At 72.1% G+C, this 57,671-nt stretch carries 50 protein-coding genes, 1 tRNA gene, 1 other RNA gene and 1 pseudogene (2 of these 53 only partly in view); 37 read left to right on the top strand and 16 right to left on the bottom strand.

Annotated elements, in window-relative coordinates; translation table 11 throughout:
• From PS271_RS09950 to PS271_RS09935, 4 genes are all read left to right on the top strand, one after another.
• A protein-coding gene (locus tag PS271_RS09950; RefSeq protein ID WP_398381598.1) for a serine/threonine-protein kinase crosses the window boundary here: on the top strand, nt 1–31 show its end. 1,835 nt of this gene lie to the left of the window's left edge; the window shows 31 of its 1,866 coding nt (coding positions 1,836–1,866); its start codon lies beyond the left edge, outside the window; its stop codon occupies nt 29–31.
• 118 nt (nt 32–149) lie between these two features.
• Nucleotides 150–1,418, top strand: coding sequence for a serine/threonine-protein kinase (locus PS271_RS09945; RefSeq protein WP_398381597.1), 1,269 nt, complete (start codon nt 150–152; stop codon nt 1,416–1,418).
• Nucleotides 1,419–1,833: 415 nt separating this feature from the next.
• Entirely contained in the window at nt 1,834–2,940 is a 1,107-nt protein-coding gene (prfB, locus tag PS271_RS09940) for a peptide chain release factor 2 (protein ID WP_120759004.1), read from the top strand.
• Nucleotides 2,941–3,181: 241 nt separating this feature from the next.
• The gene (locus PS271_RS09935; protein WP_398381596.1) at nt 3,182–4,330 is read left to right on the top strand and encodes a hypothetical protein; all 1,149 of its coding nucleotides are present in this window, start codon (nt 3,182–3,184) and stop codon (nt 4,328–4,330) included.
• A 138-nt stretch (nt 4,331–4,468) separates the two neighbouring features.
• Here PS271_RS09935 and PS271_RS09930 read toward each other — a convergent pair whose 3' ends face one another.
• Entirely contained in the window at nt 4,469–4,663 is a 195-nt protein-coding gene (locus tag PS271_RS09930; RefSeq protein ID WP_030369272.1) for a hypothetical protein, read from the bottom strand.
• Nucleotides 4,664–4,919: 256 nt separating this feature from the next.
• Between PS271_RS09930 and ftsE the strand changes: the two genes are divergently transcribed.
• From ftsE to PS271_RS09900, 6 genes are all read left to right on the top strand, one after another.
• Nucleotides 4,920–5,609: a cell division ATP-binding protein FtsE gene (ftsE, locus tag PS271_RS09925; RefSeq protein WP_235485892.1), complete on the top strand. Its 690-nt coding sequence runs from the start codon at nt 4,920–4,922 to the stop codon at nt 5,607–5,609.
• A 16-nt stretch (nt 5,610–5,625) separates the two neighbouring features.
• A complete protein-coding gene (gene ftsX / locus PS271_RS09920) occupies nt 5,626–6,540 on the top strand; it encodes a permease-like cell division protein FtsX (protein WP_106682122.1) in 915 nt (304 codons plus the stop codon).
• A 67-nt stretch (nt 6,541–6,607) separates the two neighbouring features.
• Complete coding sequence (locus PS271_RS09915) at nt 6,608–7,885, top strand: S41 family peptidase (RefSeq protein ID WP_398386784.1); 1,278 nt, start codon at nt 6,608–6,610, stop codon at nt 7,883–7,885.
• Nucleotides 7,886–7,903: 18 nt separating this feature from the next.
• Nucleotides 7,904–8,413 (top strand): SsrA-binding protein SmpB, encoded by a 510-nt coding sequence (gene smpB, locus PS271_RS09910; RefSeq protein ID WP_398381595.1) that lies wholly within the window; start codon nt 7,904–7,906, stop codon nt 8,411–8,413.
• Nucleotides 8,414–8,502: 89 nt separating this feature from the next.
• Nucleotides 8,503–8,872, top strand: a transfer-messenger RNA (tmRNA) gene (ssrA, locus tag PS271_RS09905).
• A 133-nt stretch (nt 8,873–9,005) separates the two neighbouring features.
• On the top strand, nt 9,006–10,217 hold the full coding sequence (locus tag PS271_RS09900; RefSeq protein WP_398381594.1) for a hypothetical protein: 1,212 nt from the start codon (nt 9,006–9,008) through the stop codon (nt 10,215–10,217).
• Here the strand turns inward: PS271_RS09900 and PS271_RS09895 are convergent.
• On the bottom strand, nt 10,147–11,382 hold the full coding sequence (locus tag PS271_RS09895; RefSeq protein WP_398381593.1) for an MFS transporter: 1,236 nt from the start codon (nt 11,380–11,382) through the stop codon (nt 10,147–10,149). The genes PS271_RS09900 and PS271_RS09895 overlap by 71 nt on opposite strands.
• An 84-nt stretch (nt 11,383–11,466) precedes the next feature.
• On the opposite strand from PS271_RS09895, the gene PS271_RS09890 reads away from it, so the two are divergent.
• From PS271_RS09890 to PS271_RS09860, 7 genes are all read left to right on the top strand, one after another.
• Nucleotides 11,467–12,426 (top strand): LysR family transcriptional regulator, encoded by a 960-nt coding sequence (locus PS271_RS09890; RefSeq protein ID WP_398381592.1) that lies wholly within the window; start codon nt 11,467–11,469, stop codon nt 12,424–12,426.
• 403 nt (nt 12,427–12,829) lie between these two features.
• The gene (locus PS271_RS09885) at nt 12,830–13,417 is read left to right on the top strand and encodes a CGNR zinc finger domain-containing protein (protein WP_398381591.1); all 588 of its coding nucleotides are present in this window, start codon (nt 12,830–12,832) and stop codon (nt 13,415–13,417) included.
• Nucleotides 13,418–13,601: 184 nt separating this feature from the next.
• On the top strand, nt 13,602–14,141 hold the full coding sequence (locus PS271_RS09880; RefSeq protein WP_398381590.1) for a sigma-70 family RNA polymerase sigma factor: 540 nt from the start codon (nt 13,602–13,604) through the stop codon (nt 14,139–14,141).
• Complete coding sequence (locus PS271_RS09875; protein ID WP_398381589.1) at nt 14,138–14,974, top strand: anti-sigma factor family protein; 837 nt, start codon at nt 14,138–14,140, stop codon at nt 14,972–14,974. Before PS271_RS09880 ends, PS271_RS09875 begins: the two co-directional genes overlap by 4 nt.
• Nucleotides 14,975–15,084: 110 nt before the next feature.
• On the top strand, nt 15,085–17,409 hold the full coding sequence (locus tag PS271_RS09870; RefSeq protein WP_398381588.1) for a UvrD-helicase domain-containing protein: 2,325 nt from the start codon (nt 15,085–15,087) through the stop codon (nt 17,407–17,409).
• A gap of 418 nt (nt 17,410–17,827) precedes the next feature.
• A complete protein-coding gene (locus PS271_RS09865) occupies nt 17,828–19,261 on the top strand; it encodes an NAD-dependent malic enzyme (protein ID WP_398381587.1) in 1,434 nt (477 codons plus the stop codon).
• 273 nt (nt 19,262–19,534) lie between these two features.
• Nucleotides 19,535–19,816 (top strand): HU family DNA-binding protein, encoded by a 282-nt coding sequence (locus PS271_RS09860; RefSeq protein WP_004951951.1) that lies wholly within the window; start codon nt 19,535–19,537, stop codon nt 19,814–19,816.
• Nucleotides 19,817–20,141: 325 nt separating this feature from the next.
• Here the strand turns inward: PS271_RS09860 and murA are convergent, their stop codons facing one another.
• Entirely contained in the window at nt 20,142–21,485 is a 1,344-nt protein-coding gene (gene murA, locus PS271_RS09855; RefSeq protein ID WP_398381586.1) for a UDP-N-acetylglucosamine 1-carboxyvinyltransferase, read from the bottom strand.
• Between the two features lie 228 nt (nt 21,486–21,713).
• On the opposite strand from murA, the gene PS271_RS09850 reads away from it, so the two are divergent.
• From PS271_RS09850 to mycP, 12 genes and pseudogenes are all read left to right on the top strand, one after another.
• Nucleotides 21,714–22,310 (top strand): YqgE/AlgH family protein, encoded by a 597-nt coding sequence (locus PS271_RS09850; RefSeq protein WP_398381585.1) that lies wholly within the window; start codon nt 21,714–21,716, stop codon nt 22,308–22,310.
• A gap of 32 nt (nt 22,311–22,342) precedes the next feature.
• Nucleotides 22,343–22,639 (top strand): DUF3039 domain-containing protein, encoded by a 297-nt coding sequence (locus tag PS271_RS09845; protein ID WP_398381584.1) that lies wholly within the window; start codon nt 22,343–22,345, stop codon nt 22,637–22,639.
• A 227-nt stretch (nt 22,640–22,866) separates the two neighbouring features.
• Nucleotides 22,867–24,204 carry an extracellular solute-binding protein gene (locus PS271_RS09840; protein WP_398381583.1) on the top strand — a complete coding sequence of 446 codons (1,338 nt, stop codon included), beginning with the start codon at nt 22,867–22,869 and terminating at the stop codon, nt 24,202–24,204.
• A gap of 30 nt (nt 24,205–24,234) precedes the next feature.
• Nucleotides 24,235–25,122 (top strand): annotated as a pseudogene (locus tag PS271_RS09835) (carbohydrate ABC transporter permease); the annotation flags it as partial.
• Nucleotides 25,119–26,030 (top strand): carbohydrate ABC transporter permease, encoded by a 912-nt coding sequence (locus PS271_RS09830; protein ID WP_398381582.1) that lies wholly within the window; start codon nt 25,119–25,121, stop codon nt 26,028–26,030. The pseudogene PS271_RS09835 and the gene PS271_RS09830, both read left to right, overlap by 4 nt.
• A 4-nt stretch (nt 26,031–26,034) precedes the next feature.
• A complete protein-coding gene (locus tag PS271_RS09825) occupies nt 26,035–27,687 on the top strand; it encodes a beta-N-acetylhexosaminidase (protein WP_398381581.1) in 1,653 nt (550 codons plus the stop codon).
• A 298-nt stretch (nt 27,688–27,985) separates the two neighbouring features.
• Nucleotides 27,986–28,882, top strand: a complete 897-nt coding sequence (locus tag PS271_RS09820) for an FAD binding domain-containing protein (protein ID WP_398381580.1) — start codon at nt 27,986–27,988, stop codon at nt 28,880–28,882.
• A complete protein-coding gene (locus PS271_RS09815) occupies nt 28,879–30,975 on the top strand; it encodes a (2Fe-2S)-binding protein (protein WP_398381579.1) in 2,097 nt (698 codons plus the stop codon). Before PS271_RS09820 ends, PS271_RS09815 begins: the two co-directional genes overlap by 4 nt.
• A 23-nt stretch (nt 30,976–30,998) precedes the next feature.
• Entirely contained in the window at nt 30,999–33,338 is a 2,340-nt protein-coding gene (locus PS271_RS09810; protein ID WP_398386782.1) for a molybdopterin cofactor-binding domain-containing protein, read from the top strand.
• A gap of 116 nt (nt 33,339–33,454) precedes the next feature.
• Nucleotides 33,455–33,952 carry a DUF2563 family protein gene (locus PS271_RS09805; protein ID WP_398381578.1) on the top strand — a complete coding sequence of 166 codons (498 nt, stop codon included), beginning with the start codon at nt 33,455–33,457 and terminating at the stop codon, nt 33,950–33,952.
• A 24-nt stretch (nt 33,953–33,976) separates the two neighbouring features.
• On the top strand, nt 33,977–35,566 hold the full coding sequence (locus tag PS271_RS09800) for a hypothetical protein (RefSeq protein ID WP_398381577.1): 1,590 nt from the start codon (nt 33,977–33,979) through the stop codon (nt 35,564–35,566).
• A gap of 11 nt (nt 35,567–35,577) precedes the next feature.
• Nucleotides 35,578–36,771, top strand: coding sequence for a type VII secretion-associated serine protease mycosin (gene mycP, locus PS271_RS09795; protein ID WP_398381576.1), 1,194 nt, complete (start codon nt 35,578–35,580; stop codon nt 36,769–36,771).
• A 12-nt stretch (nt 36,772–36,783) separates the two neighbouring features.
• On the opposite strand, the gene PS271_RS09790 is transcribed toward mycP, so the two are convergent.
• The 7 genes from PS271_RS09790 to PS271_RS09760 all read right to left on the bottom strand — a co-directional run bounded on the left by PS271_RS09790 (nt 36,784) and on the right by PS271_RS09760 (nt 43,429).
• Nucleotides 36,784–37,884, bottom strand: a complete 1,101-nt coding sequence (locus PS271_RS09790) for a hypothetical protein (RefSeq protein WP_398381575.1) — start codon at nt 37,882–37,884, stop codon at nt 36,784–36,786.
• A gap of 66 nt (nt 37,885–37,950) precedes the next feature.
• The gene (locus PS271_RS09785; protein WP_398381574.1) at nt 37,951–40,083 is read right to left on the bottom strand and encodes a hypothetical protein; all 2,133 of its coding nucleotides are present in this window, start codon (nt 40,081–40,083) and stop codon (nt 37,951–37,953) included.
• 38 nt (nt 40,084–40,121) lie between these two features.
• Nucleotides 40,122–40,640 carry a hypothetical protein gene (locus PS271_RS09780; protein ID WP_398381573.1) on the bottom strand — a complete coding sequence of 173 codons (519 nt, stop codon included), beginning with the start codon at nt 40,638–40,640 and terminating at the stop codon, nt 40,122–40,124.
• 165 nt (nt 40,641–40,805) lie between these two features.
• On the bottom strand, nt 40,806–41,288 hold the full coding sequence (locus tag PS271_RS09775; protein ID WP_398381572.1) for a hypothetical protein: 483 nt from the start codon (nt 41,286–41,288) through the stop codon (nt 40,806–40,808).
• A gap of 171 nt (nt 41,289–41,459) precedes the next feature.
• Nucleotides 41,460–42,215: a hypothetical protein gene (locus PS271_RS09770; RefSeq protein ID WP_398381571.1), complete on the bottom strand. Its 756-nt coding sequence runs from the start codon at nt 42,213–42,215 to the stop codon at nt 41,460–41,462.
• 85 nt (nt 42,216–42,300) lie between these two features.
• Nucleotides 42,301–42,372 (bottom strand) — tRNA-Cys (locus tag PS271_RS09765).
• Nucleotides 42,373–42,469: 97 nt separating this feature from the next.
• On the bottom strand, nt 42,470–43,429 hold the full coding sequence (locus PS271_RS09760; protein WP_398381570.1) for an alpha/beta fold hydrolase: 960 nt from the start codon (nt 43,427–43,429) through the stop codon (nt 42,470–42,472).
• Nucleotides 43,430–43,517: 88 nt separating this feature from the next.
• On the opposite strand from PS271_RS09760, the gene PS271_RS09755 reads away from it, so the two are divergent.
• From PS271_RS09755 to PS271_RS09735, 5 genes are all read left to right on the top strand, one after another.
• Nucleotides 43,518–44,423: a LysR family transcriptional regulator gene (locus PS271_RS09755; protein ID WP_398381569.1), complete on the top strand. Its 906-nt coding sequence runs from the start codon at nt 43,518–43,520 to the stop codon at nt 44,421–44,423.
• Nucleotides 44,424–44,567: 144 nt separating this feature from the next.
• Nucleotides 44,568–45,122 carry a cysteine dioxygenase family protein gene (locus PS271_RS09750; RefSeq protein WP_398381568.1) on the top strand — a complete coding sequence of 185 codons (555 nt, stop codon included), beginning with the start codon at nt 44,568–44,570 and terminating at the stop codon, nt 45,120–45,122.
• Complete coding sequence (locus PS271_RS09745; RefSeq protein ID WP_398381567.1) at nt 45,122–46,195, top strand: YeiH family protein; 1,074 nt, start codon at nt 45,122–45,124, stop codon at nt 46,193–46,195. Before PS271_RS09750 ends, PS271_RS09745 begins: the two co-directional genes overlap by 1 nt.
• A 197-nt stretch (nt 46,196–46,392) precedes the next feature.
• Nucleotides 46,393–47,889, top strand: coding sequence for an MFS transporter (locus tag PS271_RS09740; protein ID WP_398381566.1), 1,497 nt, complete (start codon nt 46,393–46,395; stop codon nt 47,887–47,889).
• A gap of 70 nt (nt 47,890–47,959) precedes the next feature.
• Nucleotides 47,960–49,750, top strand: a complete 1,791-nt coding sequence (locus PS271_RS09735; protein ID WP_398381565.1) for a DEAD/DEAH box helicase — start codon at nt 47,960–47,962, stop codon at nt 49,748–49,750.
• A 31-nt stretch (nt 49,751–49,781) separates the two neighbouring features.
• Here PS271_RS09735 and PS271_RS09730 read toward each other — a convergent pair whose 3' ends face one another.
• A complete protein-coding gene (locus tag PS271_RS09730; RefSeq protein WP_398381564.1) occupies nt 49,782–50,354 on the bottom strand; it encodes a hypothetical protein in 573 nt (190 codons plus the stop codon).
• A 352-nt stretch (nt 50,355–50,706) separates the two neighbouring features.
• On the opposite strand from PS271_RS09730, the gene PS271_RS09725 reads away from it, so the two are divergent.
• A complete protein-coding gene (locus PS271_RS09725; protein WP_120758830.1) occupies nt 50,707–51,348 on the top strand; it encodes an IclR family transcriptional regulator in 642 nt (213 codons plus the stop codon).
• Nucleotides 51,349–51,451: 103 nt separating this feature from the next.
• Nucleotides 51,452–52,291 (top strand): S16 family serine protease, encoded by an 840-nt coding sequence (locus tag PS271_RS09720; RefSeq protein ID WP_398381563.1) that lies wholly within the window; start codon nt 51,452–51,454, stop codon nt 52,289–52,291.
• Nucleotides 52,292–52,307: 16 nt separating this feature from the next.
• Here PS271_RS09720 and PS271_RS09715 read toward each other — a convergent pair whose 3' ends face one another.
• The 5 genes from PS271_RS09715 to PS271_RS09695 form a co-directional block, all read right to left on the bottom strand.
• Nucleotides 52,308–53,243 carry a glycine betaine ABC transporter substrate-binding protein gene (locus PS271_RS09715; protein ID WP_398386780.1) on the bottom strand — a complete coding sequence of 312 codons (936 nt, stop codon included), beginning with the start codon at nt 53,241–53,243 and terminating at the stop codon, nt 52,308–52,310.
• Between the two features lie 95 nt (nt 53,244–53,338).
• Nucleotides 53,339–54,172 carry an ABC transporter permease gene (locus PS271_RS09710; RefSeq protein ID WP_398381562.1) on the bottom strand — a complete coding sequence of 278 codons (834 nt, stop codon included), beginning with the start codon at nt 54,170–54,172 and terminating at the stop codon, nt 53,339–53,341.
• Nucleotides 54,169–55,383, bottom strand: coding sequence for a betaine/proline/choline family ABC transporter ATP-binding protein (locus PS271_RS09705; protein WP_398386779.1), 1,215 nt, complete (start codon nt 55,381–55,383; stop codon nt 54,169–54,171). Before PS271_RS09705 ends, PS271_RS09710 begins: the two co-directional genes overlap by 4 nt.
• 91 nt (nt 55,384–55,474) lie before the next feature.
• The gene (locus PS271_RS09700) at nt 55,475–56,122 is read right to left on the bottom strand and encodes an ABC transporter permease (RefSeq protein ID WP_356283980.1); all 648 of its coding nucleotides are present in this window, start codon (nt 56,120–56,122) and stop codon (nt 55,475–55,477) included.
• Nucleotides 56,123–56,191: 69 nt separating this feature from the next.
• A complete protein-coding gene (locus tag PS271_RS09695; RefSeq protein ID WP_364961144.1) occupies nt 56,192–56,674 on the bottom strand; it encodes an Lrp/AsnC family transcriptional regulator in 483 nt (160 codons plus the stop codon).
• Nucleotides 56,675–56,795: 121 nt separating this feature from the next.
• On the opposite strand from PS271_RS09695, the gene hppD reads away from it, so the two are divergent.
• A protein-coding gene (gene hppD / locus PS271_RS09690; RefSeq protein WP_398381561.1) for a 4-hydroxyphenylpyruvate dioxygenase crosses the window boundary here: on the top strand, nt 56,796–57,671 show its 5' portion. It continues 267 nt past the right edge of the window; 876 of the gene's 1,143 nt are visible here — the first part of the coding sequence; its start codon is at nt 56,796–56,798; its stop codon lies beyond the right edge, outside the window.

Genomic DNA, 57,671 nt, shown 5'->3' with positions numbered 1-57,671 from the left:
CTCGGGTTCCTCGGGCTCCTCCGGCACATGACCAGGTAATCGATTTGTCGACACCCGGTGGGCGTTTTCCGCCTCGGGGGTGAGCGTTGGCAGTAGCTTGGTCGCCAGCGCGCCTGTCGGAGTCGGAGACGAGGAGTCGGGGAACAGTCTTGGCACGGAAGATCGGCAGCCGGTACACCGCCCACCAGGTCCTCGGCCGTGGCAGCGCGGGCACCGTGTGGCTCGGCGAAGGGCCCGAGGGCCCGGTCGCCATCAAGCTCCTGCGCGAGGATCTCTCCTCCGACCAGGAGCTCGTCGGGCGGTTCGTCCAGGAGCGCGCCGCGCTCCTCGGGCTCGACCACCCGAACGTCGTCGGCGTCCGCGACCTCGTCGTCGACGGCGCCGACCTCGCCCTGGTCATGGACCTGATCCGGGGCACGGACCTGCGCACCCGGCTCGACCGCGAGCGGCGGCTCGCGCCCGAGGCCGCGGTCGCCATCGTCGCCGACGTCGCGGACGGGCTCGCCGCCGCGCACGCCGCCGGGATCGTCCACCGCGACGTCAAGCCCGAGAACGTCCTGCTCGACATGCAGGGCCCCCTCGGGCCCGGCGGCGCGCACCCCGCGCTGCTCACCGACTTCGGCATCGCCCGCCTCGTGGATGCCCCCCGGCCCGCCCGGGAAGGCGGCCGCGGGACCGGCCCCCGCAGCGTCATCGGCACGCCCGACTACCTCGCCCCCGAGATCATCGAGGGGCTGCCGCCGCGGGCCTCCGTCGACGTCTACGCCCTCGCCACCGTCCTGTACGAGCTGCTGGCCGGCTTCACGCCCTTCGGCGGCGGGCACCCCGGCGCGGTGCTGCGGCGGCACGTCACCGAGACGGTCGCGCCGCTGCCCGGCATCCCCGACGAGCTGTGGCAGCTCGTCGTCCAGTGCCTGGCCAAGGGGCCCGCGTCCCGGCTGCGCGCCTCCGAGCTCGCCGTACGGCTCCGGGAGCTGCTGCCCGGGCTCGCCGGGATACCGCCCCTCGACATCGACGAGCCGGACGACGGGTCGGACGACGACGCCGACGGCTCCCCGGCTCCCGCTGACGGGAGCGGCGTGCCCGCCTCCGCACGCCGCCGGGGCGTCGTCCCGCTTGTGCCGGGCGCCGTCTCGGACTCCAGCCGCGACACCCACACCAGCATGCGCGTGCCCACGCCCGCCGAGCTCGCCGGCGGCGCCCACGGCACGGCCCGCGCGCCCCGCGCCGCCGGCCAGCGCCGCGCCGGCTCCGCGCGCCACCGCTCCCCGGCGGAACAGCGCCGCCGCCGCATCCGCCTCGGCGCGGCGGCGGTCGCCCTGGCGGCCGCGGCGGGCGTGGGCGGCTGGTTCGCCACCACCGACCACGAGCCCACCGACGCGAAACCGGGCATCCACCACCCGGCACCGAAGCGCTAGCCGCTGCGGCAGCGGGGGCTTTTCCCGTCGGCGGGGAAGAGGGCGTGGGGCCCACACTCCTGAATCCGCCGCCGCGGTGCTCAGCCACCACGGCGGTATCCGGCGGTGCCGGGCCTTCCTCGGCCTGGGGCCGGTCCGGCACCGCCGGTCTGCGGCGTCGTGGCTGATCGCCGCTGCGGCGGGGGGGAGAGGGTGCGCGGCACCCTCAGTCGATCCAGGTGGGGCCCGCCCCCTTGAATCCGCCGCCGCGGCGCCGGGCTGTCCTCAGCCCGGGGCGGGCCCCGCACCGCCGGTCTGCGCCGCGGTGGCTGATCGCCGTCCCGGCAGGGGGTTCGGCGCCCAGCGCCGAGTAGGGGGAGCGCCCCGGAAGGGGCTTGAGGGTCGGGAAGGGCGGTGTAGCCGTTAGGCTGGGTGCGTGGCAGTCGTTGACGTATCCGAAGAGCTGAAGTCCCTCTCCTCGACCATGGGGTCGATCGAGGCCGTCCTGGACCTCGACAGGATGAGGGCCGACATCGCCGTGCTCGAGGAGCAGGCGGCCGCCCCGTCCCTGTGGGACGACCCCGAGGCGGCGCAGAAGATCACGAGCCAGCTGTCGCACCTCCAGGCGGAGCTGCGCAAGACCGAGGCCCTCCGCAGCCGCATCGACGACCTCGGAGTGCTCTTCGAGCTCGCCGAGGCCGAGGACGACGCCGACGCCCTCGCCGAGGCCGAGGCCGAGCTCACCTCCGTCCGCAAGGCGCTGGACGAGATGGAGGTCCGTACCCTCCTCTCCGGCGAGTACGACTCCCGCGAGGCCCTCGTCAACATCCGTGCCGAGGCCGGCGGCGTCGACGCCTCCGACTTCGCCGAGCGCCTCCAGCGCATGTACCTGCGCTGGGCCGAGCGCCACGGCTACAAGACCGAGGTCTACGAGACGTCCTACGCCGAAGAGGCCGGCATCAAGTCGACCACCTTCGCCGTCCAGGTCCCGTACGCCTACGGCACCCTCTCCGTCGAGCAGGGCACCCACCGCCTCGTGCGCATCTCGCCCTTCGACAACCAGGGCCGCCGCCAGACGTCCTTCGCCGGCGTCGAGGTGCTCCCGGTCGTCGAGCAGACCGACCACGTCGAGATCGACGAGTCCGAGCTGCGCGTCGACGTCTACCGCTCCTCCGGCCCGGGCGGCCAGGGCGTCAACACCACCGACTCCGCGGTGCGGTTGACCCACCTCCCGACCGGCATCGTCGTCTCCTGCCAGAACGAGCGCTCGCAGATCCAGAACAAGGCGACCGCCATGAACGTCCTCCAGGCCAAGCTCCTCGAGCGCCGCCGCCAGGAGGAGCAGGCGAAGATGGACGCGCTCAAGGGCGACAGCGGCGGCTCCTGGGGCAACCAGATGCGTTCGTACGTCCTGCACCCGTACCAGATGGTCAAGGACCTCCGTACGGAGTTCGAGGTCGGCAACCCCCAGTCCGTCCTCGACGGCGAGATCGACGGCTTCCTCGAGGCCGGCATCCGCTGGCGCAAGCAGCAGGAGAAGTAGCCCCAAGGGCCTCCATAGCAGGACAACTCCCCCGTATCCGGCTTGACGCTGCGTCAAAAACTGGCAAGGCTGACGGCGGCACGCGTAGCACTGGGGCGCGTGTGGCGGGGGCGAGCGGCCCGGACGACAGTGCCGCCGCATCAACACGGCCGGCCCGCCGGCCGTGCCAGGCCTCCAGTAGCGCCACCGCCCCGTGCGGAGCTGCTCCAATGACGAGTGAGCTACTGGGGGTAGCAGGCATATGACGAAGAAGACGCGACTGCGCGTCGCGCGGATAGCCGCCGGCGCGGTGGTCGCCGCAGGCGCTTCGCTGACCGCCGCCGGCGCGGCATCGGCCGCCGGCGTCAACGTCCAGGTCGCGGGTGTCGGTGTGAAGGCGGGCGTCCACGCCGTCGCCTCGCCCGACGACCCGGACACGATCCCGCAGCCGCCCACCACGGGCGGCAACACGGGCAGCACCGGTTCCACCGGCTCCACGGGTTCGACCGGCGAGACGGGCTCCACCGGCACGACCGGCACGACCGGTTCCACGGGTGAGACCGGCTCCACTGGTTCCACCGGTTCGACCGGCTCGACGGGCTCCACCGGCAGCATCGGCGGCTCGGGCGAGACCACCGGCAGCTCGGGCACGACCGGCACCACGGGTTCCACGGGTGCGACCGGCGAGACGGGCTCCACGGGTTCGACCGGTACCACCGGCACGACCGGTAGCACGGGATCCACCGGTTCGACCGGGTCGACCGGTTCCACGGGCAGCACCGGCGCGACCGGCGAGACCGGGTCCACCGGCTCCACGGGTACGACGGGCTCGACCGGTAGCACCGGCTCGACCGGCTCCACGGGTTCGACCGGCAGCACCGGCAGCACGGGCTCCACCGGCAGCACCGGCTCTACGGGTTCCACCGGTTCCACTGGTTCTACGGGCTCCACCGGTTCCACGGGCAGCACCGGTTCCACCGGCAGCACCGGCTCGACGGGCTCCACCGGCTCCACCGGCTCCACCGGTTCGACCGGCAGCACGGGCTCCACCGGCAGCACCGGCTCCACCGGTGACGACCACGGCTCCACCGGCGGCGACCAGAGCGGCACCGGCGGCTCCGGCACCACGGGTGCCACCGGCGGCTCCGGCTCCACCGGCGGCAGCGACTCCGGTGACCAGGGCAAGGTCTGCCCCGTCGACACCAGCAGCAACTGCGGCAACAACACGGACACCGACAGCGCGGGCGCCAAGCCCGTGCAGCAGGACAAGCCCAAGGAGCAGCTGGCCGAGACCGGCGCCTCCCAGACCGGCTTCCTGGTGATCGGTGCCGCGACGATGATCGCGGGCGGCGTCGGCTTCCGGCTCCTGCCCCGCCTCATGACCCGCAACGCGGGCGCGGCGGCGGCCTGACCCAGGCCGTAGACGCGGCCGCGCAGCCCGCGGCCGGGTCACGTACACACGCAACGCAAGGGGCCCGGAGCGCTCAGCGCTCCGGGCCCTCGTGCGTCGTTCGATCGGGCACGCGCATGACCACGCGTGACGGCGCGCCTACCCGGCGAATCCGTGTGCGAGCACGGCCACCGCCACCAGCGCTACGAGCAGCGCGATCAGCGTCGCGGGCGTCAGGCCGGCGAAGAGGCCTTCCTGCTGCTGCAGCCGCTCCCTGCTGGCCCGGCAGACCGGGCAGCGGCCCTCGCTGACGGGGCCCGCGCAGTTGGCGCACACCAGTCGGTCGCATGTCATGCGATCTCCTCCTCCGGTACGTCCAACGCGCGGGAGAGCCGAGCGGTTCCCCCTACCACTCTGCCAGCTTCCCCGGCGAACGGCGCGTGCGGGCCGATTGTCCTCGTTTTGTCCCCGAACATGACGGTAATAAACGCGCCGACCCCGGTCGCTGCCTGCGCGTGCACGGCTCGTTCGCGTATGGTCACGCACACCGAACGGGAGCCGCCTGCGCGGCGGTCCGTCCCCCCTATCCAGGTCGACGCGTGGTGCACTCGTGATCCGATTCGACAACGTCTCCAAGTCCTACCCGAAGCAGAACCGTCCCGCGCTCCGCGACGTCTCGCTGGAGATCGAGAAAGGCGAGTTCGTCTTCCTCGTCGGTTCCTCGGGCTCGGGCAAGTCCACCTTCCTGAGGCTCCTGCTCCGCGAGGAGCGCGCGAGCACCGGCCAGGTGCACGTCCTGGGCAAGGACCTGGCCCGGCTGTCCAACTGGAAGGTGCCCCACATGCGCCGCCAGCTGGGCACGGTCTTCCAGGACTTCCGGCTGCTGCCCAACAAGAGCGTCAGCGAGAACGTCGCCTTCGCGCTGGAGGTGATCGGCAAGCCGCGCGGGGAGATCAAGAAGGCCGTCCCGCAGGTGCTGGAGCTGGTGGGCCTGGGCGGCAAGGAGGACCGCCGGCCGGGCGAGCTCTCGGGCGGTGAGCAGCAGCGCGTGGCGATCGCCCGGGCGTTCGTCAACCGCCCGATGCTGCTGATCGCGGACGAGCCGACGGGCAACCTCGACCCGCAGACCTCGGTGGGCATCATGAAGCTCCTCGACCGGATCAACCGGACCGGGACCACGGTCATCATGGCCACCCACGACCAGCAGATCGTGGACCAGATGCGCAAGCGCGTCATCGAATTGGAAAAGGGACGCCTCGTACGCGACCAGTCGCGCGGCGTGTACGGCTACCAGCACTGAAGCCTGAAAGGACGCCATGCGCGCCCAGTTCGTCCTCTCGGAGATCGGCGTCGGTCTCCGCCGCAATCTCACGATGACTTTCGCGGTGATCGTCTCCGTGGCGCTCTCGCTCGCCCTCTTCGGCGGCTCCCTGCTCATGCGCGAGCAGGCCAGCACGATGAAGGGGTACTGGTACGACAAGGTCAACGTCTCGATCTACCTCTGCAACAAGACCGACGCGGAGTCCTTCCCCTCCTGTGCCAAGGGAGCGGCGACGGAGGACCAGAAGAAGGAGATCCGCGCCGATCTGGAGAAGATGAGCGTCGTCCAGAAGGTCCAGTTCGAGACGGCCGACGAGGCGTACAAGCACTACAAGGAGCAGTTCGACAAGAAGTCGCCGATCGCGGGCTTCGTCACCCCGGACCAGATGCAGGAAAGCTTCCGCGTCAAGCTCAAGGACCCCACCAAGTTCGAGGTCATCTCGACCGCGTTCTCGCAGCGCCCCGGCGTGCAGATGGTGCAGGACCAGAAGGACGTCCTGTCCAATCTCTTCAACCTGGTCAACGGCATGAACTACGCGGCGCTCGGCGTGATGGCGCTGATGCTCGTCGTCGCGCTGATGCTGATCGTCAACACCGTCCGCGTCTCCGCGTTCAGCCGCCGCCGGGAGACCGGGATCATGCGGCTGGTCGGTGCGTCCAGCTTCTACATCCAGATCCCGTTCATCATGGAGGCCGCCTTCGCGGGCCTGCTCGGCGCCGGCCTGGCGTGCGTGCTGCTCGTCGCCGGCCACTACTTCCTCGTGAACAACTGGCTGGTCGACCAGATCGACCTCATCCAGTTCATCGGCTGGGACGCGGTCCTGGCCAAGCTGCCGCTGGTGCTCGCCATCGGGCTGCTGATGCCCGCGCTGGCGGCGTTCGCGGCGCTCCGCAAGTACCTCAAGGTGTGACATGAGCCAAGGGCGCCGTACGGTCAACTCCCCGTACGGCGCGCCGTGGTGTCCTAGACTCACGCGCATGCCCGGCCCGTCGATGTTCCACCCGCAGCGCCGCGCCCGCCGCGGCGCCGCGCTGACCCTGGTCTTCGCGGGCGTGCTGGCCACCGGTGCCGCGGCCGGCTCCTGGAGCCCGGACGGCCGGGGCGGCCAGGACGGCCGGAAAGCGCCGGAGGCCCGCGCCGCGTCGCGCACCGCGGCGAGACCCGCGGACCGCGCCGTCGCGGGCGACGAGCGCCCCGGCGACGGCGCGGGCACCTCCGTCGACCGCTCCGAGGTCGAGGCCGCCGCGGCGCGGGCCGTCGAGGACGGCAAGTCCGGCTCGGAGGCCGCCGCCGAGGTCGTCGGCCGCAGCGGCGACCGCTGGAGCGCCGTCTACAGCGCCCGCGAGTACGAGGGCCTGGAGCGCGCCCTGAACGGCTCCTACATCGGAGTGGGCCTCTCCGCGCGCCGCGCCGCCGGCGGCCGCACCGAGGTCGACAGCGTCCGCCCCGGCAGCCCCGCCGGCCGGGCCGGCCTCCGCCCCGGGGACCGGCTGCGCAGCATCGACGGCACGCCCGTCGACGGCCGGCCCGTCACCGAGGTCGTCGCCCGCCTCCGCGGCGACACCGCTGCCCGGCCGGGCCCGGGCACGCCCGTGCGGCTCGGGGTCGAGCGCGCGGGCCGCAGCTGGGAGCGCACGCTGTACCGGGCGCGGCTGGCCACCGAGAGCGTCACGGTCGAGCGGCTCGCCGGGGACGGCAGCGCGGGAGCCGCGGGAGCCGCAGCCGTACGGATCAAGGTCGGCTCGTTCACGCGGGGCACCGGCGAGCAGGTGCGGGCCGCTGCCGCGCAGGCCCTGCCCGGCGAGGGCATCCTCCTCGACCTGCGGGGGAACTCGGGCGGCCTCGTCGACGAGGCGGTCACGGCCGCCTCCGCCTTCCTCGACGGCGGGCTCGTCGCCACCTACGACGTGCACGGCAGGCAGCGCGCCCTGGAGGCCCGCACCGGCGGGGCCACCGCCCTGCCGCTCGTCGTCCTGGTCGACGGCGGCACGATGAGCGCGGCCGAGCTGCTGGCGGGAGCCCTCCAGGACCGCGGCCGGGCGGTCGTGGCCGGCTCGCGGACCTTCGGCAAGGGCTCCGTGCAGATGCCGAGCCGCCTCGCGGACGGCTCCGTCGCCGAGCTCACCGTCGGCCACTACCGCACCCCGGCCGGGCGCGTCGTCGACGGCCGCGGCATCGCCCCCGACCTGGTGGTCCGCGGCGATGCGGAGGAGCGGGCCCGCACAGTATTGAGTGGCCTCGGGGGTGGGTCCTAGTGCGAGAATGGCGGCGCTATGGCTAAGAAAGAGAAGACGGGTCGCAAACTGGTCGCGCAGAACAAGAAGGCGCGGCACGATTACCACATTCTGGACACCTATGAGTGCGGCATGGTGCTGACCGGCACCGAGGTGAAGTCGCTGCGCCAGGGCCGTTCCTCGCTGGTGGACGGCTTCGTCCAGATCGACGGCGGCGAGGCCTGGCTGCACAACGCCCACATCCCCGAGTACGCCCAGGGCACGTGGACCAACCACAGCGCGCGCCGCAAGCGCAAGCTGCTGATGCACCGGGCGGAGATCGACAAGCTCGACTCGAAGTCGCAGGAGACCGGGCACACCATCGTGCCGCTCGCCATCTACTTCAAGGAGGGCCGGGCCAAGGTCGAGATCGCCCTCGCCAAGGGCAAGAAGGAGTACGACAAGCGGCAGACCCTGCGCGAGAAGCAGGACACGCGCGAGTCGAACCGTGCGATCGCCGCGGCGCGCCGCCGGCAGCGGGCGACGGCCGCGCGGGGCCAGCAGCGGTAATACGCTGGCACGGGCGCCCGTCGGTCACGTACGATGGGGCGTAGCAGCACTCGGGGTGGTGCCCGGTGCGCAGTTTGAAAAATCAACATGGGGATGATCGGTTTCGACAGCGGATGTCGAAGCAGGGGAAGCGAGCCGAGGAAGCGGCAATGATCTCGTAAACCATATGTCGCAACCAATAATCGCCAACACCAAGCGCGATTCCTTCGCCCTCGCTGCCTAAGTAGCGACTTGCGAAGTGTCAGCCCGGGGCTGTTCCCGACCCGGATCCTGGCATCAGCTAGGGAACTAAACCACTAACCCCGGTCACGGGGGCTGGTGGGAAATCAAACAGTGACTGAGCCCGTCGGAGACTTGTCCGTGTGATCTCCGGGGCCGAGAAAATCGCAGCGGACTGCGCTCGGAGAAGCCCTGATTCTGCACCGTTGGACGCGGGTTCGATTCCCGCCATCTCCACTCATCCCATGTAGGCAAAAGCCTCTGATCTGCGGAAACGCAGACCAGAGGCTTTTGCCGTGCCGGGCCCGGCAACCGATGAGCTCCCGTAGCCCTCTTCCTGTGTGACGCTCCACGACGAGGGGGTGGTGGCCCGGTGAACCGGACGCGTACGGCGGTGGCCGCAGTGCTGGCCACGGGAGCCCTATGGTGGGCCGGAGGCGCCGCCCCGGCGTTCGCCGGCGACGGCAGCCCCGTACACGTGCTGCTCAACAGCGCCTTCGACAACCGCCCCGGCGAGCTCGTCGACATAGAGGTGCAGGGCTTCCGTGGGCGCGGCGACGTCACCGTCTCCTCACCCGTCTTCCCGCGCCCCGTCCGGCTCGCGCCGCGCGAGCACGCCCACCACGGCCGCCCGGCCATCGCGATGACCACCGGGCCCGGTACGTACCCGCTCACCGTCCGGGCCGGCGGCCGGGTCGTCGCCGAGGACCGCGTCGAGGTGAAGCCGTCGCAGCGGCCGAGCTTCACGGCGGCCTTGCCCGGCGAGGTGCTGCGGCCGGGGGAGCGGCTGTGGATGGCGTACGACGATCTGTACCCCGGCGAGAGCGGCAAGTCCTTCACCGTGCGCTCGCCCGCCTTCCGCAAGGAGGTGCGGCTGGCGCACGACCCGTCGAGCACCGACTGGAACAATCCGCGGCTGTTCTCCGGGGCGGCCGAGCTGCCGCAGGGCGTCCGCGACGGCACGTACAAGGTCACGCTGTACGGGCCGGGCGGGCGCGTCGTCGACGAGAAGCCGCTGACGGTGCGGGCGGCGCGGCCCGGTGACCGCGACTACGTCGGCCGGGCGCGCGGGCCCGCCTTCTTCGGCACGTCCCCCTCGTCCGGCCCGGAGGACGCCCGCCCCCGCGGGCACCGGGTCCCGCCCGGCGGCACCGTCAACGTCCTGTGGCGCGACCGGTCGCCCGACCCGGGCGAGGAGGAGCGGCTGACGGCCACGTCGCCGGCGTTCGAGAAGCCGGTGCGGCTGCGGCGCGACGACAGCAAGGCGGGCGACGGGGACGATCCGCGGTACTTCGCGCCCGCGCGGATCCGGCGGGGGCTCGCGCCCGGCACGTACGCGGTGACGGTGGCCAGCCACCACGGGCGGGTCACGAAGGTGGCGCAGCTGGAGGTCACGGCCGCCGCCGCGACGGGCGGGGCCTCCGGAGCCGGTGGGGGCTCGGGGATGACCGTGGCCTACGTGGCGGGCGGGACGACCGGTGGGGTTCTGGTGGCCGCGGGTCTCGGGACGCTCCTCAGGCGGCGGGCCGCGCGGGCCGCGCGGGCTGCCGTAGGGCGAGGGCCCGGCGGCTCGCCGTCGCCGTGAGCAGCGCGGTCGCCGCGGCGGCGGCCGGTACGGCGTAGCCCGCCGCTCCCGCGTGCTCCACGGCGTAGCCGCCGGCCGCCGAGCCCGCCGCGATGCCGGCGAGGATGCCGGTCACGGCCAGCGTCATGCCTTCGTTGAGGCTGCCGGGCGGGGTCAGGTCCTGGACGAGGTTCATGCCCGTGACCATGGTGGGCGCCGTGGCCATGCCCGCCAGGAGCAGCGCGGCGGCGAGGGCGGGGAGGCCGCCGCCCGCGGTCGTCGCCGCGAGCGGCAGCAGCGCGAGGGCGGCCATCGCCGCCAGGCAGCGGGGGAAGCGGGCGGCCGCGGGGGACGTCGGGCGCGCCAGCCCGTAGAGGAGGCCCGCCGCGCAGGAGCCGGCGGCTTGCAGGGCGAGGACGGCGCCCGCGGCGGGGCGGTGGCCCTCGGCGTCGGCGAAGCCGATCGTCACGACCTCCAGCGAGCCGAACAGCGCGCCCGTACAGAGGAAGACGGCCAGCACCGAGGCGAGACCGGGGTTGCCGCGGAGCGGCGAGCGCGGGCGGACGGGCCGGGCGGATATGGGGGGTTCGGTGCGTTTCTGGGCCGCGAAGAGCACGGCGCCGGTGAGGAACATCAGCGCGGCGGCGAGCGTGCCGGCCTCCGGGAAGAGGGACGTGCACAGGAACGTCGCGAGGACCGGCCCGAACATGAAGCACGCCTCGTCCGCCGCCTGCTCGAAGGCGTTCGCGGTGTGCAGGGCGGCCGGGTCGGCGCGCAGGAGGTGCGACCAGCGGGCGCGGGACATGCCGCCGGTGTTGGGGGTGGTGGCGGTCGCCGCGTAGCAGACGAACAGGGTCCAGGCGGGGGCGCCGGCGTGCACGCACACGACCAGCGACAGGGAGCCCAGCGCGGCCAGTGCGGCGGCGGGGACGGTGACGCGGGCCTGCCCGTGGCGGTCCACGAGCCGGGCCGTCAGCGGGCCGACGACCGCCGTCGCGGCGAGGCCGGTCGCGGTGACGGCGCCGGCGAGCGCGTACGAGCCGCGGGCGGCGGAGATCATCAGGACGGCGCTGACGCCGAACATGCCCATGGGGAGGCGGGCGAGGAGGTTCCAGGCGGTGAAGGCGCGGGCGCCGGGGACGGCGAAGAGACGGGCGTACGGGGCGAGGGGTTTGAGCGGGGGCATGGGGAAAGCCTTGTTGCGGCCGGGGTGCGCGGTCCAACACCTTCCTGGTCGCCGTTCACGCGGAACTGTTGTTAACTGCGGCTCGTGCCGTACGACATAGAGCCGCGGCTGCTGCGGGCGTTCGCCGTGGTCGCCGAGGAATTGCACTTCACGCGGGCCGCGGCCCGGCTGTTCACCGCCCAGCAGGCGCTGAGCCGGGACGTCCGGCGGCTCGAACAGCGGCTGGGGAGCAAGCTGTTCGCCCGGACGACGCGTCAGGTCACGCTCACCGCCGAAGGCGAACGGCTCCTGCCGTACGCGCGGCGGGTGCTCGCCGCGCACGAGGAGCTCGAAGCGGCCTGGGCGCGGGAGGAGCGGCCGCTGATCGTGGACTGCGCGGCCACGGTCGGCACGGGGTGGCGAGTGCTGACCGCCGCGCGCGGTGCGGCGCCGGAGCACGAGCTGGTGGCGCGCTTCCACAGCGGGCTCACAGGCGCGGCCGGGGAGATCCTCGCGGGGCGGCTGGACGTCTCCTTCGGGCGCGTGGCGGGGCTCGACCCGGCGGTGCGCGGGCGGCTGGAGCACTGCCCCGTACGGTACGAGCCGATGGCCGTGCTCCTGCCCGAGGAGCACCGGCTGGCGGCCCTGCCGGAGGTGCCGCTGGGGTCTCTGGCGGGGGAGACGCTGTACGCCGCCGCGGGCAATCCGGCGACCGCCGAGTGGACGGACCTCGCCGAGCGGCTCTTCGAGGGGCGGGGCATCGGGATCGCCGCGCCGTTCCCGGAGATCGAGGGGAAGGGGGAGTTCGTGCGGGTGGTGCGGCGGCGGGGGTGGTCGGTGCTGGCGAGCGTGGAGTTCATCGACGTCCCGGGCATGGTCCTGCGCCCCCTCGTCGACCCGGTGCCGCTCTCCCCGATCTCCCTCGTCTGGCGCCGCGGCCTCCGCCACCCGGCGCTGACGTCCTTGCGGACGGCGGCTGCGACTCTCGCGGCGCGCGACGCTTGGCTGACCCGCCCGGCCGACTCATGGCTCCCGCCGGGGGACGCGGCCGCGATGCGGACGTAGCCGGCGCTGCCGGCGCGGAGGGTGCGGACGGTGCCGTGCCGGGGGTGGGCTGGGCACCGCCGGTTTGCGCCGTGGGGGTTGTACGCCGTGGCGGCGGGGGGATTCTGCCGGCGGCAGGGTCGGGAGCTCGTGCTCGGCGGTGGTTCTGTGCGGGACCCGCACCCGTCTTCCGCCGCGATGGCGAGTGACCGCGACGGCGGTGTTCGGCGGTGCCGTGCCGGGGGCGGGCTGGGCACCGCCGGTTTGCGCCGTGGGGTTGTTCGTCGTGGCGGCGGGAGAGTTCTGCCGGCGGCAGGGATGAGAGCTCGCGCTCGGCGACGCCGGGTCGGCTACCGCCGGTTCTGCCGGGGACAGGGGGTTCGCGGGGTTAACACCCGTGCCCCTCGCGGGGCACTCTGGTGGGGTGTTGGTGGAGGGCGGACTCAGGTTTGACGGCGGGCGGCTCTGTCTGGATCTGGTGGGCACGGTCGGCGGGCGGCTCGGCGGGGAGCCCGTCGAGCGGCTCGACAGCCCCGAGCGGCTGCGGGACTGGCTGCTCGGCTCCGGGGCCGTCCCGCCCGGCACCCCCCTGGCCGCCGTGGACGCCGCCTGGCTCGCCCGTTTCCGCGCCGTCCGCGACCTGCTGCACCGCGTCGTGCACGCCGAAGTCGACGGCCGCGCCGCCGACCCCGACCTGGAGCGAGTGAACGCCCTCGCCGCCACCGCCCCGCCCGCCCTGAAGGCGGACCGCGGCGCCGACGGGACCCTGCTGCGGAGCCTCGCCGGCGCGCCCGACTGCGGGGCCCTGCTCGGGCAGATCGCCCGCGACGCGGTGGAGTTGCTCACCGACCCCGCCGCGCGCGGGCAGTTGCGCCGCTGCGAGGGCGAGACGTGTTCCCTGGTCTACCTGGACACCTCCCGCGGCCGCCGGCGCCGCTGGTGCTCCAGCGAGGTCTGCGGGAACCGCGAGCGCGTGGCCCGGCACCGCCGCCGCACGGTCGGCACCCGCTGAGGCCGTAGCGGCCGGCGCGGAAAATCCTCGCCGCGCTGAACAGTCCGCCCACCCGCCCCGTACTCCTGCCCGTAGGGGCCCACCGGGCCCCCGCACCGGCGGCGGAACGGGCGGAACCGGCGGCTACGGCTACCGGCGGGTACCGGCCGGATCACCGACGCGCGCTATCGACCAGGGAGAAGGCTTGCGCAAGGATGCCGCCGTGGCTGACAGGACGAGCCCCGACGAGGACCTGATGCGGGCGCTCTACGAAGAGCACGCGGGCCCGCTCCTCGCCTTCGTGCTGCGCCTGGTGGACGGCGACCGCCAGCGGGCGGAGGACGTGGTCCAGGAGACGCTGCTGCGCGCCTGGCGCAACGCCGACCGGCTGCGCGGAGCCCCCGGCTCCGTACGGCCCTGGCTGGTGACCGTCGCCCGGCGCATCGTCATAGACAACCACCGCAGCCGGCAGGCGCGCCCGCGCGAGGTCGACCCCGGCCCGCTGGAGCTGATCCCCGCGGCGGACGAGATCGACCGGGCGCTGCGCCTGATGACGATCTCCGACGCGCTGGGCGACCTGACGGAGGCGCACCGGGAGGCGCTGATCGAGACCTATTTCAGGGGACGTACCGTGAGCGAGGCGGCCGAGGCGCTGGGCGTGCCGGCGGGGACCGTGCGGTCCCGCGTCTTCTACGCACTGCGCTCGATGAAGCTCTCGCTCGAAGAACGAGGAGTGACGGCATGAGCCGGCCGGCACCGGACCACGGGCAGTACGAGCGGGGCGAGCAGCACACCGCCGTGGGCGCCTACGCGCTGGGCGTGCTGGACGAGGCGGACGCGGCCCGGTTCGAGGAGCACCTCGCCGACTGCCCGGAGTGCGCCGCCGAGCTCGACGGCCTGATGGACCTGACGCCGCTCCTCGCCGAGATGAGGGAGTCCACGCCGGGCCTGGACTCCCCCGGCCCCGAGGAGGCCCTCGCGCCGCGCCCGGACCCGGCGCTGCTCGACCGGCTGCTGGGCCGGGTCGCGGCCGGCCGCCGCGCGCGGCGCACCCGCCGCCTGTGCCTGGTCGCGGCCGCCGCCGCGCTGATCGTCGCGGGCCCGCTGGTGGGCGCGGCGGTCGTCTCGGAGGACGCGCCGGACCACGGCCCGGACCACAGCGGCGTGAGCGCGGCGAAGCAGATGTACGAGGACGGCGAGAAGATCGGCGCGGTGGACCCGGCGACGAAGGTCGACGCGACGGTCTCGCTCCAGGAGAAGCCCTGGGGCACCCACGTGGCCCTCCGGCTCGCCCACGTCAGAGGCCCGCTGACCTGCGATCTCGTGGCCGTGGGGAAGCACGGGGAGCGGCAGACGGTGACGACGTGGGCGGTCCCCCCGGGCGGCTACGGCCTGGATGTGACGGATGCGACGGATGCAACGGATGCTGCCGGGGCGGCCGGTAAAGCCGACACGGGCGACAAATGGAGCAAAGAGCCGCTCTACACCCACGGCGGCGCCGCACTGAACCGGAGCGATATATCCCGGTTCGAGGTCCGGACGCTCGACGGCACCCTCCTCGCCACCGTAAAGGTCTGACGAAAACCCATTCAGCCCGAATAAAAACAACCATGTCATGACAGGTGCGCTCAGCACCTGTGTTCGCGTACGGTTGACGGCTGCCCTAGGCACAGCAGAAGGGGGCTTGGGTGGCCGCGCAGAACGCCACGCACGCGCAGGTGGCGACCGGACCGCAGAGCGAGCCCGACGGGGTCCGCGACCGCGAGATCGGTACGGAACAACAGCATCTGGACCGGGTCTACCGGCGTCTGGAGGAGAAGATCCACGAGGCCGAGTTCCTCATGGACGACGCCGCCAAGCGCGGGCAGGTCGGCACGCCCGGCGCGCTCGCCGAGCGGGACGCCCAGGTCTTCCGGGCCGGGGTGCACCTCAACCGGCTCAACAGCGAATTCGAGGACTTCCTCTTCGGCCGCATCGACCTGCTGCTCGGCAAGGACGGCAAGAAGGGCCCCGACGGCGCGTACACCTCCGTCGAGCCCGCCGACGACGCCGTCCTCGGCGACCGCGCCGACATCGCGGAGACCCTGCACATCGGCCGCATCGGCGTCCTCGACGCCGACTACTCGCCGCTCGTCATCGACTGGCGGGCGCCCGCCGCCGCGCCCTTCTACCGCGCCACGCCCGTGGCGCCCGGCCGCGTCGTGCGCCGCCGCGTCATCCGCTCCAAGGGCCGCCGCGTCCTCGGCGTCGAGGACGACCTGCTGCGCCCGGAGCTGACGGCCACGCTCGGCGGGAACACCCTGCCGGTCGTCGGCGACGGCGCGCTGATGGCCGCGCTCGGCCAGGCCCGCAGCCACACGATGCGCGACATCGTCTCCTCCATCCAGGCCGAGCAGGACATGGTCATCCGCGCGCCCGCCGCGTCGGTGACCGAGGTCGAGGGCGGCCCCGGCACCGGCAAGACCGCCGTGGCCCTGCACCGCGCCGCCTACCTCCTCTACCAGGACCGCCGCCGGTACGCGGGCGGCATCCTCGTCGTCTCCCCGACCCCGCTCCTCGTCGCCTACACCGAGGGCGTGCTGCCCTCCCTCGGCGAGGAGGGGCAGGTCGCCATCCGTGCCGTCGGCTCGCTGGTCGACGGCGCCGAGGCCGACACGTACGACGAGCCGGCCGTGGCCCGCGTCAAGGGCTCCTCGCGCATGCTCAAGGTGCTCCGCAAGGCGGTCCGCGGCGCGCTGGAGAGCACGGGCGCGCCCGACCGCCTGCGCGTCGTCGCCTTCGGCGCCCGCATCGAGCTCGGCGCCGAGGACCTCAAGCGGATCCGCAACACCGCCCTCGGCGGCACCGCGCCGGTCAACCTGCTGCGCCCGCGCGCCCGCCGGCTGATCCTCGACGCCTTGTGGTCCAGGGCCGGCGGCCCCAAGCGCTACACCGACCCGGAGCTCGCCGCCGAGGCCCGCTCCGCCTTCGACGAGGACATCACCACCGAGGACGACTTCCTCGCCTTCCTCGACGCCTGGTGGCCGGAATTGACGCCGCGTCAGGTGCTGGCGGGCATGGCCGACGAGAAGCGCCTCGCCCGCTCCTCGCGCCGGGTGCTCAACCCGCGCGAGACCCGCCTGCTGGCCCGCTCGCTGCGCCGCCTGGACGCCGCGGGCCGCGGGCCGCTGTCCGTGCACGACGTGGCCCTGCTGGACGAGCTGGAGACGCTGCTGGGCGCCCCGGCCCGCCCGAAGAAGCCGCGCGAGTACGACCCGCTCGACGCGCTCACCGGCCTGGAGGAGCTGATGCCCCAGCGCTCGGAGTCGCGCCGCGAGCGCGCCGAGCGCCTGGCGGAGGAGCGCCGCGACTACGCCCACGTCATCGTGGACGAGGCCCAGGACCTCACGCCCATGCAGTGGCGGATGGTCGGCCGCCGCGGCCGCACGGCCACCTGGACGATCGTCGGCGACCCGGCGCAGTCCTCCTGGTCCGACCCCGACGAGGCGGCCGCCGCCCGGGACGAGGCCCTCGGCGCCCGCCGCCGCACCCGCTTCCGGCTCACCGTGAACTACCGCAACCCCGCCGAGATCGCCGATCTCGCGGCCAAGGTGCTCGCGCTCGCGATGCCCGGCATGGAGTCGCCCGCGGCCGTCCGCTCCACGGGCGTCGTGCCGCGCTTCGCCGTCGCGGGCGCCGGGCTCGGCCCGGCCGTGCGGGCCGAGGCGGAGCACCTGCTGGCGGACGTCGAGGGCACGGTCGGCGTGGTCGTGCCCATGGGGCGGCGCGCCGAGGCCCGCGGCTGGGTGGCCGGGCTCGGTGACCGGGTCGTGGTGCTGGGCAGCCTGGAGGCGAAGGGCCTGGAGTACGACGCGACGATCGTGGTCTCGCCGGCCGAGATCGCCGACGAGTCCCCGGCGGGCCTGCGGGTGCTGTACGTGGCGCTGACCCGCGCCACGCAGCGCCTGACGGTGCTCTCCGGCGAGCGCGACGACCCGGACGCCGACGGCGTGCCGGACCTGCTGCGGGACTGAGCGCCGGGGGACTGAAGCCGGGGGCGGACGGCCGGGGGACTGAGCACGCCCGTCCCGGAAGTGACTCTCCCCCAGCTCCGGCCGGGGCTCCCCGGCTCCGGCCGGGGGAGCCCCCACGGGTGAATTCGCCGGGGCGGAATGACTTCCGGGGACGGTTTGTTAGCCTGGGTGTGGCACCGGCTCGATCCAAGCCCCCGGGCCCAACCTTCGTCGCTACGAGCGACCACTTGCCGCGAGGCGAGCATGGCGGGTCGGTGTCATCAGCGTTCTGACGGGCGCCCTTCCTCCGGGAAGGGCGCCCGTCGGGCTTTTGCGGAACTTTATTTCCGTAACCCGGACCTGGTTACCCCCTACCGATGGGTAGGTGGGACGATCGAGCCGCGCATCAGCGAAACCTGGAAAGCAGAGGAAGTCGGCCATGGCAACGGCGCCAAGCGTCTCGTACTCGATGACGGTCCGGCTGGAGGTTCCCGCGAGCGGGACCTCGGTCAGCCAGCTCACCACGGCCGTGGAGTCCTCCGGCGGATCCGTGACCGGTCTCGACGTCACTGCTTCCGGGCACGAGAAGCTCCGGATCGACGTCACCATCGCCGCGACCTCCACCGCCCACGCGGACGAGATCGTCGAGGAGCTGCGCGGCATTGAGGGCGTGGTGCTGGGCAAGGTCTCCGACCGTACGTTCCTGATGCATCTCGGTGGCAAGATCGAGATGGCGTCGAAGCACCCGATCCGCAACCGTGACGATCTGTCCATGGTCTACACCCCTGGTGTGGCCCGGGTGTGCATGGCGATCGCGGAGAACCCGGAGGACGCGCGTCGTCTGACGATCAAGCGCAACAGTGTTGCGGTGGTCACGGACGGCTCGGCGGTGCTGGGCCTGGGCAACATCGGGCCGAAGGCGGCGCTGCCGGTGATGGAGGGCAAGGCGGCGCTGTTCAAGCGGTTCGCGGGGATCGACGCGTGGCCGATCTGCCTGGACACCCAGGACTCGGACGCGATCGTGGAGATCGTCAAGGCCATCGCCCCGGGCTTCGCGGGCATCAACCTGGAGGACATCTCCGCGCCGCGCTGCTTCGAGATCGAGGCGCGGTTGCGTGAGGCGCTGGACATTCCGGTCTTCCATGATGACCAGCACGGTACGGCGATCGTGGTGCTGGCGGCGCTGACCAATGCGCTGCGGGTGGTGGGTAAGGCGATCGGTGATGTGCGGGTCGTGATGTCGGGTGCGGGTGCGGCCGGTACGGCGATCTTGAAGTTGCTGCTGGCGGCCGGCGTCAAGCACGCGGTCGTCGCGGACATTCATGGTGTGGTGCATGCGGGGCGTGCGGATCTGGTGGATGCGGGGCCGCAGACGGCGCTGCGGTGGATCGCGGACAACACCAATCCCGAGGGCATGACGGGGACGCTGAAGGAGGCCGTGCGGGACGCGGACGTCTTCATCGGTGTTTCCGCGCCGAACGTCCTTGATGGTGAGGATGTGGCGGCGATGGCGGAGGGTGCGATCGTCTTCGCGCTGGCCAACCCCGATCCGGAGGTGGATCCGGCGGTGGCCCGTCGCACGGCCGCGGTGGTGGCCACGGGCCGGTCGGACTTCCCCAACCAGATCAACAACGTGCTGGTCTTCCCGGGTGTCTTCCGCGGCCTGCTGGACGCGCAGTCCCGCACCGTCGACACCGGCATGATGCTCGCCGCCGCCCGCGCCCTCGCCGACGTCGTCACCGAAGACGAACTCAACGCGAACTACATCATCCCCAGCGTCTTCAACGAGAAGGTCGCGGGGACGGTCGCGGGCGCCGTGCGCGAGGCCGCGAAAGCCGCCGGCGCGGCTGTGACGGGCACCACGACCGTCTGATGACGGCGCGTCGCGGGCCTTCGGGCCCGCGACCTGCCCCTAAGGTGTCGGGCAGAAATCAGGCCGCAGAAATGCGGCTGTATCCGAGGCTGTGCCGCTTTCCGTGTGACTCTCCAGGGTGCCGGATTGGCTTTCCCGCCACTGGTGGGGGCAGGATGCGTAACCGGGCGCGAGGGTCTGGCAACGGACCCGGGTCCGGGGACTGTCCGAGGGCCCTGGCAGCATCGGCTTCGATCTCACGCCTCATTGGCAAGAAGAACACGGGAGTACAACATGAACCGCAGTGAGCTGGTGGCCGCGCTGGCCGACCGCGCCGAGGTGACCCGCAAGGACGCCGACGCCGTTCTGGCCGCGCTCGCCGAGACCGTCGGCGAGGTCGTCGCCAAGGGCGACGAGAAGGTCACCATCCCCGGCTTCCTGACCTTCGAGCGCACCCACCGTGCCGCTCGGACCGCTCGCAACCCGCAGACGGGTGAGCCGATCCAGATCGCTGCCGGTTACAGCGTGAAGGTCTCCGCGGGCTCCAAGCTCAAGGAAGCCGCCAAGGGCAAGTAAGCGCCTTTAGCGCTGCGCTCAGCGCTGAGAGGGCGGTCACCCCGGTCGGGGTGACCGCCCTTCGGGCTTTCCAGGGGCCCGTACGGGCCTGGAAGGGGCCGTACGGGGCCCAAGGTCACCCGGATGCACGAAAGCGCCTGTACGGGCCTTGAATGGCTCGTACAGGCGCTTACGCCCCGTCAGAAGAAGGGCCCTCAGGCCGCGGTGCCGCCGCCCGGCAGCTCCACGTTCGCGCCGAGGTCCTTCAGCTTCTGCATGCTGTGCTTTTCCGGGGGATAACCCCCGGACCCCCAGCCGGGGGCCGCGTCGTGGTGGCGCGGATGCCTCAGGCCGCGGTGCCGCCGCCCGGCAGCTCCACGTTCGCGCCCAGGTCCTTCAGCTTCTGCATGAAGTTCTCGTAGCCGCGGTTGATCAGGTCGATGCCGTGGACGCGCGAGGTGCCCTCGGCCGCCAGGGCCGCGATCAGGTACGAGAAGCCGCCGCGGAGGTCGGGGACGACCATGTCGGAGCCCTGGAGCTTCGTCGGGCCGGAGACGACCGCCGAGTGCAGGAAGTTCCGCTGGCCGAAGCGGCAGGCGGAACCGCCCAGGCACTCGCGGTACAGCTGGATGTGAGCACCCATCTGGTTCAGCGCCGAGGTGAAACCGAGGCGCGACTCGTAGACCGTCTCGTGGACGATCGACAGGCCCGCCGCCTGCGTCAGCGCCACGACCAGCGGCTGCTGCCAGTCGGTCTGGAAGCCGGGGTGGACGTCCGTCTCCAGCGCGATGGCGTTGAGCGAGCCGCCCGGGTGCCAGAAGCGGATGCCCTCGTCGTCGATCTCGAAGGCGCCACCGACCTTGCGGTAGGTGTTGAGGAAGGTCATCATCGAGCGCTGCTGCGCGCCGCGCACGTAGATGTTGCCCCCGGTGGCCAGCGCCGCGGACGCCCAGGAGGCGGCCTCGAGGCGGTCGGAGAGCGCGCGGTGGTTGTAGCCGCCGAGCTTGTCGACACCGGTGATCCGGATGGTCCGGTCGGTGTCCATGGCGATGATCGCGCCCATCTTCTGCAACACGCAGATGAGGTCCTCGATCTCCGGCTCCACGGCCGCGTTCGACAGCTCCGTGACGCCCTCCGCCAGGACGGCGGTGAGCAGGACCTGCTCGGTCGCGCCGACCGAGGGGTAGGGCAGGCGGATCTTGCAGCCGCGCAGCCGCTGCGGGGCCTCCAGGTACTGGCCGCCCTCGCGCTTCTCGATGGTCGCGCCGAACTGGCGCAGCACCTCGAAGTGGAAGTCGATCGGCCGGCCGCCGATGTCGCAGCCGCCCAGGCCCGGGATGAAGGCGTGGCCCAGCCGGTGCAGCAGCGGGCCGCACAGCAGGATCGGGATGCGCGAGGAGCCGGCGTGCGCGTCGATGTCCGCGACGTTGGCGCTCTCCACGTACGTGGGGTCGAGGACCAGCTCGCCGGGCTCGTCGCCGGGGCGGACGGTCACGCCGTGCAGCTGCAGCAGTCCGCGCACGACGCGGACGTCGCGGATGTCGGGGACGTTGCGCAGCCGGCTGGGGCCGTGCCCGAGCAGGGCGGCGACCATGGCCTTGGGCACGAGGTTCTTCGCGCCGCGGACACGGATCTCGCCCTCGAGCGGGGTACCGCCGTGGACAAGCAGGACATCGTCAGGGCCGGTCATGGATCTCGCGTTCCTGGAGTTGGGCAGGGGGCAAGAAGAAAGGGTAATGCGACGAGGGAGCCCTCCTGCATGCCTGAGGGGGCTCCGGCCACGTTATGGTTTTGCAACAACACGCTCTGTTAATGGAATGGTCGCTACCGGTTAGCGCAACGCACCGCGGGCCGTCCCTTTCTTGCCGGAGTGGGCGTCCGCCCCCCGCGCGGGCCCGAAATGCGGGATCATGTGCCCATGTCCGAGGTGTCCTCGCTCACAGGACGACTGCTCGTTGCGACACCGGCGCTCGCTGACCCGAACTTCGACCGCGCGGTGGTGCTGCTGCTCGACCACGACGAGGAGGGTTCCCTCGGAGTGATCCTGAACCGCCCGACCCCCGTCGGGGTGGCGGACATCCTGGAGTCCTGGGCCGCGCTGGCCGGGGAGCCGGGCGTGGTCTTCCAGGGCGGCCCCGTCTCGCTGGACTCGGCGCTGGGGGTGGCCGTCGTGCCGGGGGAGGGGTACGACAAGACGGGCGCCCCCGCCGTCGTCGGCGACGGCCCCCTCGGCTGGCGGCGCGTCCACGGCGCGATCGGCCTCGTCGACCTGGAGGCCCCGCCGGAGCTGCTCGCCGCCGCCCTCGGCTCGCTGCGGATCTTCGCCGGCTATGCCGGCTGGGGCCCGGGCCAGCTGGAGGACGAGCTGGTCGAGGGCGCGTGGTACGTGGTGGAGTCCGAGCCGGGCGACGTCTCCTCGCCCGACCCCTCGCAGCTGTGGCGCGCGGTGCTGCGCCGCCAGCGCAACGAGCTGGCGATGGTGGCCACGTATCCGGACGACCCGAGCCTTAACTGACTCGGCGGTGCGCCCCAGTACCCTTGGAGACCATGAGCACTCTTGAGCCCGAGCGCGGGGCAGGGACCGGCACCCTCGTAGAGCCGACGCCGCAGGTGTCGCACGGCGACGGCGACCACGAGCGCTACGCCCATTACGTCCAGAAGGACAAGATCATGGAGAGCGCGCTCTCCGGTTCCCCGGTCGTCGCCCTGTGCGGCAAGGTCTGGGTTCCGGGGCGCGACCCGAAGAAGTACCCGGTCTGTCCGATGTGCAAGGAGATCTTCGAAGGCATGGGCGCCGGCGGAGACAAGAACGGCAAGGACGGCAAGGGCGGCGACAAGAAGTAGCCGGCCCCCGGCCTCCCGTTTGCAGGCCGCACACCCACTTCCCGGCCCCCGGAGCGCGCTACGGCGCGTCCCGGGGGCCGCGTGCGTTGCACGGAGCGCTTTCGCCGATCACAGAGTGGTAGAGACCTCTTGTCGGGGCCATGGCACGCCCCTAGTCTCCTGCCAGTTGTGCTGAGCGAAACGCCCATTGCGTATGTTGCAACGCCGCGCGGGAGGGATCCATCCCCATGACGCTGTCCGGCCGACTGCCCGGTCGCTTATCCGGTCCGCTGTCCGGGGCGGCGGCCCTGGTGGCCGCCGCCCTGGCCGCCACCGCCCTGACCGCCTGCGCCCCCTCCACCTCCTCCGCGGGCGCCGCCGGGGGCGACGAGCGGACGGGGCGCCTGCGCGTCTGGCTCTTCCGGGAGGTCGACAACGGGCCCAAGGAGGCCGTGGTCGGCAAGGCCGTCGCCGCCTTCGCCCGGGAGCACCGCGGCGCCCGCGCCGAGGTCACCTACATCCCCGTGGAGACGCGCGCCCAGCGGATCAAGGCCGCCTTCAACGACCCCCGCAGCGCCCCGGACGTCATCGAGTACGGCAACACCGACACCGCCGGCTACGTCCGGGACGGCGGACTGGCCGACGTCACCGCCGACTTCGCCGCCTGGCCCGAGGCGCGGGACACCGACCCCGCCGCCCGCCGCTCCGTCACCGTGGACGGGAAGGTCTACGGCGCCCCGCTGTTCGTCGGAGTGCGCGCCCTCTACTACCGCACGGACGTCTTCCGCGAGCTCGGCCTGCGCCCGCCGCGCACGCAGGACGAGCTCGCGCGGACCGCCCGCCGCATCCACCAGGAGCGGCCGGAGCTCTACGGGCTCGTGGTCGGCGGCTCGTACACGTACGGCGCCCTGCCGTTCCTGTGGGCCAACGGCGGCGCGCTGGCGGAGAAGAAGGGAAGGAAGTACACCGCGGCCGTCGACAGCGAGGCGGCGAAGCGGGGCATCGCCGCGTACACCGCCCTCTTCGGCGCCCACAACTGCCCGCCCGCCAAGTGCGCGCAGATGGGCGGCAACGCCACCGTCGAGGCCTTCGCCGCCGGCAAGGCGGCCATGGCCATCGGCGGGGACTTCAGCCACCGGGCCGTCGAGAACGGCAAGGCCAAGGGCAGGTACGCGGTCGTGCCGCTGCCCGGCGCCGAGGAGGGCAGCATCGCCCCCGCCTTCGCGGGCGGAAACAACGTCGGTGTCCTCAAGAGCAGTTCCCACCGCACGCTCGCCGTCGAGCTGATGCGCGCCCTCACCGGCAAGCGCACCCAGTCCGACCTCTTCGACGCCATGGGCTTCCTGCCCACTTATACGGACGTGCGCCGCGAGGCGGCCCGCCGACAGCCCTACGTCGAGCCGTTCGTGCGGACGCTCGCGGCGGGTGCGGCCTTCGTGCCCGTGACGCCCGCGTGGGGCGCCATCGACGCGGGACAGGTGCTGCCGTCGATGTTCCAGGAGATCGTGAGCGGCCGCAGGAGCGTGGACGCGGCGGCCTCGGCCGCGGCGAAGAAGATGAACAGCGCCTTCCGGGCCGCGGGCTGAGGGCGGCGGGCCGGCACGATGCGCACCCACAACCGGTGGACGCCCTGGCTCTACCTCGCCCCCGCCCTCGTCCTCCTCGGCGGCCTGCTGCTCTACCCCGTCTACGAGCTCGGGCTCATCTCCTTCCTGGAGTACACCCAGGCCCAGGTCAGCGGCGGCCGCCCGACCTCCTTCCAGGGCCTCGGCAACTACGCCGCGCTCTGGCGCGACGGCCAGTTCCGGGAGGTGCTCGCCGCCACCGTCCTCTTCGCGGCCGCGTGCGTGGCCGCCACCCTCGCCACCGGCTGCGCGCTCGCCGTGCTCCTCACCCGCGTCCGCGCCCTGCCCCGCCTCGCGCTGATGACCGCGGCGCTCGGCGCCTGGGCCACGCCCGCCGTCACCGGCTCGACGGTCTGGCTCTTCCTCTTCGACCCCGACTTCGGGCCTGTGGACAAGCTGCTCACCCGGCTCGGCATGAGCGGTTTCGACGGCTACTCGTGGACGTACGACCGCTACAGCGCCTTCGCGCTCGTCCTCCTCGAAGTCGTCTGGTGCTCGTTCCCCTTCGTCATGGTGACCGTCTACGCCGGCATCCGGGCCATCCCCGAGGAGGTCCTGGAGGCCGCCGCCCTGGACGGGGCCTCGCAGTGGCGCATCTGGCGCGGGGTCATGGCGCCGATGCTCCGGCCGATCCTCGTCGTCGTCACCATCCAGTCGGTCATCTGGGACTTCAAGGTGTTCACCCAGATCTACGTGATGACCAACGGCGGCGGGGTCGCCGGGCAGAACCTGACCCTGAACGTCTACGCGTACCAGAAGGCGTTCGCGTCCTCGCAGTACAGCCTCGGCTCGGCCATTGGCGTGGTGATGCTGCTGATCCTGCTGGCGGTCACGCTCGCGTACCTGCGGCTGCTGCGCAGACAAGGGGAGGAGATATGAGCGTCACTCGCGTCCGCAGCCTCACCCGCGTCCGCAGCGTCCGGCGGGCCCGCCCCGCCCCCCGAGGCCGCCGCCCGTGGCGCCTCGCCGCCGAGGCCGCCGCCCTGCTGACCGCCGCTGTGGTGGCCTTCCCGCTCTACTGGATGGTCCTGTCCGCGGTGAAACCCGCCGGCGAAGTGCAGTCGGACCGGCCCCGCCCCTGGACGTCCGCGCCCTCCCTGGACGCCTTCCGCCGCGTCTTCGGGCAGCAGGACTTCGCGCGGTACTTCCTCAACAGCCTGCTCGTCGCGGGCACCGTGGTCGTCGTCTCCGCGCTCGTGGCCTTCCTCGCCGCGACCGCCGTCACCCGCTTCCGCTTCCGGTTCCGGACGACCCTGCTCGTGATGTTCCTCGTCGCCCAGATGGTCCCGGTCGAGGCCCTCACCATCCCGCTGTTCTTCCTCCTGCGCGACGCGGGCGCGTACGTGCCCGCCATCGGCCTCAACACGCTCGGCTCGCTGATCCTGCCGCACATCGCCTTCTCGCTGCCGTTCGCGATCTGGATGCTGCGCGGGTTCGTCCGGGCGGTGCCGGAGTCGCTGGAGGAGGCCGCCTACCTCGACGGCGCGAGCCGCGCCCGCTTCCTGTGGCGGATCCTCTTCCCGCTCGTCTTCCCCGGGCTCGTCGCGACGAGCGTCTTCTCGTTCATCTCGACGTGGAACGACTTCCTCTTCGCGAAGTCCTTCATCGTCAGCGCCACCGAGAACTCCACCCTCCCGATGGCGCTCCTCGTCTTCTTCAAGGACGAGGGCAACGACTGGGGCGGCATCATGGCGGCGTCCACCGTCATGACCGTGCCGGTGCTCGTCTTCTTCGTACTGGTACAGCGGAGGCTCGTGTCGGGCCTCGGCGGAGCGGTGAAGGATTGATGCCATGACCGACTTCCAACCGGACCTGATTCCCCTGCCCCGCCGCGTCGACGGGATCCCGCCCGCCGACGGCGTCGGCATCCTCGACGAGCACACCGCCGTCAACGCCGGGCCCGGCACGGAGGGCGTCGCGCGCTGGCTGCGCACCACGGTCGGCGCGGCCACCGGTCTGCCTTTGCCCGACGGCGACGGCGACGAGGACCACGACACCATCGTCCTCCGCATACGCCCGGAGGTCGCGCGCGAGCTCGGGCCGGAGGGATACCGGTTCCGTAGCGAGGGCTGCGGAGTCGCCATCGACGGCGGCAGCGCGGCCGGTGTCTTCCGGGGCGCGCAGACCTTCCGTCAGCTGCTCGGGCCGGAGGCTTTCCGGCGGGCGCCGGTCACGGGGAAGCGCGAGTGGGACGTGCCGATCGTCACTGTTGAAGACGCCCCGCGGTTCGCCTGGCGCGGCGTCCTCCTCGACGTCGCCCGCCACTTCCTGCCCAAGGACGGCGTGCTGCGGTACCTGGACCTGCTCGCCGCGCACAAGCTCAACGTCCTGCACCTGCACCTGACGGACGACCAGGGCTGGCGGATCGAGATCCTGCGCCACCCCCGCCTCACGGAGGTCGGCGCCTGGCGCGCCCGCACCAAGGTGGGGCACCGGGCCTCGCCGCTCTGGGACGAGCGGCCGCACGGCGGCTACTACACGCAGGACGACATCCGCGAGATCGTCGCGTACGCCGCCGAGCGCCACATCACGGTCGTCCCCGAGATCGACGTTCCCGGGCACTCGCAGGCCGCCATCGCCGCGTACCCCTGGCTGGGCAACGCCGACGTGACCGGCACCGCCGCACCGGAGGTGTGGGACACCTGGGGCATCAGCCCGAACGTCCTCGCTCCGTCCGACCGCACCCTCGCCTTCTACGAGGACGTGCTGACGGAGGTCCTGGAGCTCTTCCCGTCGCCCTTCGTGCACATCGGGGGCGACGAGTGCCCCAAGGACCAGTGGCGGGCGTCGCCCGCCGCGCAGGCCCGCATCCGCGAGCTGGGCCTGTCCGGCGAGGACGAGCTGCAGAGCTGGTTCGTCCGGCACTTCGACCGCTGGCTCGCCGAGCGCGGCCGCCGCCTCATCGGCTGGGACGAGATCCTGGAGGGCGGCTTGGCGGAGGGGGCCGCGGTGTCCTCCTGGCGGGGTTACGCGGGCGGGATCGCGGCGGCGCGCGCCGGGCACGACGTCGTCATGTGTCCCGAGCAGCACGTCTACCTCGACCACCGGCAGGCGGCCGGTACCGACGAGCCCGTACCCATCGGCTACGTCCGCACCCTGGAGGACGTCTACCGCTTCGACCCCGTGCCGCCCGGGCTCGGCGAGGCCGGAGCCGCCCGCGTCCTGGGCGCCCAGGCCAACCTCTGGAGCGAGGTGACGGAGAACCAGCAGCGCCTCGACTACCAGGCCTTCCCGCGCCTCGCCGCCTTCGCCGAAGCGGTCTGGTCGCAGCTGCCCGCCCCCGCCGAGCGCGACTACCCGGCGTTCGAACGCCGTATGACCGCCCATTACGCCCGTCTCGACGCCCTCGGCGTGGACTACCGGCCCCCGGGCGGCCCCAGGCCCTGGCAGCGCCGCCCCGGCGTCCTCGGACGCCCGATCGAGGGCGCGCCCCCGATCGTGTGAGCCACGGCCAAGCTGCGCGTCCCGGCGGCGGACGGCTGGCACGGTGGTCCTTCACACACTGCCGTAAGTCGTAAAAAGGCCCCCTGACAATGGCAATCCGTACACAACGGGGACACCCCCGAAAATCGGACCATTCGCATTGCCGGGGACGGATCGGCGGTTCGTGGACCCTCGCGACGGCGGAGTCCGAAGATGTGCCAGAGTTGCCACGTCCGGGCCGTGAGGACGTACCGTACGGCGGGATCGTACGGCGGGATCAGGCCGGACAGCCGGGACCACCGGGGAAGGGGCAGCTGGGTTGACCACGCACGCACCGCAGGCAGCGCACACGGTGACGCTGCCGGGCTCGCTCGACGAGGCCGTGGCGGCGCTGGCCGCCATGCCCGCGGCCGTGCCCGTCGCGGGTGGCACCGATCTGATGGCCGCCGTCAACTCCGGGCTGCTGCGGCCCGCCGGGCTCGTCGGCCTCGGCCGCATCAGCGAGATCCGCGGCTGGCAGTACCAGGACGGCCACGCCCTGCTCGGCGCCGGCCTCACCCACGCCAGGATGGGCCGTCCCGACTTCGCGGCCCTCATCCCGGCGCTCGCGGCCGCCGCGCGCGCCGCCGGCCCGCCCCAGATCCGCAACGCCGGCACCCTCGGGGGCAACATCGCCTCCGCCGCGCCGACCGGCGACGCCCTGCCCGTCCTCGCCGCCCTCGAAGCCTCCCTCATCATCGCCGGCCCCGGCGGCAGCCGCCGCGAGATCCCCGTCGGCCACCTCCTCGCGGGCTACGAGATGCTCGGCCCCGGCGAGCTCATCGGCTACGTCCGCGTGCCGCTGCTGCACGCCCCGCAGACCTTCCTCAAGGCCACCGGCCGCACCGGCCCCGGCCGCGCCACCGCGTCCGTGGCCGTCGTCCTCGACCCCGCGCGCCGGGGCGTGCGCTGCGCGGTGGGCGCCGTCGCGCCCATGCCGCTGCGCCCCCTCGACGCCGAGCGCTGGGTCGCCTCGCTCATCGACTGGGACGGCGAGCGCACGCTCGCCCCCGAGGCGTGCGCCGCCTTCGGCGAGTACGTCGCCGCGGCGTGCATCCCGGACCCCGCCCCCGCTCCCGACGGCGGGGAGCCGGGCACCCTGCCGCCTGCCGCGCTGCACCTGCGTCGTACGGTGGCGACTCTGGCCCGCCGAGCACTGGGGAGGGCACTCGCGTGAGTGACGAACAGCGACAGGCCCACGCCGCCGGCCCGGCCGGCTGGCAGCCGATCCCGCGCGGCGGGGAGTACGACGAGGGCACCACGTTCCTGCAACTTCCGCCGGAGCTCCTCGCCCACCCGGGCGCGGCCATGTCCGGCACGGGCGCCTGGGACCCGCTGGCCGCGGCCGGTTCGGGCGGGTATGTCCCGCCGTCCGCGGACTCCTGGCAGCAGGCTCCGGCGGCTGCGGGGGCGCACGGGCAGTGGGGGGTGCCGCCGCAGGAGCCCCGGCCTGAGCCCCAGCATGAATTGCGTGACAGCGGCGCGCATGGTGCCGATCCGCAGGCCACGGCGGAGTGGCCGATGCCGGGTGAAGGCGCCACGGGTTCCACCGGCCAGTGGTCCGTACCGGCCATGGGTGACGACCCTGTTGACGAGTCCGGTGAGTACGTGGCGCAGGGGGGTGCGGCGGTGCAGGAGCCTCCGGCTCCGGCTCCGGCTCACGACCCGGCTCCGTGGTCCGCGCAGCCCGTGGACGACTCCTGGCGCCAGTCCCTGGCCGCGGCGACGCCTGCCGCCGGTACGCCCATTGCGGGCGACACCGGCCAGTGGTCGGTTCCGGTGGTGTCCGAGGGTGCGGGGGACGCGTCCGACACCTCCGGTGAGTACGCGCTGAACGGCTTTACGAGCCCGGTCGCCCCGGACGCCTCGGCCGCCTCCGCCGCCGGGAATTCCGCTTCCGCCGAGCCGCCGGCCGTGGACGTGACGGGCGCGTTCACCGTGCCGCAGTACGTCACGGATGTCACCGGTACGGGCGATAATCCGGGCGGCGCGGAGGCGGTTGCCGCCACGGAGGAGCCGGAGCCGGCGGTGCGGCCGGCGCGGAGGGAGGGCTCCGCAGGCGAGCCGGAGCAGCAGCCGGAGCCTCAGCAGCAGCCGGGGCCGCAACAGCCGGAGCCCCCGCAGCACGCCCAGTCCGTACCGCCGCAGCAGCCGATGCACGCGGAGTCGTTCGGCCACGCGGAGCAGACCGAGGGGGCCGGGGGGAACGAGCCCACCGAGCAGCCCGGCCTGCCGACCCTCTCCCAGGACCCGGAGCAGCCGGCGGAGCAGCCCGCCGCCCGGCCGGAGCAGCCTGCCCAGCCCACGCAGGCCGAGCCGTTCGTACCGCAGCAGGGCGGGCCGGAGGCGGCCGTAGCCGCGGGTGATGCCGTAGCCGATTCCGTAGCCCCGGCGGCAGCCGGCGGGCCCGCCCACGAGGACCCGGCGCCGACCGCGTACGCCCCCCTCGGCCACGACCCGCTCGCGCCGCACGAGCCGCTCGGCGCCGACCCCCTCGGCCTGGGCGCCCACCCCCTCGCCCCCCACGTCGAGCACCCCTGCGCCTCGTACGTCCTGCGTGTCAACGGCACCGACCGGCCCGTCACCGACGCCTGGATCGGGGAGTCGCTGCTGTACGTGCTGCGCGAGCGCCTCGGCCTGGCCGGGGCCAAGGACGGCTGCTCGCAGGGCGAGTGCGGGGCCTGCTCCGTGCAGGTCGACGGGCGGCTCGTCGCGTCCTGCCTCGTTCCGGCGGCCACGACCGCCGGCTCCGAGATCCGCACGGTCGAGGGCCTGGCCGTCGGCGGGCGGCCGTCCGACGTGCAGCGGGCGCTCGCCGAGTGCGGTGCCGTGCAGTGCGGCTTCTGCGTGCCGGGCATGGCGATGACCATGCACGACCTGCTGGAGGGCAACCACGCCCCGACCGAGTTGGAGACCCGCCAGGCCATCTGCGGCAACCTCTGCCGCTGCTCCGGCTACCGGGGCGTGCTCGACGCGGTCCGCCAGGTCGTCGGCGAGCGCGAGGCCGCCGCGGCGCACGAGCAGGAGCTCCAGCAGGGGACGCAGGCGGAGTTCCAGCCGGAGTTCCAGCCGGAGTTCGAGCAGGGGGCACAGCCGGGGTTCCAGCAGGGGCTCCAGCAGGGGCTTCAGGACGCGCAGCAGCAGCACGAGCAGTACCAGCAGCACGAGCAGTACCAGCAGTACGAGGCCGGGCAGCCGGATGCGGACCAGGCCCGCATCCCGCACCAGGCGGGCCCGCACGGCGGGGGCAGCGGAAGGGCGACGGCATGACGGGAAGCGGCGGAATGGGCGGTATGGCGGGAATGGCCGGTACGGCCGAGGGTGGCGCCACGGCCATCACCGTCCCCCCGCTCGCCTCGCCCGGCAGCCACGCCGAACCGACGCACGGCATCGGCGCCTCCCTCCCCCCGGCCGACGCGGAGGCCAAGACCCAGGGCATCTACCCGTACGCGGCCGACCTGTGGGCGGAAGGCCTGCTGTGGGCCGCGCTCCTGCGGTCCCCGCACCCGCATGCCCGCATCCTGTCGATCGACACCTCCGAGGCCGCCCGGATGCCGGGCGTCCGCGCCGTCGTCACGCACGCGGACGTGCCGGGCGACGCCGCCCACGGCCGCAAGGTCGCCGACCGGCCGGTGTTCGCGTCCGAGCTCGTGCGCCACCACGGCGAGCCGATCGCCGCCGTCGCCGCCGACCACCCCGACACGGCCCGGCTGGCCGCGGCGGCCATCGCCGTCGAGTACGAGGTGCTGGAGCCGGTCACCGACCCCGAGCAGGCCTTCTCCGCCGAGCCGCTGCACCCCGACGGCAATCTGATCCGCCACATCCCGCTGCGCTTCGGCGACCCGGAGGCGATCGGCGAGGTCATCGTCGAGGGCCTGTACCGCATCGGCCGCCAGGACCCCGCGCCCATCGGCGCCGAGGCCGGCCTGGCCGTGCCCCGCCCCGACGGCGGCGTCGAGATCTACACCGCGTCGACGGACCCGCACGCCGATCGCGACCTCGCCGCGGCCTGCTTCGGCCTGGCGCCCGAGCGCGTCAAGATCGTCGTCACCGGCGTGCCCGGCGCGACGGGCGACCGCGAGGACCCCGGCATGCAGCTGCCGCTCGGCCTGCTCGCCCTGCGCACCGGCCGGCCCGTCAAGCTCGTCGCCACCCGCGAGGAGTCCTTCCTCGGCCACCCGCACCGCCACCCCACCCTGCTGCGCTACCGCCACCATGCGGACGCCGACGGCAAGCTGGTGAAGGTCGAGGCGCAGATCCTGCTGGACGCCGGCGCCTACGCCGACTCCTCGTCCGACGCGCTGGCCGCCGCCGTGGCCTTCGCCTGCGGCCCCTACGTCGTCCCGCACGCCTTCGTCGAAGGCTGGGCCGTCCGCACCAACAACCCGCCGTCCGGGCACGTGCGCGGCGAGGGCGCCATGCAGGTGTGCGCCGCGTACGAGGGCCAGATGGACAAGCTCGCGGCACGCCTGGGCCTCGACCCGGCCGAGCTGCGCCTGCGCAACGTGATGGCCACGGGCGACCTGCTGCCCACCGGCCAGACCGTCACCTGCCCCGCGCCCGTCGCCGAACTCCTGCGCGCCGTCCGCGACTACCCGCTGCCCGCCCTCCCCTCCGACGACTCCGAGGAAGAGTGGGTGCTGCCCGGCGGCCCCGACGGCGCGGGCGAGCCCGGCGCGGTGCGGCGCGGCGTCGGCTACGGCCTGGGCATGGTGCACATGCTCGGCGCGGAGGGCGCGGACGAGGTCTCGACGGCGACGGTCAAGGTGACCGGCCCGACGGCCACGGTCATCTGCGCCGCCGTGGAGACGGGGCAGGGCTTCTCGACCCTGGCCCGCCAGATCGTCCAGGAGGTCCTCGGCCTGGACGAGGTCTACGTCGCCCCCGTCGACACCGACCAGCCCCCCTCCGGCCCCGGCGCGCACAGCCGCCACACGTGGGTCTCGGGCGGCGCGGTCGAGCGGGCGGCGCGGATGGTCCGGACGCAGCTCCTGCAGCCGCTGGCCGCGCAGTTCGGCATGTCCGCGGAGCTGCTCACGATCGCCGACGGGAAGATCACGTCGTACGACGGCGTCCTCAGCACGACGGTCGCCGAAGCCCTGGACGGCAAGGAACTCTGGGCGACGGCCCAGTGCCGCCCCCACCCCACGGAGCCGCTGGACGAATCCGGCCAGGGGGACGCGTTCGTGGGCATGGCGTTCTGCGCGGTGCGCGCGGTGGTGGACGTGGACGTGGAACTGGGCTCGGTGCGCGTGGTCGAGATGGCGGTGGCCCAGGACGTAGGCCGAGTCCTGAACCCGAAGCAGGCTCGTGCCCGTATCGAGGCCGGCGTCACCCAGGGCGTGGGCGCGGCCCTGACCGAAAACCTCCGCACGGCGGCGGGCGTGGTCCGCCGCCCGGACTTCACGGGCTACGCCCTGCCCACGTCGATGGACACCCCGGACGTCCACATCGTGAAGCTGGTGGAAGAACGGGACGTCGTAGCCCCCTTCGGCGCCAAGGCGATCAGCGCGGTCCCGGTGGTGACGTCCCCGGCGGCGGTGGCAGCAGCGGTACGCGCGGCCACGGGCCGCCCGGTCAACCGCCTCCCGATCCGCCCGCAGGCGGCGGTGGCGGCCTCCGTCAACTCCTGAGTACCCGTACTTATGTGAGTGTCACTGCACGGCAGTACTGTGTAGCGTGAAGTTACATGTGATGGCCGGTGGTTGACCGGGGGCCGGCGGGTGGGGAAAGCAGTGAAGAGGCGAACGTGACTGAGCAGGCATCGCCCAAGGGGGGCTTCGCAGCCGAACTGGCCTCGCTGAAGAGGTTCAAGGGCCGGGTGGACGAGCTGCTGCGGACGCTGGACGAGTCCGACGGGGCACCGAGCAAGGTGGCCGACACGGGGTTGACGCAGGCCCACTTGGGCCATGGCTTCAACGCCGCTGACGCGCTCTACGGGGTCTACCACTCCGTCCACACCGACTTGGTGACACTGTCCAAGCTGCTGAACGACCAGATCAGCGCACTCGGCGACGCCATGCTGGAAGCCCACGGAGGCTACGCCGGCACGGACGCGGAGGAGCGGGAGAAGCTCTGGGCGATCCACGAGCGGATGCAGCGCCAGTACGACCCGAAACTCGACCCGGACGCCGAGACGGCACAGCCGCACACGTCGAGGACGGGGCCGCGTACGGAACTGCGCGCGGACGGTGGGAGTGGCGGCAACGGCGGCAATGGCGGGACAGGCGGAAACGTCCCCTTCTAGACAAGGGAAGGAAGCACAGCACTCATGACCGACGCAGCCCTGCCCAGAAGTGACAAGGACCCACGGCAGCTGCCGATGTGCACGCCTGTCCAGGACTTCTACGCCATCCCGCACGAGAAGCTCCAGGCGATGGTCGAGCACGCGGACCAGCACCGCGTCATCGCGGTCTCCCTCACCCTCAACGGTACGGCCCAGGCCATCAAGAAGCTCAGCGACGACCTCAAGGAACACATGGAGGGCGTCATCTGGTCGGGCGAGGCCGGCGAAGCCTTTCGCAGGTGGGGCAACTCCATGGTCAATGAGACGCGCCGGCTCAGTGAGTACGCCAAGGAGGTCGACAAGTGGATGGGCTTCGCGTCCACGGACCTGGGCAGAGCACGACGCATGCCGAAGTACTCGCCGCAGGACAAGGCCACGGTCGACGCCTGGCTGAAGAACAACCCCCTGGCCCTGGGCAAGGTCCCCATGCCCGGCCTGGAACCTCTCGGCGGCAACAACCTGGTGAGCGGCGGCCCCACGCAGAAAGAGGCGTACGACGCCCAGAAGCGGCTCGATGACAACCACAAGGCCGCAGCTGGGCTGATGAAGGCGCTGTCGGAGTCGTACGACCAGTCGGCGACGCAGATCTTGCGGGCGCCTCGGCCTAATTTTCGGCCTATGCCGGAGCGCATCATGCCGGACACACGCAGGCACGAAGGGCTGGATCATGAGCGCCTTCCGGATAGAACTGGTGGTGGTGCGTCGGTCGGTGGCGGTTCGGGCGGGGGTACGCCGAGTAGCTACGGAGGCGGGGTATCGAACACCGGCGGGCTCGGTGCGGCGACACCGACCAGCTCAGGCGAACGGACTCGGCAACCGGAACTGGACCTCTCCGGCGGTGTCGAAGCACCACACCGTGTGCCGATTCAGCAGCAGGATCGGCCGCCGGTCGTTTCACCAGACGCCAGAAAGCCGCAGATTCCCTTGCCACACGTTCCCCTACCCGCTTTGCCTCGCCCTGAACGACGCCCCGATGTGGACCGCCTCCCGGGGAGGCCGATCCCTGACCGGGGCGGGCGGCCGGCCTCCAGAATTCCGACTCCGGAGACCGGGCCTGGTGCCAGCCGCCGTCCGGACATTCGGCTACCGAACGTGCCGCGCGATGGCATCGTCGGTGGCCGCCCCACACCACGCGGATCCGTGCCGACACAGAGTCCCGGAAGGGCTCCTGTAGTCGGTACGGAACCGTCTCCGCGGCAGGGGCAGACCCGGCCGCCCATGGTTCCCGGAACGGGTTTCGGCGGGATGCCCGGGCCTGTATCCGGTAGCTCAGGAACCGGAGCAGGCAGAGCCAGAGCGACGGAGCCCGGTGGAATCGTTGGGGGACGCCCCGGAGGTGGTGGCGCAGCATTCACTCCGGGCGGTACAGGACTGGTGCGTGGCGCGGGCACAGGGGAGACCCGCAATAACGCCTCTGGAAGGCCGGGGATGATGGGCGGCTTCATGCCTGCCGCAGGCGCCGGTGGTGCCTCTCCGGAGCGGCGGTCTGGCAGTCGACGCCCCGACTACCTGGTCGAGGACGAGGAGACCTGGGGCCAGGACAGCAAGCGCGTTGTGCCACCGGTCATCGAGTAGAGGACATCCACATGCGCAACGCTCGTGCCGTAGGCGTCCTTTTGGCCACCCTGATCGTGAGCGGAGCAGTGGCAACGACCGCTCACGCTGACACCATCCGCTCTCGACAGTGGCATCTGGACGCCATGCACGCGGAAGAGATGTGGAATACCAGCACGGGAGCGGGGGTCACGGTAGCAGTGATCGACTCCGGAGTAGACGCCAGCTTGCCTGATTTGCGAGGTCAGGTTCTTGAGGGGAAGAACTTCACGTCTGAGCCGGGTGACGCCCGCACAGACACCGATGGCCACGGGAGCAGCATGGCGGCTCTCATCGCAGGTACAGGAAAGGCGGGTAGCGACGTCGGTTCGTATGGCCTTGCCCCCGGGACGAAAATTCTCCCTCTTCGTGTGGGCGGGAAGAACTTTACCGAGGGCTCAAGAATGATGGTCGACGCGCTTCGCTATGCGGCGGAGTCGGACGCCCGAATCATCAACATCTCTCGGGGCGGCGGCGGGCGGAATGAGGCTGAGGAAAAGGCCATCGCCTACGCCTTGAGCAAGGGGAAGATGGTCTTCGCAGCGGTGGGTAACACGGGTGACAAGCTCAACTCAGTTGAGTACCCAGCTGCTTATCCGGGTGTCATCGGCGTGGCTGGCCTGAACCAGGAAGGCGCAGCCGCAACCTGGTCGCAACACGGCCCGCAAGTGGACCTGTCCGCCCCGGGCGCCGACATGGTCTCCGCTTGCACAGGGGGTACCGAGGTCTGCCGAGGCAACGGCACCAGCGGCGCCACCGCCCTCGCCTCCGCCTCCGCTGCCCTAATCTGGTCCGTCCACCCCACCTGGACCGCCAACCAGGTAACCCGCGTCCTCATCAACACCGCAGGGCGGCCTGACACCGGCGAGAAGCGCAACGACTACGTCGGCTACGGCGCCGTCCGCCCCCGTATCGCCCTCAAGGACCCGGGCGACCCGGGCCCGGCCGATGTGAACCCCCTCCCGGGGCCCGCGCCCTCGCAGGCGCCGAAGAGCGACGACGGCACGGACAGCGCCGACAGGCTCTCGAAGCCCTCGGGTACCGAAGCCTCGGCGAAGGGCGGCGGTACCGCCACCAAATGGATCGCCCTCGGCGCCGGAGCCGCAGTCCTGATAGGGGCAGCCATCGCCACCCCCATCGTCCTCAACCGCCGCCGCAACACCGACCGAGGCAGCGCCGCTCTCTGAGGTATCACCGGTTCACGGAAGCTTCAGATCGCGGCAGCCGTGCGTCTTCGCCGACTGCTCGGCAAATGCCTTGAGCGCTGCGCGCTCGAACTGCGGATCCGGGTTCTTGACGGAGAGGCCCATGTTGGCGCCGCGTATGACGGGTTTCAGGGTGTAGAGCGAGCGCTTGGTGCTATCGGCGCACTGGGCGCTGCCATATCCGTGGTGGTTCTTGTCATCGAATCCGGAATCGCCGGTCGCATCGAACTCTCGGGCCTCACGGCGCACGATTTCGGCGAGGGTCCCGTAGGAAGCGGTAAGCCGATAGAGCTGGTAGCCGCGGGCGTCGGTCAGGTAGCAGCCTTCCGTCAGCGTGTGGGGGTCCGAAGGGGCGTCCGCTGCCGATACCGCTCCGGATTGCTTGACTCCATCGGCGAGAGCGACGACCGGCGCGCACGTCCCTCTCGCCTTGCCGAGCGGGACCTGGTTCCGGGCCGGGTCCGGTGCGACGCTGCTGGTGGCTTTGCCTACGGAGGCGTCACAGCCGAACTTTGCGGCGGCGCTCTTCGCGGTGCGCGTGGTCAACCGGGCGAGGCCCGCACGATTTTCGTCGTCGGCGTCCGGGTAGAGGGCGCGTGTAGCGACGAGCAGGCTCTCTTCCTGCTTGTTGCGGCACGCGAGCTCGACGATCCCGAAGAGCTGGCCGTCGTCGCTGGCGATCGATCCGGGCCAGTCGGCCCCGATCGGGACGACGCCGGTGCGCGTGTTCTGTTGCAGTTGCACCGGCAGCGTTCTTACCGGGGTGTGGGACTTCGAGGTCCAGTGGACGTCCACGGTCACCACACTGCGGGCGTCCCGGTCCTTCAGAACGCAGTCGGTGACGCGGCCGCCACCGCTGCCCTCGGAGAGGAGGAAGTCGAACTGGTGGTCTTGCTTCGCATAGACCCGGCTTCCTCCTGAAACCGAGCGAGCGTCCTCCTTGGAGAGCAGCCCATTGCAGGCAGCACTCAAGGACCGCTCGTCGCGCCAGCTCTCGTAGCCACCCGAAAAGTAGAAGGCTCCTCCGGCGACGAGCAGCAGGCAGACGAGAACGGCGAATACGGTGATCAGCCGGCGAGGGCGGACACGAGGCACGGCAGTGGTCCTTGTATGGGGTCGCGGATAATTTGGGCAGCAGGGCGCGTCATCGCGCAGCAGGCGCTACTTCTCGCGATCCAAGGCGATGAACGCTTCGTTCCGGGCACTGTCGTGGCGCTCCTGTCCGGAACCCACCAGGTGACGTATGAGTCCGTCGGTGGCTTGGTGGTCATTCTTCGCACCCCATTCCACGATAAGACTGTCCACCTCGCGCTGGCCGTGGTTGAATTCCGCCCGGTTCTGCTCTCCGGCTGCTTGGGATGCTTCGCTGATTTGCTCCTTCGTCCACTCGTACATGGCAAAATCGGTGATGCGGTTGGCGATGTCAAGGCCAACCTTGAGGCCCTTCGGTGTCTCTTCGCCGCCGATCTCGGCGGGAACGAAATTGAGGGCTGCTCCGGAAGACCCGGTCACGGCGTGGCTGACGTCCCGGGCCCACTGGATGGCCTTGTCCCGCTTGTCGAACACCACGTCTGAGCTGACGCCGTCGTAGAAGCCGTAGACCGACGAGGCGGCTTCGATGACGGCCGCTCGGTCGTCGGCGTTGCCGTTGAAGGGCACACGGACCAAGGTATCCGCGGCGTATTGCCGCTCGGCGTTGTACATCGACGCGTAGGCCGTGGGGTCGTCAGCGACCCCACGCATGATCTTGACGAGGTCGTCCTTGTGGACGGCCATACGGACGGTATTGCCGTCCTTCCATATTCCGCCCTCCTCGCCCAGCTTCTTGTAGTCCTCGTTGGTGCGGGAAAGGATCTCGTGGGTGTCGGTCGTGTAGTCCGTGAGCATGTTCCCGAGCGGGGCCCGCAGATTCGCGGGGAGCTTGTCGCCCTTGCCGCCCTCGTTGAGGGTGCGGAGGGTGTCGTGCATGACGCGTGCCTCGGCCTCGGTGTGCCCGCCCAGCGTGTGCTTGGTGCCGGGCACTTCACCTGTCGCCGCAGCCTCCAGTGCGGCCCCGAGCCCGGTGCGAGCCGCCGGATCGTCCTGGGAGAGGAGTGCCCCGGGGCCGCTGAGTGCGATCTTCGGCCAGTCGCGGTCCTTGAGCAGGTATTTCAGGTGGTCGTTCTTGCCGTCCGCGCCGGGATCGAGGAATGAGGTCGCGGTGGCGGGGTCCTTGCCCATGATGCCCAGCAGGTGGTCGAGGGGGTCACTCGCTATGCCGGGGTGCCTGCGCCACTGCGTCCAGATGTCCTTGTGCTTCTTCTCTGTGTCGATGATGTCGTTGCCGAGATCGCGGAGGAACTGTTTCCCGTATCGGTCGTGATGTTCCATGAGGCTGACGAAGGACTGGTAGCCGTAGTACGGGTCCGTCTTGCTGCCGTAGTTCTTCGTACCGGCCTTGCGTAGGTCCTCGCGCCACTTCTCGTAGAACGGCGAATTCGCGTCGCGCGTCGCGGCGGCGATGTTCGTCGCGAGGCCGTTCTGCAACTGCTCGTATTCTTGCTTTTTGTCCCCGCTGGCCAGCCCGCGCAGCCTGTTGGCGTAGTCGATGGTCTTGTCGGCGCCGAGCTCGGCGAGGAAGGTCTGGCTGAACTCGGAGCTGTTCTTGTTGTCGCGTTGCAGGCGCTGCATCTCGGCGAGCTGCTTGTCGTCCCAGTGCGAGAGCCGGGCCAGTTCGGCCTGGCGCCGGCCCTCGACCTTTTCGATGTCGCCTTCGGCCTTGGCGTTGAAACCGTGGTCGAACCCGTCGAGAGGGTCGGAGTCCTGTACGGCGGCCGTCAGTGCCAGTTTCACGCCCTGGTCGGCGTCGTCGAAGGCCTGGACGAGGTCGCCGATGGACTTGGACCAGTTGCTTTCCGTGGTGTGGAGGTCGGGGTCGTGGCGTGCCGCGTTTGCGAGGGCCTTGTCCGCCTTCTCGAAGTCGAAGCGGGCGGCGCCGTCGTCGGACACCTTCATGCCCGCCTCTTCGGCCTTCGCCACCTGTGCTTTGAGCTTGCCGCGCAGATCCGTGAACTGGGCGTGCGCGTCCCGTAGGAGGGAGGCGAGCGCACGAGCCTCCTTGGCGGCCGCGCTGAACTGCTCATACGTCTGCTTGTTGGCCATCTCGGCGAACGTGCGGGCGACGCCGGTCCACGAGCCGTCGACGGCGACGTTCTGCACCTGGCTGTTGTAGGCCTTCTGTACCTTCTCGAAGTCCTTCGCCGCCTTGTCCCACTCCTCGGCCGCCGTCGTCAGCAAGGCGAGGTCGGTGGTCATGACCTGGTGGTACGTGAGCATGTTCCGGACGTGCCCTTTCAGTAGTCCGCCAGGCCGGAGAGGAACGGCGGTTTACCGCCTGCCGGGGCGGGCCCGGGCAGAACCGGAGGCGTAGAAGGGAAGCGGCGATCGAATTCGGCGCCCAGGCCGTTGTCGGCTCCGTGGAACAGCACATTGGTGCCGCTCAGTGCGGATTTCTCGGCGGAGAGGCGGTTCTGTAGTTCCTTCACCGAGGCGCGCCAGCCCTTCAGCGCCTCGTTGATGCCCGCCCCGGTGGCCCAGTCCTTGAAACCCTTGCCCGCGGCTTCCATGGCCCCGTCCATGAGTCTGCCGGCCTCGCCGAGGTCGGGCTGGATGTGCTGCTCAAGGGCCGAGACCGCCGTCTTCTTCTTGGCGGCGGAGGAAGCGAGCCCCTGGCCGTCGCCGCCCCCGCCCGGCGACGTGCCGTTGAGCTGCGTGTGCGGCTCATCGGCCCCGTCGGAGCCGGTCCGGCCCGGGCCTCCCAGCCGCGCCGCCGACTCGGCCTGCAGTGTGCCCCACTCGTCTTCGAACTCCACGGTCCCCCCGGAAGTCTCGTCAGCTCGTGCCCTGTCGGATCAACCCAACCGCACCAGGGCATTCAGACGTTCGAAACTAGCAAGGGTGGCGCACTGGGCGCAGCCCGGACCGGATCATGGGCGCAGCGCTGCTGCCGGGACGGCGCTTCCGGTCTCGTGGGCCGGTCAGACCCCTCGGAGTCTGCGCCAGGTCCATCCCGAGCTGAGGACCGCCTTTTGCAGGGCGTTCCTCACGTCACGCGTGTCCAGCGTCGTGACGCGGCGACGACGGCCGTCGGGTCCCCGCTCGTACTCCCACTCCACGGTGAATGTTCCGCCCGGGCGGTACCCGTGCCGCATGGACAGCCCGCCCCCGCCGGAAGACCACTGTTCCTGGATGACCTGCACCTCATGCCGCGACGGGTTCAGGTACATCCGGAGCCTGGCTCTCTGCTCCTCCTGCCGACTGGGGTTGTCGAAACTACCCGTCCGGAACCACCACTCCGCCACTACGTCGGCGTGCTCCGCAGGGCCGGCATTGCGTATGAGAAATGGCACGCGCAGGCCGCTGACCGCGAGCATTGCTTCCCGGACCTCTGTAGCGGAAAGCGGCACGACATCGCAGTCCGGGTACTTGGTGCCGAGCCATTTGTCCAGAAGACGGCCCATCGCTGAACCTCCGTCCCGGCGCTCGGGCGCACTGGGCGCACGAAGTCCTGGAAGTCGACAAAACGGTGCCCTGTTCGGCGCCGGGCACGGCGCAGGATTCTGGTGTGTACGTTACAGAGCCCTCGGTGGACAGGCGGATGGCCCTGGGCCTCTACCGCGGGTGCTTCAGGGTCAGTTGAGCGGCAGTAGCCAGTGGGCCTCGTCGCGGTAGTCCGTCGGGGTGCAGGCGAAGTCCAGGGTGGTTGCGTCCGGTGGGGCGTTGGTGTGCATCTTCACCGTGACCTTCTGGTGGGGTGCGAGTTCATCCGGGAACCAGGGGTGGTCGCGGTCCCATTTCGGGCTCATGGGGCCCGTGGGGGTGAGGTCGCCCGGCTTGAGCTTTTTTTCGGTGCTGATTCCGTTCCACGCCAGCTTGACGGACTTCCCCTGGTCGTTGACGTACGTCACCGTGAACTCGTAGGTCAGCTCGCCCTTCACCAAGGCGACGTCACCGGGAAGGTTCGGGACGCGCCGGGCCTTGCCCACGGTCACCTTCACGCCGTCCCGGTAGCGCGCTGTTCCGCCGGGGCTCAGTGGTGTCCCGTACTTGCCACCCGCCGAGACCAGGTCCTCAGGCCTGTCGTCGAGGTGGGAGAGCCCGTTGAGGAACCAGATCACCAGGCCCAGGCAGACAGCCATCACCGTGGCGCCCAGAGCGATACCGATGAGCGCCGGGACGCGGACATCGGCCTTGTCCTGCTTCACCCGTCTCCAGCCGATCGCACCGCAGACCGTCGCGGCCAGGCCGAGCGGGACGGCCAGCGGAATGCCCCAGAGCGTGCCGGCGGTCAGCACCGCCGTTACGGCCAGCGCCAATGCCACCATGCCGATGTCATTGGGCCGCTTCGGAGTGAGGCCGGGCAGGTCCGGCAGCGGCTTCGTCTTCATGAGGTGATCACACCCCGGGGCGTGCCTTTCCCGGGAGCGCGTGCTCACTCAATCCGGCCTGAGTAGTTCTACTCACAAAGCCGAGAGGCCGTGACCGGATTCGAACCGGCGTAACTCGCTTTGCAGGCGAGCCCCTCAACCACTCGGGCACACGGCCATGTTGTGCTCCTGGCGTTGACACTGTTGACACTATGGGCGCCATCCGGAGCGTTCAACAGTCCGGTCCGTCCCGCAATGCGACTGCCATTCCCCGTTCACACGGCCCCGCGCGCCTCCGGGTCGTACCCCCTCTCCAGGAACTGCTCCACCACCGGACGGAACAAGTCCGGCTCGTCCACCCACGGGTAGTGGCCCACGCCGTGCAGCGTGCGGACCGCCGCCGTGCGGAAGGACGCCGCTACCAGCTCTCCCGCGCGCATGCCCGCCAGGGCGTCGCGGTCGCCCGTGATGACCAGGACGGGGCAGCCGACCTCGGGGAGGCGGGAGAGGAGGGCCTGGCGGGCCGGGTCGTCGACGCCCTGCCAGAAGCCTGCGCGGGGGACCGGGCCGAGCTGGCCGGGTTCGGTGGCGGCGTGGGCGCGCTGCGGGGCGTCCCAGCGGCCGTAGCCCATGGGCGCCGCGCGGAGCAGGAGGCTGCGGACCTCGTCCATGTCGGCGGTCGTGGGGAGGGTGTGCACGGCCACGTACGCGTCCGTCCACCAGTCCTCCGCCGCGCGGGACTCGAAGATCTCCTCGGCGTCGTCGGGCAGCTCGCCCTGGAGCCGCGAGCCGGGCGTGACGAGCACGAGCCGCGTGAGGCGGTCGCCGTGCTGCGCCGCGTACGCCTGGGCCGTCGCGCACGCCGCGTCGTGGGCCAGCAGCGCGAAGGTCTCCAGGCCCAGGTGCGTCCGCAGGGACTCCAGGTCCTCCGCGAGCGCCGGGAACGCGTACCCCCACGGCTCGGGCGAGGGCGGCGAGGCCCCCGTGCCGCGGCTGTCCGGGATGATCAGGGGGCGGTGGGCGTCCAGGCCGCCGAGGTCGCCCAGATACGCGGCGTCCCTCCCGGGCCCGCCCGCCAGGCACACCAGCGGCTCCCCGGAGCCCGAGCCGGAGCCCGAGCCGGAGCCCGAGCCGGAGCCGGAGCCGGAGCCCGAGCCGGATCCCGAGCCCCCCGCACGCCCCTCCAGCACCCGGTAGCTCAGCTCTACCCCGTCGTACGACACGTAATGTGGCATAAGACCGCCTCGTCCCTTTCATCCGCTCATCCAGAAGCTACCCCCCACCTCTCTCCCCGCTATCCCAAATTCCGCTTATGATTCCGGCGTGTTCGACTCGCGGCACATCAAGACGTTCCACGCGGTGGTCACGGCCGGTTCGTACTCCGCGGCCGCCCGCGTGCTCGGCTACACCCAGCCCGCGATCACCCAGCAGATGAAGGCGCTGGAGCGCTCCGTCGGCACGCCGCTGTTCACCCGCGTCGGCCGCCGCATGCGGCTCACCGAGGCCGGCGAGGCGCTCGCCCGGCACGCCGAGAGCATCCTCGACAGCCTCACCGCCGCCCAGCAGCAGATGAGTTCGCTGACGCGCCTGCGCGCCGGACGCGTCAGGGTCTGCGCCTTCCCCAGCGCGAGCGCCACGCTGATACCCGAGGCGCTCGCCCGCCTCGCCGCCGACCACCCGGGCATCCGCGTCGAGCTCCTGGAGGGCGAGCCGCCCGACTCGATCCGCCGCCTCGTGCGCGGCGAGTGCGACATCACCCTCGCCTTCACCTACCCCGGCCTGCACGAACAGGTCCCCGAGGAGCTGGTGGAGATACCGCTCATGGAGGACCAGCTCACCGTCCTGATGCCCATAGGGCACCCCCTCGCCCGCCGCCGCGCCGTCAAACTCGGCGACCTGTCCGGCGAGCGCTGGATCGCCGGCTGCCTGCGCTGCCGCACCAACTTCCTCCACGAGTGCGCCGAGGTCGGCTTCGCACCCGACATCGCCTTCACCACCGACGACAACCTCGTCGTGCAGTCCCTGGTCGCCGAGGGCCTCGGCATCGCGATGATGCCCGGCCTCGTGCTGTCCTTCATGCGCCACGACCGCATCACCGGACGCGCCCTCGACCCGGCCTCGCGCCGCCAGGTCTCCGCGTACGTGCTGCGCGACCACCTCCGGATCCCGGCGACCGCGCTCGTCCTGGACGAGCTCAAGGCCGTCGCCGCCCGGCGCGTCGGCTGCTGACCGGGAGCCCGGACTTCACGGACCACGCCCCGGCGACCGGCGACTTACAGCCGGCGACTTACGGCCAACTCATAAGCGCTCGTTGGGTTCCGGTCAACAGACTGTCGTTGGACCCGCCCGACCGCCCGCCCCGACCCTGCACTCATGACCACTCCCACCGCAGCCCCGACGACCGCGCGCCTCGCCCAGCTCGTCGACGACGTCCGGGAAGCCGTAGGCCGTGGCCTGCCGCCCGACACGACGGCCTACCTCGTCGGCGAGCGGCTCGCCGCCCACCTCGGCGCCGGCGACCTGCTCACCGCCGAACAGCAGGAGGGCGACCCCGACCACTACCGGCAGCACATCCTGCACGCCGAGCACGACGGCAGCTTCTCCGTCGTCGCCCTCGTCTGGATGCCCGGCCAGCAGACCGCCATCCACGACCACGTCTCCTGGTGCGTCACCGGCGTCCACGAGGGCACCGAGAGCGAGCGCCGCTACCGCCTCGTGCCCGACGGCACCACCGCCCGCCTCGTCGCCACCGAGGACGTCGTCAACCACCAGGGCGACGTGTGCGGCTTCGCCCCGCCCGGCGACATCCACCGCGTCCGCAACGCCTGTACGGCCAAGGCGATCTCCCTGCACATCTACGGCGCCGACATCTCCCGCCTCGGCTCCAGCGTCCGCCGCGTCTACGACCTCCCGGCCGACGAGATCTGATGGCGATCGTCACCCCCCGGACGAGCGCCTCACCGCAGCCCGCCCCCGCAGCCCCGGCCCCGGCCCCCGCCCCCGGCCCGCTCCCCGGCCTCGCCACCGCCGCGGCCGGCGTGGCCGTCGCCTGGGCCGTGCACCTGCTCGTCCCCGCCGTCCCCATGCTCACCGCCGCCGTCGTCCTCGGCATCGCCGCGGCCCACGTCCCCGGCGTACGGGCCTGGGTGCGCGGCTCCGCCCGGCCCGGCCTCACCCTGGCCGGCAAGCGGCTCATGCGGATCGGCGTCGTCCTGCTCGGGCTCAAGCTCGGCCTCGACGACGTCCTCGGCCTCGGCTGGGCCACCGTCGCCATGGTCGTCGCCGTCGTGGCGGCCACCTTCGCCGGCACGCTCTGGCTCGGCCGCAGGCTCGGCCTCCGCGGCGACCAGCCGCTCCTCATCGCCACCGGCTACTCGATCTGCGGCGCCTCGGCCATCGGCGCCGTCAGCGAGGTCTCCGGCAGCGACGAGGAGGACGTGGCGACGTCGGTGGCCCTCGTCACCCTCTGCGGCACCCTCGCCATCGCCGTCCTGCCGCTCCTGCACCACCCGCTCGGGCTGGACGACGCGCAGTTCGGCCGCTGGGTCGGCGCGGGCGTGCACGACGTCGGGCAGGTCGTGGCCACGGCGCAGACCGCCGGGCCCGCGGCGCTCACCGACGCCGTCCTCGTCAAGCTGATGCGGGTGGCGCTGCTCGCGCCGCTCGTCGCGGCGGTGGCCGTGTCCGTACGCAAGCGCCGCCGGAGCCCGGTGAACGCCTCGGGGAAGGCATCCGGGAAGCGGCCCCCGCTCGTCCCCCTCTTCGTGCTCGGCTTCCTCGCCATGGTCGGCGTCCGCACCACCGGCTGGGTCCCGGCGGCCGGGCTGGACCTCGCCGCGCACGCCCAGGAGCTCCTCCTCGCCGCCGCCCTCTTCGGCCTCGGCAGCGCCGTCCACCTGCCGTCGCTGGTGCGCACCGGCGGGCGCGTCGCCGCGCTGGGCCTGTGCTCGTGGGTCGTGATCGCGGGGGCCTCGTACGGGGGTGTCCTGCTGACGGCTTGACCGGGTACGGACGGTGATCCGTGCCCGGTGATTCCGCCGGACCCTCGCCGCGGGGGTTGCGCGCCGCCGCGGCGGGAGGGGGCAGGCGCTCGCTCCGGCCCCTCCCGCCCCGCCCGGGTTCCTAGGACCCGAGTCCGACGCGATCTCCTCCTCCCGGCAGGCGCCGGAAGCGGATCCCCTCCGTACGCTCAAGCGGTATGACCGCAGCCGAATCCGTGGCCCCGCGGGCCACTGCCGCGAACGACCCGGCCGACGGCATACTCGGCCGCCGTCACCGGGCCCTGACCCTGGGCATCATCTCCGTCGTCTCCCTCATCGCCTTCGAGGCGAGCGCGGTGACCACCGCGATGCCCGTCGCCGCCCGTGCCCTCGACGGCATCGGCCTCTACGCCTTCGCCTTCTCCGCCTTCTTCACCGCGAGCCTCTTCGCGATGACGCTGTCGGGGGAGTGGTGCGACCGCTCGGGCCCCCTCGTCCCCCTCTTCACCGGCATCGCCGCCTTCGCCGCCGGCCTGGTGATCGCGGGCTCGGCGCAGCGGATGTGGATGTTCGTCGCGGGGCGCGGGGTGCAGGGCATCGGCGGCGGGCTGGTGATCGTCGCCCTGTACGTGGTGGTCGGCCGGGCGTATCCGGAGCGGCTGCGCGCCTCGGTCATGGCCTCCTTCTCCGCCGCCTGGGTGCTGCCGGTGATCGTCGGCCCGCTGGTGGCGGGCACGGTCACCGAGCAGTTCGGCTGGCGGTGGGTGTTCCTGGCCATCCCGGTGCTGGTCCTGCTGCCGCTGGCGGTGATGCTCCCGGCCCTGCGCGCCCTGCCGCCGGGACCGCCGGCCGGGACGCCCGACCGGCGCCGCATCCTGCTGGCGCTGGCCGTCGCGGCGGGCGCCGGGCTGTTGCAGTACGCGGGGCAGGACCTCACGCCGTGGGCCCTGCTGCCGGCCGCCGCCGGGCTCGCCCTGCTGGTGCCGTGCATACGGCGCCTGCTGCCGCGCGGCACCTTCCGCGCCCGCCGCGGGCTGCCGTCGGTGGTGCTGCTGCGCGGCATCGCGCAGGGCTCCTTCGTGGCCGCGGAGAGCTTCATCCCGCTGATGCTGGTCACCGAGCGCGGCCTGTCCGCGACGCTCGCGGGCTTCTCCCTCACGGGCGGCGGGCTGACCTGGGCGCTCGGTTCGTACACCCAGAGCCGCCGCCGGGCCGAGCCGTACCGCGAGCGGCTGATGTGCCTCGGCATGGGGCTGGTGGCGCTGGCCGTCGCGCTGATGGCGGCGGTGCTGGCGCACGGCGTGCCGGTGTGGGCGGCCGGGGCGTCGTGGGTGCTCGGCGGCTACGGCATGGGCCTGACGATCTCCAGCGGTGCGGTGCTCCTGCTGAAGCTGTCCCGGCCGGGCGAGGAGGGCACGAACGCGGCCTCCCTCCAGACCTCGGACGCGCTCGGCAGCATCCTCCTGGTCGGCCTGGCCGGAGTGCTCTTCGTCTCCTTCGGCGGAGGCTCCGGGAGCTCCGGAGGCTCCGAGGGCGGCGCGGCGAGCGCCGCCGCGACCGCCTCCGCCGCCCCGCCCCACGCCTTCGCCGCCGTCTTCGCGGCCGCCGCCGCGTTCGCGCTGGTGGGCGCGTACGTGGCCACCCGGCTCAGCCCGCGGGAGGCCGCCGGGCGCGGTGTGACCTCGGTCCCACCCGCGGGTGACCCCGGGGCGTAACCCCGGAGCGTGAACCCGGGCCCCGGTAGGCTGACGCGGTTGCCGACCGCCGAACCAGCCGACGGAGACCGTGACTACCACCACCACAAACCACCACCTCTCCCCAGCTTTCCCCGGCCGGGCTCCTTGGGGTACCGCGAACAAGCTGCGCGCCTGGCAGCAGGGCGCGATGGAGAAGTACGTCCAGGAGCAGCCGCGCGACTTCCTCGCCGTCGCCACGCCCGGCGCCGGCAAGACGACCTTCGCGCTCACCCTCGCCTCCTGGCTGCTGCACCACCACGTCGTCCAGCAGGTGACCGTCGTCGCCCCGACCGAGCACCTGAAGAAGCAGTGGGCGGAGGCCGCGGCCCGGATAGGCATCAAGCTCGACCCGGAGTACAGCGCAGGCCCCCTCGGCCGGGAGTACCACGGCGTCGCCGTCACCTACGCCGGCGTGGGTGTGCGCCCGATGCTGCACCGCAACCGCTGCGAGCAGCGCAAGACCCTCGTCATCCTCGACGAGATCCACCACGCCGGTGACTCCAAGTCCTGGGGCGAGGCGTGCCTGGAGGCCTTCGAGCCCGCCACCCGCCGGCTCGCCCTGACCGGCACGCCCTTCCGCTCGGACACGAACCCCATCCCGTTCGTGACGTACGAGGAGGGCAACGACGGCATCCGCCGCTCCTCCGCCGACTACACGTACGGATACGGCAACGCCCTCTCCGACGGCGTCGTCCGCCCGGTCATCTTCCTCTCCTACAGCGGCAACATGCGCTGGCGCACGAAGGCGGGCGACGAGATCGCGGCGCGCCTCGGCGAGCCGATGACCAAGGACGCCGTCTCCCAGGCGTGGCGCACCGCGCTCGACCCGCGCGGCGAGTGGATGCCGAACGTGCTGCGGGCGGCCGACCGCCGCCTGACCGAGGTGCGCAAGTCCATCCCCGACGCGGGCGCCCTCGTCATCGCCTCCGACCAGGAGTCCGCCCGCGCCTACGCCAAGCTGATCCGCGAGATCACCGGCGAGGGCGCCACGCTCGTGCTGTCCGACGACAGCGGCGCCTCCCAGCGCATCGACGACTTCTCGCACGGCACCGACCGCTGGATGGTCGCCGTCCGCATGGTGTCCGAGGGCGTCGACGTGCCCCGGCTCGCGGTCGGCGTCTACGCGACGACGATCTCCACGCCGCTGTTCTTCGCCCAGGCCGTCGGGCGCTTCGTGCGTTCGCGGCGCCGCGGCGAGACGGCGTCCGTCTTCCTGCCGACCGTGCCCGACCTGCTGACCTTCGCCAACGAGATGGAGGTCGAGCGCGACCACGTCCTCGACAAGCCGAAGAAGGGCGACGGTGAGGAGGACCCGTACGCGGAGGAGGACAAGCTCCTCGCCGAGGCGGAGCGCCAGCAGGACGAGGACACCGGCACCGACGACCAACTCTCCTTCGAGGCGCTGGAATCGGACGCGGTCTTCGACCGGGTGCTCTACAACAACGCCGAGTTCGGCATGCAGGCCCACGCGGGCAGCGCGGAGGAGCAGGACTACCTCGGCATCCCCGGCCTGCTGGAGCCCGAGCAGGTGCAGCTGCTGCTCCAGAAGCGGCAGGCCCGCCAGATCGCGCACAGCCGCAAGCGGCCGGACGAGGAGGCGGACCTCCTCGAACTGCCCGCGGAGCGACGCCCGGTGGTCACCCACAAGGAGCTCCTGGAGCTGCGCAAGCAGCTGAACACCCTGGTCGGCGCCTACGTCCACCAGAGCGGCAAGCCCCACGGCGTCATCCACACCGAACTCCGCCGCGTCTGCGGCGGCCCCCCGAGCGCGGAAGCCACGGCGGGCCAGTTGAACGAGCGCATCAAGAAGGTGCGCGAGTGGGCGACGCGGATGCGCTGACGGCGAGCGCCGGCCCGTCCGCGGTCCGGCGCTAGCGGTCCGCGGGGAGGACCGTGAAGGGGATCCTCACCTGGGCGGGCCAGGTTGCCTGGTCGGTGTTGATGTTCCTCTCCATGGTCATGGAGAGGCCCCTGAAGGCAATGACACCCTCGCCCGGCTGCACGCCGGGCGCGAAGGTGTAGCGGATCTTGAAGTGGGCCGTGGAGCCCTTGTCCAGCCGGGGGTGCGGCACCTCGACTTCGTTCGATGGGTCATACCAGGTGGATGCCCAGGCCTGCTTCTCCTCGTTCCAGATCGACAGCTTCGCGTTGTCCCATTCGGGGCCCGGCCTTCCGTGGAAGTAGACCTCGTTGTACAGACCGATCTCCCCGTAGTTCGTGTCGGTCGCGGAGTTGTCGACCGTCACGTCGAGGTCGACCGTCTGGCCCGGCTTGATGGTGAAGCCCGTGGATCCGACGTTGATGACGGTTCGGCCGACCGTGGGCTGCTGCTCGGCTGCCGCCGCCGCGGGTACCCGCTCGGAGGCGGCTGCCGGGGCGGCGAGTAAGGCGGCGGGGACAAGAACACCTGCGGCCACGAGCGTGGCTATTCGGGAAGTCTGCATGGTGATCACCTTAAGGCGGACTTTGACGGTTCGTCAGTGTTTTTCGGCCATTGACGGGTTCAGTGATTCCGCCCGTAAACCGTCCGCATGGCGGGACGCCGGCCCCGGTATCCGAAATTCGGCCGCGGCCTGACCGGATCGCGGGCAGACTCTTCCGCTGAGCGGACCGGCGGCGCTACGGTTCCGGTCACGCACACGCCCCGTGGCAGCGCCGCCGCGGAGCGCAGCCGGTTAAAGAAGAGCTGCAAGAAGCGACAAGCCGCCGGCGGCCTCTCCTCGCGCGCTGCCGGCACGGGACCGGTGGCGCACCCCACCCGAACGAGAGCCGCCCCCACATCGGAGGAGGGGCGTCGTGACAGCGGAGACCTCGCAGACGCTCGACCGGGGACTGCGCGTCCTCAAACTGCTCGCCGACACCGACCACGGCCTGACCGTCACCGAGCTGTCCACCCGGCTCGGCGTCAACCGGACCGTCGTCTACCGCCTGCTCGCCACGCTGGAGCAGCACGCACTGGTGCGCCGGGACATCGGCGGCCGCGCCCGGGTGGGCCTCGGGGTGCTGCGGCTCGGCCGCCAGGTGCACCCGCTGGTGCGCGAGGCGGCTCTGCCCGCCCTGCGCTCCCTGGCCGAGGACATCGGGGCCACCGCCCACCTCACGCTCGTCGACGGCACCGAGGCGCTCGCGGTCGCCGTCGTCGAGCCGACCTGGACGGACTACCACGTGGCCTACCGCGCGGGCTTCCGCCACCCCCTGGACCGGGGCGCGGCCGGCCGCGCCATACTCGCCGCCCGCCGCGGCGAGACCGACAGCCCCGGCTACGCCCTCACCCACGGCGAGCTGGAGGCCGGCGCGAGTGGCGCGGCGGCACCGCTGCTCGGCGTGCTGGGGATCGAGGGCAGCGTGGGCGTGGTGATGCTCACGGACACGATCCCCGAGCGCGTGGGGCCGCGCGTGATGGAGGCGGCGAAGGAGGTTGCGGACGCCCTGCGGTGAGCCCCGCGCACCGCGCCGGCCCGGGTCCCTTCCGCTGCCCGCCGCGCCTCGCCCGGCGAGGGCGCGTGTCACGGAAGGGGCGCGGGTGAACTAGATTCGCTGCATGCCCGCTCCGACCACGCCCGCTCCGGCCACGCCGTCCCCGGCCAAGCCCGCCCGGTCCCGCCGTGCCCGGACCCTCGCCGTCTGCGCCGTGCCCGTCGTCGCCCTGCTCGCCTCCGTGCCCTTCGTGCCGCTGCCGTTCGCGGTGGCCCAGCCCGGCTCCACGGTGGACGTGCTCGGCTCCCACGACGGCAAGCAGGTGATCGCGATCGAGGGCACCCCGGCGCGGAAGACCACGGGCCAGCTGCGCATGACCACGATCGTGGTGACGGGCCCGCGCGTCGACGTGGACCTGGGCGACGTGATCAGCGGCTGGTCCCGTACGGACCGGGCCGTCATGCCGCACGACGCCGTCTACCCCGTGGGCGACTCCGACGAGGAGGTCGACGCGCACAACCAGGAGGAGATGAAGAAGTCGCAGGACGCGGCCACCGACGCCGCCCGGCGCTACCTGCACCGCTCGCCCGGCGAGCTCAAGGTCGGCCTCAGCCTCGCCGACGTGGGCGGGCCGAGCGCGGGGCTGCTCTTCACCCTCGGCATCATCGACAAGGTCGACGGCGACGGCCGGGGCGGCGAGCTCACGGGCGGGCGCACCATCGCCGGCACGGGCACGATCGACGCCGACGGGACCGTCGGCGAGGTCGGCGGCGTCCCGCTGAAGACCCAGGCGGCCCGGCGCGACGGCGCGACGGTCTTCCTCGTCCCGAAGGCCGAGTGCTCGGCGGCGAAGGCCAACCTTCCCAAGGGGCTCCAGCTGGTCCCGGTGGAGAAGCTCCAGGACGCGGTCAAGTCGCTGCGGGCCCTCGCCTCGGGCGACGAGGACAACGTCCCCGCCTGCTGATCCCCGAGGGGCTCGGTCAGCGCGTGATGAACCCCTCCTTCACCAGCCACTCCTCCGCGACCTCGCGCGGGTCCTTCCCCGCCACGTCCACCTCGGCGTTGAGCTCCCGCGCCACGTCGTTGTCGAGCCGTGCCGTGATGGGGTCCAGCACGTCCTTGATCGCCGGATACCTGCGCAGGGTCGCGCTGTTGATCTCCGGCGCGGCGTTGTAGTTGGGGAAGAAGTGCTGGTCGTCGCGCATGACGACGAGGTGCATGGCCGCGATGCGGCCGTCGGTGGTGAACACCTCGCCGAAGGTGCAGGAGCGGCCGCCGGAGACCTGGGTGTAGATGATGCCGCCGTCCATCTTCTGCACCCGCGAGGCGGGCACGTTCATGTCGTACGCCTTCGCCATGCCCTGCAAGCCGTCGTCGCGCGCCGCGAACTCGGTCTCCACGCACAGGGTCACGGCGCCCGGGTCGTTCCGCGACAGGGCGGCCACGTCCGAGAGCGTGCGGGTGCCGTACGTGCGGGCGGCGGCGCGGCTCATGGCCAGGGCGTACGTGTTGTCGAGCGCGGCGGGCGCGAGCCAGGTGAGGCCGTTGCGGGCGTCGGCGTCGCGGACGGCCCGCCACTGCCGCTGCGGGTCGGGGATCGGCCGGTCGTGGCCGAGGTAGGTGATCCAGGCGGTGCCCGTGTACTCGTACATGCCGTCCGCGCCGCCGGAGCGGACCGCCTCGCGCGCCCCGACCGAGCCCTGGATGTTGGTGCGGTCCAGCACGCTCGCGCCGGCGGCCTTGAAGGCGAGGCCCATGATCTGGCCGAGCACGATGTTCTCGCTGAAGCTCTTGGAGGTGACGGTCAGGGAGGCGCCCTTGAGCGGCAGGCCCTGCCCGACCGAGCCGGGCCGCACGCTGTCGGCCAGCGGGGAGCCGCTGGTCAGGCCGCAGCCGGCGGCCAGGGGCAGGAGCAGCGCGAGGACGAGGGCGAGGGCCGCCGCCGGCCCCCTCCGCCCGCCGGGACGCCGCTGCCCGGGACGCCTCCGCCCGCCGGGACGCCCGCCGCGGCTCAGGACGCCCCCAGCCCGCGCGGCCGCAGCAGCAGCTCGGCCAGGGACGCCAGCCAGTCCACCAGCAGGGCGAGCGCCACGGTCAGCACCGACCCCAGCACCAGCACCGGCATCCGCTGGTTGGTGATGCCCGACGCGATGAGGTCGCCGAGCCCGCCGCCCCCGCCGAAGTAGGCGAGCGTCGCCGTGCCCACGTTCAGGACGAGGGCCGTCCGCACGCCCGCGAGGATCAGCGGTACGGCCAGGGGCAGTTCGACCCGGCGCAGCACCCCCACGGCCGACATGCCGATGCCGCGCGCGGCCTCCACCAGCGTCGGGTCGATCGCGCGCAGCCCCGCGATCGTGTTGGCCAGCACGGGCAGCACCGCGTAGACGACCATGCCGACGAGCGCGGCCCGCATGCCGATGCCCAGCCAGATCACCAGCAGCGCCAGCAGGCCGATCGCGGGCGTGGCCTGGCCGACGTTCGCGACGGCGATGACGGCGGGCGCCGCGGGGCGCACCCGGCGGCGGGTGAGCAGGATGCCCAGCGGGATGGCGATGACCAGGACGAAGAAGGTGGAGACGACGGTGAGGACGACGTGCTGCCGCAGGCGCAGCCAGACGTTGCCGTCGGCGATGGAGTTGCGGGCGACGGAGTCGAGGTCGGCGCCGCGGAACCACAGCCAAGTGGCCAGCAGCAGGGCCAGCAGGAAGCCGGGCAGGACGGTGAGCTTCTGCCAGGTGACGCGCCGCCGGGGGCGCGGGGCGGGCGCCGGGACGGCGCTGTCGTCGGCCTCTTCGGCCTCATCGGCCTCCTGCCGGCCCAGTTGCTCCGGGGGCGGGGGCCTCATGCGAGCTCCTCCGGCGCGTCCGTCGTGCCTTCCTGCTCCTCCAGCACCTGCTGGGCGCGCTGCTCCTCCAGCAGGTGCTGGTGCTCGACGGCGTCCAGCCGGTCCTCCTCCAGGAGTTCGTGCACGGAGTTCATCAGCGTCTCCATGTCGACGACGCCCTCGTAGCGGCCGCGCCGTCCGGTGACCGGCACCCGGCCCGCGTTGTCGATGAGGACGGCCTCCAGGGCGTCGCGCAGCGTCGCGTCGCGGGTGACGGTGTCGTGCACGAGGGTGCCGGCGCGCACGAGGGAGCCCTTGGCCCGCATCAGGTCGCCGCGCCGCAGCCACTTGTACGGGCGGTGGTGCCGGTCCAGCAGCAGCACCTCGTTGGTGGTGCCCCCGCGCAGCCGCTCGAAGATCGTCTGGAGGGGGTCGTCGATGGTGGCGGTGGGGAAGTCGACGACGCCCACGTCCCGTACGCGCGTGAGGTTGAGCCGTTTGAGGGCCGCGCCCGCGCCCACGAAGCCGGAGACGAAGTCGTCGGCGGGGTTGGTGAGGATGGCCTCCGGGGTGTCGAACTGGGCGATGTGCGAGCGCTCGCGGAGCACCGCGATCCGGTCGCCGAGCTTGATCGCCTCGTCGAAGTCGTGGGTGACGAAGACGATCGTCTTGTGCAGCTCGTGCTGGAGCCGGATCAGCTCGTCCTGGAGGTGGTCGCGGGTGATCGGGTCGACCGCGCCGAACGGCTCGTCCATCAGCAGCACCGGCGGGTCCGCGGCCAGGGCGCGGGCCACGCCGACGCGCTGCTGCTGCCCGCCGGAGAGCTGGCGCGGATAGCGGCCCTGGAACTCCCCGGGGTCGAGCCCCACCAGGTCCAGCATCTCCTCCACCCGCTCGGCGATCCGCCGCTTGGACCAGCCGGTCATGCGCGGGACGAGCGCGATGTTCTGCGCGACGGTCATGTGCGGGAAGAGCCCGGAGGCCTGGATCGCGTAGCCGATCTTGCGGCGGAGCCGGACCGGGTCGATGCCGGTGACGTCCTCGCCGTCGATGCGGATCCGGCCCGACGTCGGCTCGATCAGCCGGTTGATCATCTTCATGGTGGTGGTCTTGCCGCAGCCGGACGGGCCGACGAAGACCACCAGCTCCCCGGCCTTGATGTCCATGTTCACGCAGTCCACGGCGGGGGCGGGGTTGCCGGGGTAGCGCTTGGTGAGGTTCTCCAGCTGAATGGTGGCGCCCGAGGCCCGGTCGGCGGCGCCCGAGGTCCGCGCCCGGTCCTCCGAGGCCCGCGCCCCCTGCTCCGGTGGGCGCGGCGCGGCCTCAGCCACGGATCCCGCTCGGGATCGTCAGCCGCCCGAGCAGCACGTACGCCGCGTCGAAGAGCAGGGCGAGCACGATGATCCCGAGCGTCCCGGCGAGCACCTGGTTGAGGGCGTTGGCGCTGCCCAGCGACGAGACGCCGCGGAAGATCTCGTTGCCGAGGCCGGGCCCGGAGGCGTACGCCGCGACCGCCGCGATGCCCATCAGCATCTGGGTGGCCACCCGGATCCCGGTGAGGATCGGCGGCCACGCCAGCGGCAGCTCGACGCGCAGGAGCCGCGCCGCCCGGGACATCCCGATCCCCTTCGCGGCGTCCACGAGCGAGGGGTCCACGCCCCGCAGCCCCACGACCGCGTTGCGGACGATCGGCAGCAGCCCGTAGAGCACGAGCGCCGTGACCGTCGGCGCCACGCCCAGGCCGGTGAGCGGGATCAGCAGGCCGAGCAGGGCCAGCGAGGGGACGGTCAGCAGCGTCGCCGTCGTGGTCACCGCCAGGTTCCCGGCCCACTCGCGGCGGTACGTGAGCACCCCGATCACCACGCCGATGAGCGTGGCGACGACCATGCACTGGAAGACGGCGCTGGCGTGCTGGTAGCTGTCCGCCAGCAGCTGGGCGCGGCGGCCGGCGACGTACTCCCAGAAGCTCACCCGCTCGCCTCCCTCTCACGCGTCGCGTCAGGGGGCCCGGGCCTCAAGGCGGACTCGAGGCCGGGGCCCTCAGGGCCGGTACGGGGTCTGCGCCGACGCCTGCTGCACCAGCGGGATGATCCGCAGCGGCACGGCGTTCTCCATGACGATCGCCGTGGAGGCCCGCACGATGCCATCAAAACCCACAACGCGGTCGATCACACGCTGGAGGTCGGCGTTCGAGCGTGCGACCAGACGGCACAGCATGTCGCCGCGCCCGGTCGTCGTGTGCAGCTCCAGCACCTCGGGCACGCTCGCGAGGTGCGCCCGGACGTCGCCCCCCTGCCCCTGCTTGATCTCCAGCGTCGCGAAGGCCGTCACCGGATAGCCCAGCGCCGCCGGATCCACGTCCGGGCCGAAGCCGCGGATGACGCCCTGCGCCTGCAACCGGTCCAGCCGCGCCTGCACCGTCCCGCGCGCCACGCCCAGCCGGCGCGAGGCCTCCAGGACACCGATCCGCGGCTCCTCGGCCAGCAGTTCGATCAGCCGGCCGTCCAAACGATCGATCGCCATGCGGTCCTCCCAGTGGTCAGCATGTACAGAACGTCCGGTGGTACCGGCGGTCTGCTGTGCAGTCTGCCCAGTGAATACGCAAACTATTGCGCACCTTGTGGATCGGCGGGACGCTGCGCCCATGACTCAGACCACCGATCACACCCCGCACACCGCACGGCAGGCAGACCCCTTCCCGGTCAAGGGGATGGACGCGGTCGTCTTCGCCGTCGGCAACGCCAAGCAGGCCGCCCACTACTACTCGACCGCCTTCGGCATGAAGCTCGTCGCCTACCGCGGCCCGGAGAACGGCAGCCGCGAGAGCGCCTCCTACGTCCTGGAGTCCGGCGGCGCCCGCTTCGTGCTCACCACGGTCATCAAGGCCACCACCGACCACGGCCGCTTCCTCGCCGAGCACGTCGCCGAGCACGGCGACGGCGTCGTCGACCTCGCCATCGAGGTGCCGGACGCGCGCGCCGCCTACGCCTACGCGATCGAGCACGGCGCGACCGGCCTGGAGGCCCCGTACGAGCTGACGGACGAGCACGGCACCGTCGTCCTCGCCGCCATCGCCACGTACGGCAAGACCCGCCACACCCTCGTCGAACGGTCCGCGTACACCGGCCCGTACCTGCCCGGCTACGTCGCCGCCAAGCCGCTCGTCGAGCCGGGAGACCGCCGCTTCCAGGCGATCGACCACTGCGTGGGCAACGTCGAGCTCGGCAAGATGAACGAGTGGGTGTCCTTCTACAACAACGTCATGCACTTCACGAACATGAAGGAGTTCGTGGGCGACGACATCGCCACCGAGTACTCCGCCCTCATGTCGAAGGTCGTCGCGGACGGCACCCGCAAGGTGAAGTTCCCGCTCAACGAGCCGGCCATCGCCAAGAAGAAGTCGCAGATCGACGAGTACCTGGAGTTCTACAACGGCCCCGGCGTCCAGCACATCGCCCTGGCCACGAACGACATCGTCGCGACCGTGCGCGCCATGCGGGCCGCGGGCGTGCAGTTCCTC

The sequence above is a fragment of the Streptomyces sp. SCA2-17 genome (assembly GCF_044336695.1).
This window is presented reverse-complemented; position numbering and strand designations above follow the sequence as displayed.

What these genes read in the sequence shown, in the direction of transcription:
- mycP (WP_398381576.1), top strand. Translation starts at nt 35,578, where the DNA reads ATGCGCAACGCTCGTGCCGTAGGCGTCCTTTTGGCCACCCTGATCGTG.
- PS271_RS09750 (WP_398381568.1), top strand. Translation starts at nt 44,568, where the DNA reads ATGACCACTCCCACCGCAGCCCCGACGACCGCGCGCCTCGCCCAGCTC.
- PS271_RS09875 (WP_398381589.1), top strand. Translation starts at nt 14,138, where the DNA reads ATGAGCCGGCCGGCACCGGACCACGGGCAGTACGAGCGGGGCGAGCAG.
- PS271_RS09775 (WP_398381572.1), bottom strand. Translation starts at nt 41,288, where the DNA reads ATGGGCCGTCTTCTGGACAAATGGCTCGGCACCAAGTACCCGGACTGC.
- PS271_RS09760 (WP_398381570.1), bottom strand. Translation starts at nt 43,429, where the DNA reads ATGCCACATTACGTGTCGTACGACGGGGTAGAGCTGAGCTACCGGGTG.
- PS271_RS09770 (WP_398381571.1), bottom strand. Translation starts at nt 42,215, where the DNA reads ATGAAGACGAAGCCGCTGCCGGACCTGCCCGGCCTCACTCCGAAGCGG.
- PS271_RS09895 (WP_398381593.1), bottom strand. Translation starts at nt 11,382, where the DNA reads ATGCCCCCGCTCAAACCCCTCGCCCCGTACGCCCGTCTCTTCGCCGTC.
- PS271_RS09710 (WP_398381562.1), bottom strand. Translation starts at nt 54,172, where the DNA reads ATGAGGCCCCCGCCCCCGGAGCAACTGGGCCGGCAGGAGGCCGATGAG.
- PS271_RS09695 (WP_364961144.1), bottom strand. Translation starts at nt 56,674, where the DNA reads ATGGCGATCGATCGTTTGGACGGCCGGCTGATCGAACTGCTGGCCGAG.
- murA (WP_398381586.1), bottom strand. Translation starts at nt 21,485, where the DNA reads ATGACCGGCCCTGACGATGTCCTGCTTGTCCACGGCGGTACCCCGCTC.
- PS271_RS09785 (WP_398381574.1), bottom strand. Translation starts at nt 40,083, where the DNA reads ATGACCACCGACCTCGCCTTGCTGACGACGGCGGCCGAGGAGTGGGAC.
- PS271_RS09850 (WP_398381585.1), top strand. Translation starts at nt 21,714, where the DNA reads ATGTCCGAGGTGTCCTCGCTCACAGGACGACTGCTCGTTGCGACACCG.
- PS271_RS09840 (WP_398381583.1), top strand. Translation starts at nt 22,867, where the DNA reads ATGACGCTGTCCGGCCGACTGCCCGGTCGCTTATCCGGTCCGCTGTCC.
- PS271_RS09930 (WP_030369272.1), bottom strand. Translation starts at nt 4,663, where the DNA reads ATGACATGCGACCGACTGGTGTGCGCCAACTGCGCGGGCCCCGTCAGC.
- PS271_RS09860 (WP_004951951.1), top strand. Translation starts at nt 19,535, where the DNA reads ATGAACCGCAGTGAGCTGGTGGCCGCGCTGGCCGACCGCGCCGAGGTG.
- PS271_RS09830 (WP_398381582.1), top strand. Translation starts at nt 25,119, where the DNA reads ATGAGCGTCACTCGCGTCCGCAGCCTCACCCGCGTCCGCAGCGTCCGG.
- PS271_RS09935 (WP_398381596.1), top strand. Translation starts at nt 3,182, where the DNA reads ATGACGAAGAAGACGCGACTGCGCGTCGCGCGGATAGCCGCCGGCGCG.
- smpB (WP_398381595.1), top strand. Translation starts at nt 7,904, where the DNA reads ATGGCTAAGAAAGAGAAGACGGGTCGCAAACTGGTCGCGCAGAACAAG.
- PS271_RS09825 (WP_398381581.1), top strand. Translation starts at nt 26,035, where the DNA reads ATGACCGACTTCCAACCGGACCTGATTCCCCTGCCCCGCCGCGTCGAC.
- PS271_RS09740 (WP_398381566.1), top strand. Translation starts at nt 46,393, where the DNA reads ATGACCGCAGCCGAATCCGTGGCCCCGCGGGCCACTGCCGCGAACGAC.
- PS271_RS09745 (WP_398381567.1), top strand. Translation starts at nt 45,122, where the DNA reads ATGGCGATCGTCACCCCCCGGACGAGCGCCTCACCGCAGCCCGCCCCC.
- PS271_RS09800 (WP_398381577.1), top strand. Translation starts at nt 33,977, where the DNA reads ATGACCGACGCAGCCCTGCCCAGAAGTGACAAGGACCCACGGCAGCTG.
- PS271_RS09865 (WP_398381587.1), top strand. Translation starts at nt 17,828, where the DNA reads ATGGCAACGGCGCCAAGCGTCTCGTACTCGATGACGGTCCGGCTGGAG.
- ftsX (WP_106682122.1), top strand. Translation starts at nt 5,626, where the DNA reads ATGCGCGCCCAGTTCGTCCTCTCGGAGATCGGCGTCGGTCTCCGCCGC.
- PS271_RS09730 (WP_398381564.1), bottom strand. Translation starts at nt 50,354, where the DNA reads ATGCAGACTTCCCGAATAGCCACGCTCGTGGCCGCAGGTGTTCTTGTC.
- PS271_RS09810 (WP_398386782.1), top strand. Translation starts at nt 30,999, where the DNA reads ATGGCGGGAATGGCCGGTACGGCCGAGGGTGGCGCCACGGCCATCACC.
- PS271_RS09915 (WP_398386784.1), top strand. Translation starts at nt 6,608, where the DNA reads ATGCCCGGCCCGTCGATGTTCCACCCGCAGCGCCGCGCCCGCCGCGGC.
- PS271_RS09845 (WP_398381584.1), top strand. Translation starts at nt 22,343, where the DNA reads ATGAGCACTCTTGAGCCCGAGCGCGGGGCAGGGACCGGCACCCTCGTA.
- PS271_RS09720 (WP_398381563.1), top strand. Translation starts at nt 51,452, where the DNA reads ATGCCCGCTCCGACCACGCCCGCTCCGGCCACGCCGTCCCCGGCCAAG.